Source organism: Bacillus sp. ISL-47, from assembly GCF_018613175.1.
GTDB lineage: Bacteria > Bacillota > Bacilli > Bacillales > Cytobacillaceae > Cytobacillus.
Map to the genome: position 1 here is coordinate 1 of NZ_JAGGQS010000021.1, position 49,283 is coordinate 49,283.

The 49,283-nt window shown below is 41.0% G+C and carries 44 protein-coding genes and 2 pseudogenes; 9 read left to right on the forward strand and 37 right to left on the reverse strand.

Going from position 1 to position 49,283, the window contains the following annotated elements; all coding sequences use genetic code 11:
- Window positions 1-100: 100 nt before the first annotated feature.
- On the forward strand, window positions 101-1,558 hold the full coding sequence (gene katA, locus J7I93_RS08250; RefSeq protein ID WP_214725134.1) for a catalase: 1,458 nt from the start codon (window positions 101-103) through the stop codon (window positions 1,556-1,558).
- A 100-nt stretch (window positions 1,559-1,658) separates the two neighbouring features.
- Here katA and pdxR read toward each other — a convergent pair whose 3' ends face one another.
- A complete protein-coding gene (gene pdxR, locus J7I93_RS08255; RefSeq protein ID WP_214725136.1) occupies window positions 1,659-3,059 on the reverse strand; it encodes a MocR-like pyridoxine biosynthesis transcription factor PdxR in 1,401 nt (466 codons plus the stop codon).
- A 100-nt stretch (window positions 3,060-3,159) separates the two neighbouring features.
- Here pdxR and J7I93_RS08260 point away from each other — a divergent pair, with 100 nt between their 5' ends.
- Both J7I93_RS08260 and J7I93_RS08265 read left to right on the forward strand, forming a co-directional pair.
- A complete protein-coding gene (locus J7I93_RS08260; protein WP_214725138.1) occupies window positions 3,160-3,711 on the forward strand; it encodes a pyridoxamine 5'-phosphate oxidase family protein in 552 nt (183 codons plus the stop codon).
- Between the two features lie 109 nt (window positions 3,712-3,820).
- Window positions 3,821-5,380 (forward strand): ABC-F family ATP-binding cassette domain-containing protein, encoded by a 1,560-nt coding sequence (locus tag J7I93_RS08265; protein WP_214725140.1) that lies wholly within the window; start codon window positions 3,821-3,823, stop codon window positions 5,378-5,380.
- A gap of 300 nt (window positions 5,381-5,680) precedes the next feature.
- Here J7I93_RS08265 and J7I93_RS08270 read toward each other — a convergent pair whose 3' ends face one another.
- Window positions 5,681-6,091, reverse strand: a complete 411-nt coding sequence (locus J7I93_RS08270; RefSeq protein WP_214725142.1) for a hypothetical protein — start codon at window positions 6,089-6,091, stop codon at window positions 5,681-5,683.
- A 157-nt stretch (window positions 6,092-6,248) separates the two neighbouring features.
- Here J7I93_RS08270 and J7I93_RS08275 point away from each other — a divergent pair, with 157 nt between their 5' ends.
- The gene (locus J7I93_RS08275; RefSeq protein WP_214725144.1) at window positions 6,249-7,103 is read left to right on the forward strand and encodes a DegV family protein; all 855 of its coding nucleotides are present in this window, start codon (window positions 6,249-6,251) and stop codon (window positions 7,101-7,103) included.
- 35 nt (window positions 7,104-7,138) lie between these two features.
- Here the strand turns inward: J7I93_RS08275 and J7I93_RS08280 are convergent, their stop codons facing one another.
- The 15 genes and pseudogenes from J7I93_RS08280 to J7I93_RS08350 all read right to left on the reverse strand — a co-directional run bounded on the left by J7I93_RS08280 (window position 7,139) and on the right by J7I93_RS08350 (window position 23,331).
- On the reverse strand, window positions 7,139-8,293 hold the full coding sequence (locus tag J7I93_RS08280) for a homogentisate 1,2-dioxygenase (RefSeq protein ID WP_214725146.1): 1,155 nt from the start codon (window positions 8,291-8,293) through the stop codon (window positions 7,139-7,141).
- Between the two features lie 9 nt (window positions 8,294-8,302).
- The gene (locus J7I93_RS08285; protein ID WP_214725148.1) at window positions 8,303-9,226 is read right to left on the reverse strand and encodes a fumarylacetoacetate hydrolase family protein; all 924 of its coding nucleotides are present in this window, start codon (window positions 9,224-9,226) and stop codon (window positions 8,303-8,305) included.
- A 4-nt stretch (window positions 9,227-9,230) separates the two neighbouring features.
- The gene (locus J7I93_RS08290) at window positions 9,231-9,851 is read right to left on the reverse strand and encodes a flavin reductase family protein (protein WP_214725150.1); all 621 of its coding nucleotides are present in this window, start codon (window positions 9,849-9,851) and stop codon (window positions 9,231-9,233) included.
- A complete protein-coding gene (hisC, locus tag J7I93_RS08295; protein WP_214725152.1) occupies window positions 9,852-10,952 on the reverse strand; it encodes a histidinol-phosphate transaminase in 1,101 nt (366 codons plus the stop codon).
- A gap of 87 nt (window positions 10,953-11,039) precedes the next feature.
- Window positions 11,040-12,152, reverse strand: coding sequence for a 4-hydroxyphenylpyruvate dioxygenase (gene hppD / locus J7I93_RS08300; RefSeq protein WP_214725154.1), 1,113 nt, complete (start codon window positions 12,150-12,152; stop codon window positions 11,040-11,042).
- A gap of 561 nt (window positions 12,153-12,713) precedes the next feature.
- Window positions 12,714-14,153, reverse strand: coding sequence for a dihydrolipoyl dehydrogenase (gene lpdA / locus J7I93_RS08305; protein WP_214725155.1), 1,440 nt, complete (start codon window positions 14,151-14,153; stop codon window positions 12,714-12,716).
- Entirely contained in the window at window positions 14,154-15,377 is a 1,224-nt protein-coding gene (locus J7I93_RS08310) for a dihydrolipoamide acetyltransferase family protein (protein WP_214725157.1), read from the reverse strand. It lies immediately after the preceding gene.
- A gap of 11 nt (window positions 15,378-15,388) precedes the next feature.
- On the reverse strand, window positions 15,389-16,384 hold the full coding sequence (locus tag J7I93_RS08315) for an alpha-ketoacid dehydrogenase subunit beta (protein ID WP_214725159.1): 996 nt from the start codon (window positions 16,382-16,384) through the stop codon (window positions 15,389-15,391).
- Entirely contained in the window at window positions 16,384-17,451 is a 1,068-nt protein-coding gene (gene pdhA, locus J7I93_RS08320) for a pyruvate dehydrogenase (acetyl-transferring) E1 component subunit alpha (protein ID WP_214725161.1), read from the reverse strand. Before pdhA ends, J7I93_RS08315 begins: the two co-directional genes overlap by 1 nt.
- A 182-nt stretch (window positions 17,452-17,633) precedes the next feature.
- Window positions 17,634-18,743: a Leu/Phe/Val dehydrogenase gene (locus tag J7I93_RS08325; RefSeq protein ID WP_214725163.1), complete on the reverse strand. Its 1,110-nt coding sequence runs from the start codon at window positions 18,741-18,743 to the stop codon at window positions 17,634-17,636.
- A gap of 85 nt (window positions 18,744-18,828) precedes the next feature.
- Window positions 18,829-19,218 (reverse strand): thioesterase family protein, encoded by a 390-nt coding sequence (locus J7I93_RS08330; protein WP_214725165.1) that lies wholly within the window; start codon window positions 19,216-19,218, stop codon window positions 18,829-18,831.
- 175 nt (window positions 19,219-19,393) lie between these two features.
- The gene (locus J7I93_RS08335) at window positions 19,394-20,188 is read right to left on the reverse strand and encodes an ABC transporter ATP-binding protein (RefSeq protein WP_214725212.1); all 795 of its coding nucleotides are present in this window, start codon (window positions 20,186-20,188) and stop codon (window positions 19,394-19,396) included.
- Window positions 20,163-21,194 carry an ABC transporter permease gene (locus J7I93_RS08340; protein WP_214725167.1) on the reverse strand — a complete coding sequence of 344 codons (1,032 nt, stop codon included), beginning with the start codon at window positions 21,192-21,194 and terminating at the stop codon, window positions 20,163-20,165. Before J7I93_RS08340 ends, J7I93_RS08335 begins: the two co-directional genes overlap by 26 nt.
- A 228-nt stretch (window positions 21,195-21,422) precedes the next feature.
- Window positions 21,423-21,902: pseudogene (locus tag J7I93_RS08345) on the reverse strand (ABC transporter substrate-binding protein); the annotation flags it as partial.
- Window positions 21,903-22,380: 478 nt separating this feature from the next.
- On the reverse strand, window positions 22,381-23,331 hold the full coding sequence (locus tag J7I93_RS08350) for an NAD(P)H-dependent flavin oxidoreductase (RefSeq protein ID WP_214725169.1): 951 nt from the start codon (window positions 23,329-23,331) through the stop codon (window positions 22,381-22,383).
- Between the two features lie 91 nt (window positions 23,332-23,422).
- Here J7I93_RS08350 and J7I93_RS08355 point away from each other — a divergent pair, with 91 nt between their 5' ends.
- Window positions 23,423-23,968, forward strand: a complete 546-nt coding sequence (locus J7I93_RS08355; protein ID WP_214725171.1) for a gamma carbonic anhydrase family protein — start codon at window positions 23,423-23,425, stop codon at window positions 23,966-23,968.
- 12 nt (window positions 23,969-23,980) lie between these two features.
- On the opposite strand, the gene J7I93_RS08360 is transcribed toward J7I93_RS08355, so the two are convergent.
- Window positions 23,981-24,481: a hypothetical protein gene (locus J7I93_RS08360; RefSeq protein WP_214725173.1), complete on the reverse strand. Its 501-nt coding sequence runs from the start codon at window positions 24,479-24,481 to the stop codon at window positions 23,981-23,983.
- A 632-nt stretch (window positions 24,482-25,113) separates the two neighbouring features.
- On the opposite strand from J7I93_RS08360, the gene J7I93_RS08365 reads away from it, so the two are divergent.
- Complete coding sequence (locus J7I93_RS08365) at window positions 25,114-25,638, forward strand: CBO0543 family protein (RefSeq protein WP_214725175.1); 525 nt, start codon at window positions 25,114-25,116, stop codon at window positions 25,636-25,638.
- Between the two features lie 91 nt (window positions 25,639-25,729).
- Here J7I93_RS08365 and J7I93_RS08370 read toward each other — a convergent pair whose 3' ends face one another.
- The 13 genes from J7I93_RS08370 to J7I93_RS08430 all read right to left on the reverse strand — a co-directional run bounded on the left by J7I93_RS08370 (window position 25,730) and on the right by J7I93_RS08430 (window position 40,054).
- On the reverse strand, window positions 25,730-26,488 hold the full coding sequence (locus tag J7I93_RS08370) for a PAS domain-containing protein (RefSeq protein ID WP_214988009.1): 759 nt from the start codon (window positions 26,486-26,488) through the stop codon (window positions 25,730-25,732).
- Between the two features lie 150 nt (window positions 26,489-26,638).
- Window positions 26,639-27,514, reverse strand: coding sequence for a phenylacetic acid degradation operon negative regulatory protein PaaX (gene paaX / locus J7I93_RS08375; protein ID WP_214725179.1), 876 nt, complete (start codon window positions 27,512-27,514; stop codon window positions 26,639-26,641).
- Window positions 27,515-27,683: 169 nt separating this feature from the next.
- Entirely contained in the window at window positions 27,684-28,889 is a 1,206-nt protein-coding gene (locus J7I93_RS08380; protein ID WP_214725181.1) for an acetyl-CoA C-acyltransferase, read from the reverse strand.
- The gene (locus J7I93_RS08385; protein WP_214725183.1) at window positions 28,886-29,752 is read right to left on the reverse strand and encodes a 3-hydroxyacyl-CoA dehydrogenase; all 867 of its coding nucleotides are present in this window, start codon (window positions 29,750-29,752) and stop codon (window positions 28,886-28,888) included. Before J7I93_RS08385 ends, J7I93_RS08380 begins: the two co-directional genes overlap by 4 nt.
- A 134-nt stretch (window positions 29,753-29,886) precedes the next feature.
- On the reverse strand, window positions 29,887-30,660 hold the full coding sequence (locus J7I93_RS08390; protein ID WP_214725185.1) for an enoyl-CoA hydratase-related protein: 774 nt from the start codon (window positions 30,658-30,660) through the stop codon (window positions 29,887-29,889).
- Window positions 30,661-30,678: 18 nt separating this feature from the next.
- On the reverse strand, window positions 30,679-31,458 hold the full coding sequence (locus tag J7I93_RS08395) for an enoyl-CoA hydratase-related protein (RefSeq protein WP_214725187.1): 780 nt from the start codon (window positions 31,456-31,458) through the stop codon (window positions 30,679-30,681).
- Window positions 31,451-31,759, reverse strand: a complete 309-nt coding sequence (locus J7I93_RS08400; protein WP_110066431.1) for an EthD family reductase — start codon at window positions 31,757-31,759, stop codon at window positions 31,451-31,453. Before J7I93_RS08400 ends, J7I93_RS08395 begins: the two co-directional genes overlap by 8 nt.
- 468 nt (window positions 31,760-32,227) lie before the next feature.
- Window positions 32,228-32,725 (reverse strand): 1,2-phenylacetyl-CoA epoxidase subunit PaaD, encoded by a 498-nt coding sequence (gene paaD, locus J7I93_RS08405; RefSeq protein WP_214725189.1) that lies wholly within the window; start codon window positions 32,723-32,725, stop codon window positions 32,228-32,230.
- A 22-nt stretch (window positions 32,726-32,747) separates the two neighbouring features.
- On the reverse strand, window positions 32,748-33,548 hold the full coding sequence (gene paaC / locus J7I93_RS08410) for a 1,2-phenylacetyl-CoA epoxidase subunit PaaC (protein WP_214725214.1): 801 nt from the start codon (window positions 33,546-33,548) through the stop codon (window positions 32,748-32,750).
- A 10-nt stretch (window positions 33,549-33,558) separates the two neighbouring features.
- Entirely contained in the window at window positions 33,559-33,909 is a 351-nt protein-coding gene (paaB, locus tag J7I93_RS08415) for a 1,2-phenylacetyl-CoA epoxidase subunit PaaB (RefSeq protein ID WP_214725191.1), read from the reverse strand.
- A 24-nt stretch (window positions 33,910-33,933) separates the two neighbouring features.
- On the reverse strand, window positions 33,934-34,836 hold the full coding sequence (paaA, locus tag J7I93_RS08420) for a 1,2-phenylacetyl-CoA epoxidase subunit PaaA (protein WP_483297129.1): 903 nt from the start codon (window positions 34,834-34,836) through the stop codon (window positions 33,934-33,936).
- 99 nt (window positions 34,837-34,935) lie between these two features.
- Window positions 34,936-36,243 carry a phenylacetate--CoA ligase family protein gene (locus J7I93_RS08425; protein ID WP_214725195.1) on the reverse strand — a complete coding sequence of 436 codons (1,308 nt, stop codon included), beginning with the start codon at window positions 36,241-36,243 and terminating at the stop codon, window positions 34,936-34,938.
- Between the two features lie 406 nt (window positions 36,244-36,649).
- Window positions 36,650-40,054 carry an SCO7613 C-terminal domain-containing membrane protein gene (locus J7I93_RS08430; RefSeq protein ID WP_214725198.1) on the reverse strand — a complete coding sequence of 1,135 codons (3,405 nt, stop codon included), beginning with the start codon at window positions 40,052-40,054 and terminating at the stop codon, window positions 36,650-36,652.
- A 792-nt stretch (window positions 40,055-40,846) separates the two neighbouring features.
- Here J7I93_RS08430 and J7I93_RS08435 point away from each other — a divergent pair.
- Together J7I93_RS08435 and J7I93_RS25515 are read left to right on the forward strand one after the other, a co-directional pair.
- Window positions 40,847-42,034 (forward strand): processed acidic surface protein, encoded by a 1,188-nt coding sequence (locus tag J7I93_RS08435; protein ID WP_214725200.1) that lies wholly within the window; start codon window positions 40,847-40,849, stop codon window positions 42,032-42,034.
- A complete protein-coding gene (locus J7I93_RS25515; RefSeq protein ID WP_214725202.1) occupies window positions 42,031-42,636 on the forward strand; it encodes a class D sortase in 606 nt (201 codons plus the stop codon). Before J7I93_RS08435 ends, J7I93_RS25515 begins: the two co-directional genes overlap by 4 nt.
- Window positions 42,637-42,695: 59 nt before the next feature.
- Here the strand turns inward: J7I93_RS25515 and J7I93_RS08445 are convergent, their stop codons facing one another.
- Window positions 42,696-42,887: a hypothetical protein gene (locus J7I93_RS08445; protein WP_214725204.1), complete on the reverse strand. Its 192-nt coding sequence runs from the start codon at window positions 42,885-42,887 to the stop codon at window positions 42,696-42,698.
- A 504-nt stretch (window positions 42,888-43,391) separates the two neighbouring features.
- Here J7I93_RS08445 and J7I93_RS08450 point away from each other — a divergent pair.
- A pseudogene (locus J7I93_RS08450) lies at window positions 43,392-44,852 on the forward strand (IS1182 family transposase).
- A 137-nt stretch (window positions 44,853-44,989) separates the two neighbouring features.
- On the opposite strand, the gene J7I93_RS08455 reads toward J7I93_RS08450, so the two are convergent.
- From J7I93_RS08455 to J7I93_RS08475, 5 genes are all read right to left on the reverse strand, one after another.
- Window positions 44,990-45,709, reverse strand: a complete 720-nt coding sequence (locus J7I93_RS08455; protein WP_214725206.1) for a YebC/PmpR family DNA-binding transcriptional regulator — start codon at window positions 45,707-45,709, stop codon at window positions 44,990-44,992.
- 233 nt (window positions 45,710-45,942) lie between these two features.
- Complete coding sequence (locus tag J7I93_RS08460) at window positions 45,943-47,211, reverse strand: MFS transporter (protein ID WP_214725208.1); 1,269 nt, start codon at window positions 47,209-47,211, stop codon at window positions 45,943-45,945.
- 151 nt (window positions 47,212-47,362) lie between these two features.
- The gene (locus J7I93_RS08465; RefSeq protein ID WP_214725210.1) at window positions 47,363-47,737 is read right to left on the reverse strand and encodes a hypothetical protein; all 375 of its coding nucleotides are present in this window, start codon (window positions 47,735-47,737) and stop codon (window positions 47,363-47,365) included.
- Between the two features lie 121 nt (window positions 47,738-47,858).
- Window positions 47,859-48,809: a Gfo/Idh/MocA family protein gene (locus J7I93_RS08470; protein ID WP_214988012.1), complete on the reverse strand. Its 951-nt coding sequence runs from the start codon at window positions 48,807-48,809 to the stop codon at window positions 47,859-47,861.
- Window positions 48,810-48,976: 167 nt separating this feature from the next.
- The coding region (locus tag J7I93_RS08475) for a group II intron maturase-specific domain-containing protein (protein WP_285289068.1) at window positions 48,977-49,283 on the reverse strand (307 nt) is incomplete at its 5' end.

Genomic DNA, 49,283 nt, shown 5'->3' on the forward strand with positions numbered 1-49,283 from the left:
TTATTTATAATTATTATACATAAGTATTGATTTTATATTGAGAAATGTTATCATTATTTTTGTAAGTAAGCTATTAAACTATTTATGAGGTGATTTAAGAATGAAGAATAACAACAACCTTACTACGAGCTGGGGCGCACCTGTAGGCGATAACCAAAATTCAATGACTGCCGGCTCACGCGGGCCAACCTTAATCCAGGATGTACATTTACTTGAAAAACTTGCCCACTTTAACAGAGAGCGCGTGCCAGAGCGTGTTGTTCATGCCAAGGGTGCTGGCGCACATGGCTATTTTGAAGTAACTAATGACCTCACAAAATATACAAAAGCAGCCTTTTTATCAGAAGTGGGAAAACGCACACCCATGTTTATCCGCTTTTCGACTGTAGCAGGAGAGCTTGGTTCTGCTGATACAGTCCGCGACCCGCGCGGTTTTGCGGTTAAGTTTTATACTGAAGAAGGAAACTACGACCTGGTTGGAAACAATACTCCTGTATTCTTTATCCGTGATGCGATCAAGTTTCCTGATTTTATCCATACACAAAAACGCGACCCTAAAACACACCTGAAAAACCCGACAGCTGTTTGGGATTTCTGGTCCCTTTCACCTGAATCACTTCACCAGGTAACAATTTTAATGTCAGACCGCGGCATTCCTGCAACACTTAGACATATGCACGGTTTCGGAAGCCATACATTTAAGTGGGTTAATGCTGAAGGTAAAGGCGTTTGGGTAAAATATCACTTTAAGACAGAGCAAGGCGTTAAGAATCTTAGTGTAGAAGCTGCAGCTAAAATGGCTGGTGAAAATCCTGATTATCATACAGAGGATTTATTTAATGCGATTGAAAATGGAGACTTCCCATCATGGAAGCTATGTGTGCAGATTATGCCATTAGAAGATGCGAACACTTACCGGTTCGATCCATTTGATGTAACAAAGGTTTGGTCACAAAAGGACTACCCATTAATCGAAGTAGGCCGAATGGTTCTGAATAAAAACCCTGAAAACTACTTTGCAGAAGTTGAGCAGGCTACGTTCTCTCCTGGAACTCTAGTACCGGGTATTGATGTATCACCTGACAAAATGCTTCAGGGACGCCTATTTGCATACCATGATGCACATCGTTACCGTGTAGGTGCGAACCATCAAATGCTTCCAATCAACCGTCCCCGCAATGAAGTTAAAAACTATCAGCGCGATGGCAAAATGCGTTTTGACAATAACGGCGGTGGATCAGTATACTATGAGCCAAACAGCTTTGGAGGACCATCAGAAGTACCTGAGCACAAACAGGCAGCCTACCCTGTTTCCGGATTAGCTGAAAGCGTTGCATATGACCATAATGACCACTACACGCAAGCGGGTGACTTATATCGCTTAATGAGCGAAGAAGAACGCTCCCGCCTTGTGGCCAACATTGTGGCAGCCATGAAGCCAGTGGAAAAAGAAGAAATCAAGCTGCGCCAGATTCAGTACTTCTATAAAGCAGACCCTGAATACGGTACAAGGATTGCAAAAGGCCTTGGATTGGCGGTACCTCAGGGAGTAAAGTAATAGATTGATATATTGGGAGAAATCCCCTTATATTCTCATTTTCAATCTCGAATTATCATTTAAAAAGGCATCCATTGAGTTTCAATGGATGCCTTTTTTCTCAAATAAACCACGCTTCATGCAAAAGTCTTATTCCACTTTCAATGTCATCTTCTGATAAACCGCCAAATCCCAGCATAATGGTTGCATCCTTATTAATTACATCGTTCACCAGGTATGCTGAGGCAGAATAAACCTTTACTCCTTTTAACCCTGCTGCCTCAATAAGTTCAAAGTCTTTGCGATTCTTCACCTTAAGCAAAATATGAAGTCCAGCCTTCTCCCCAATTACTTCTACTTTATTCCCCATGTAATTTTCAATGCTAGAAAGAAGAGTCCTATGTTTGCCATGATAGATTTTGCGCATTTTTCGGATATGGCTTTCAAATTCACCCGTTGCCATAAAACTGCTTGCAGCCTTTTGGATTATGGTCGAAACGTTTTGGTGGGGAAGCTGCTCTTCTTTTTTGCACTTAAGTGACAATTCCGGGGGAAGCACCATATAACTTAACCTTGCTGACGGAAGGAAACATTTCGAAAATGTCCCAAGGTATATAACCTTCTCTCCTTCATCTAAAGCTTTTAACGGAGGAATCGGCATCCCCTGATAGCGGAATTCTCCATCATAATCATCCTCTATAATGTATCCTCCAGTTTGATATGCCCAATTTAGCAGTTTTTTCCTCTTTTGAATCGATAGAATCATTCCCATCGGAAATTGATGGGATGGTGTTACATAAACTGCTCTTGTCCCGTTAACCAAAGATGCTATATCCATTCCATCGTGTTGCAAAGGGATAGGGCTGATTTTACAATTCTCATGGGAAAAGATAGAGCGGACTCCATCATAACCTGGATCCTCGAACCCTATCATTTCCTCCCTGAGGCTTAACAGTTTGATTAGCAGACTTATAGATTGCTGAGTCCCTGAAGTAATCACAATTTGCTCTTGATTGCACGTTACTCCTCTGCTCCTGTATAAATATAAAGCTATCTGTTTTCGTAACTCTGCGTCCCCTTGCTTATCCCCATAATTAAAGCTATCACTATCCATTAAATCAAGAGCCTCATTTAAATGCTTCCGCCATTTTTTCATTGGAAAACCAGTAATATCTATGTCTCCATATTGAAAGTCATATTTAAAGGTTTTCTTAGTCAGTTCTATCGAATATTTCATTGGTTCTAAAGTTAAGGGCTGCTTAGGATTTATTATGTCTTCTACTGGCGAAACAAATATCCCGCTTTTAGGCCGGCTTTCTGCATAGCCCTCTGCTATCAGCTGGTGATAGGCTTCTTCAATCGTATTCTTGCTGACTTTCAAATATTGCGAAAGCTGACGGATAGATGGCAGTTTGGAGCCTGAAGATAATCGTCCGCTTTCAATTTCTCTCTTAACATACGAATAAATCTGTGAATAGATTGGTTCCTTATTATTTTTATTAATATATGGGGTGATCTCCATTTTCCCTCCATCTGACCCTTAAAAAAATATCAAAACTGTCACTTTGAATCAGGCCAAAGCTTTTTTAAAATGATTTTACCATATATAAGGAGGAAATCGAATGTATTCAATGAGACAACAAACGATGGAATGGAAGGATAAAGTAAGGATTGAAGATTTTTTATCAAAGGCTAAGGTTGGTCACTTAGGTTTATCGGATGATGATTTTCCGTATGTTATCCCTTTAAACTTCACCTGGCTTAATGGTTTTATTTATTTTCACGGTGCTTCTGAAGGAAGAAAGATTGATATTATGGCGAAAAATCAGCAGGCCTGCTTCACCGTATATGAGGAGTTGGGAACCATGTCTGATCCAGTCCCCGCCAAAACAGACACTGCCTATATGAGCGTCATGGTCTTTGGAAGAACAGAAAGAGTAGCAGATCTGAATGAAGCAACGGAAGTAATGCAGAGCATGCTGGATAAATATGTGCCCGGGTATTATGCGAATAAGCTTGCAAGCACTCATGTTGAAAAATACCGTTCTTCACTGGGAAGTAAGACGGCTGTTTTTAAAGTAATTCCGGAAATTGTTACTGCTAAAGAAAATGAATTGAATGAAAACAGGAGATTTTTCCCCGGCAGGACTGCACTTTCTGATATGGAAACATGATCTCGTAAAAATTCCCCCTCTCTCCAGCGGTTTCCGTCTAGTCTAACTGGTTAAAATCTAGTATCATGTAGAGATGGATTATTTATGGACAAAGTGAGGATTAAAAACAATGAGTTTATTAACTGTAGATAAATTGAGCCATACATTCGGTGACCGGACACTTTTCAAAGACGTTTCGTTCCGTCTGCTGGCAGAGGACCATGTAGGGCTTGTAGGAGCAAATGGGGTTGGAAAATCAACTCTTATGAATATTATCACTGGACAGCTTATTCATGATACAGGCCGCGTCGAGTGGACGCCGACCGTTGAATATGGTTATCTTGATCAGCATACGGTGCTTACACCTGGCAAGACGATGCGTGATGTCCTTAAAGACGCTTTCCTGCCTCTTTTTGAACAGGAAAAGGAACTAAACGAAGTAACAGCGAAAATGGCAGATGCCACACCGGAAGAACTTGAAGAGCTTCTTGAAAAAATGGGTGAAATACAGGACCGCCTTGATGCTGGCGGATTCTATTCCCTTGATATAAAAATTGAAGAAGCAGCTCGCGGGCTTGGCCTGGATGCAATAGGGCTTGACCGTGACGTTGCAGCACTTAGTGGCGGACAGCGTACAAAGGTTCTTTTGGCCAAACTTCTTTTAGAGCAGCCGCAGGTCTTACTTCTGGATGAGCCGACCAACTATTTGGATGTCGAACATATCCGCTGGCTGACAAACTATCTAAAAGAGTATCCTTATGCCTTTATGCTGATTTCCCATGATACCGAATTCATGAACCAGGTATCAAACACAATTTTCCACTTGGAATTTTCAAAGCTAACCCGTTATACAGCTAGCTATGATAAATTCCTGGAGCTGGCTGAAATTAATAAAAACCAGCATATCAATGCTTATGAAAAACAAAAAGAATTCATTAAAAAACAGGAAGATTTCATCGCAAAAAACAAAGCTCGTTATTCCACGACTGGCCGGGCGAAAAGCCGCCAAAAGCAGCTTGACCGCATGGAAAGAATTGATCGTCCTGAAACAGCAATGAAACCGACGTTCGAATTCAAAGAATCACGCGGCAGCAGCCGATATGTGTTCCTGGGCGAAGATTTCGAAATTGGGTATACGAATGCCCTATTGCCAAAGATGTCAATGACCATTGAGCGCGGTGAAAAGATTGCCATTGTCGGCTGCAATGGTGTCGGAAAATCAACTCTATTAAAAACGATGCTAGGCAAAATCAAGCCAATCAGCGGCAAAGTTGAACAAGGTGATTTCCTATACCCTTCCTACTTCGAACAGGAAGTAAAAGCCGAAAATATTACGCCAATCGATGACGTATGGAGTGAATTCCCTGGAATGGACCAGCATCAGGTTCGTGCAGCACTGGCAAAATGCGGTTTGAAAAACGAACATATTTCTCGGCCGATGAACCAGTTAAGCGGTGGAGAGCAGGCAAAAGTCCGCCTTTGCAAGCTTCTTATGAATGAAAGTAACTGGCTGTTATTCGATGAGCCGACTAACCACCTTGATGTTGTGGCAAAAGAAGAATTGAAACGTGCACTGAAAGCCTATAAAGGCACCATTGTACTCGTATGCCACGAACCGGATTTCTATGAAGACTGGGTAACAAAGGTTTGGAATGTCGAAGAATGGTCACAGCAGCTTAATGCTAATTGAATAAGATGATCCCCTGCCTTGCAGGGGATTTTTGTTTGGCTGAAAAATTGCGCTGTTTGGCCGATAAATTTGTAATATTGGCCGATAAATATGAATACCCGCCGTTTTTCTGAAAATTATCGCTAAATATATCTTTATATGAGAAATTTTTAGACTTCTCTTTCATTTTTACTGCAAAAAAGCCGCACCAAAAGGATGAGGCCTTATATTTTCTATTCGCTTACCACTTTTACATGTATACCTCTATCGACACGATACGTAAATATTACTTCTTCAAAACTGCCTGTATAAAGGGGTAAGTTATAATAATAATTCTGTTTTTATCTTTTCAAGCTTTTTAAACTTTCTGTTATGTTTGCTTCTTGCCAATAAATGATTAAGCCAGTATTCAGCTTTTTCTTGGTCACCAATTTTAATAAATGTCACAATAGCACGTTTAAAACCGCTGTCATAGGGTATATCTTCATCAGCAACCAGCTGAAATGCTTTTTCATAGTGGGCAGCTGCCATTTCTAAACTTTGCTGTTCCTCATAAAGAATACCCAGATAAAAATAGCCGCTTGCAATTTCTTTTATAGGAAAAGGCTTCAAGACAGCCTCCTGCATGATTGCAATCGCTATGTCTCTTGAAGCTGGTTTATCGTATTTAAAAGCTTTGTTCACATAGTGTTCATATTTATCTTTTCTCTTTTTAAAATCAAACAGTGCCATTTCATCACCTCTTTTGGATACTGCCCCTTATTTCCTTTATATGGCTTCATAAAAAAGCAATACGGGTTATGGTTTCTTAGTGTATAATAAAGTGAAATTGCAGATATGAAAACGTTTAAATTTTTACCAAAATATTTAAAAAAGGACTAATACATATATGACTAATAAAAAAATTGCCTGGATTACAGACAGCACGGCTTTTTTAACCCAAGAATTGCTGAACCACCCCGATGTTTATGTGGTCCCTCTTACGATCACTTTCGGTGAGGAATCTTATGAAGATGGGGTTGATTTGACAACCGAACAGCTATATAGCCGCATTCGTGCTGAAAAAGAAGTACCGAAGACATCGCAGCCTTCTGCGGGAAGGTTCGCTGAATTGTTTGAAAAATTAAAATCAGAATATGATTCAGCGGTTTCTGTGCATATTTCAAGCAAATTGAGCGGCACGCTAAACAGTTGTTTATCAGGGGCGGAGCTGGCTGAATTCCCCGTTACTGGCGTGGATTCAAAATGTATGTCATTCGCGATTACAACCCTGATCCAAAAAGGCCTCATGCTGGCGAATAATGATATGCCAGCCCATAAAATTGCTGAGATTCTGCAAAATGAAGCTAATAAATCAGAGAATTATATTTTGCTTGGAAGCCTTGAGCAATTTTATAAGGGCGGACGGATGTCAGGAACCCAGTATTTGCTTGGCAGCATTTTAAAGATCAAGCCGATCATCCGCATTAACCGGGATGGTGAATTTGAGTTATTTGATAAAGTTCGTTCTGAAAAGAAAGCAATTAAAAGAATGATAGAGCTGCTGGGAGATTCCTATAGCAAGCACACCATTCCGCAGGTACAGATTATGCATGGAAATGTTGAGGGAAAAGCTAATGAACTGGCTGAAGAAATTAAATCTGCTTTTCCTCGCCTTGACATCTTTATCGGTGAAATCAGTTCCACGATTGCTGCGCATGCTGGTGAAGGCACGCTAGCAGTGATTTGGCATAATGAAAAGTAATAAAAAGCACTTTCCGTGGAGGAAAGTGCTTTTTTCTATTCAACCCATGTATACATATATTTTTTGTCTTCAATTGATTTTGCCTGTTTAACCACCTTTAATGGCTTGAAGGTATCAATCATTACAGCTAGCTCAAGCGTTTCCTTTTTTCCGATGCTCGCTTCTGTTTTCCCAGGATGAGGGCCATGCGGAATTCCGCTCGGATGAAGCGTAATCGAGCCTTCATTGATTCCCTTCCTGCTCATAAAATTCCCCTCTACATAATACAGAAGTTCATCACTGTTTACGTTGCTGTGATAATAAGGTGCAGGAATGGCCTCCGGGTGGTAGTCATATAATCTTGGCACAAATGAACATACCACAAAATTATGCCCCTCAAATGTCTGATGAACTGGAGGCGGCTGGTGGACTCTGCCTGTGATGGGTTCAAAATCTTCTATATTAAATGCCCACGGATACAGGTAGCCATCCCAGCCTTCGACATCAAGCGGGTGATGATTCAGGATATGGGAGTGGAGATAGCCTCTTGTTTTTGTAATGACTTCAAATTCCCCTTTTTGGTCGTAAGTTACCAATGCTTCCGGACCACGCAAATCTCTTTCGCAGAATGGGCTGTGTTCCAATAACTGTCCATACTCATTGCGATATCTTCTCGGTGTCGAGATCTGGCTAAAAGACTCTACAAGCAGCACTTTCGTCGTTTCATTTTCATTTGGAATTACCCGGTAAATAGTACCTATTGGAAGGATTAAGTAATCACCAGGGCGATAAGTTAGGGTGCCAAACATGGTTTCGACTTTACCGCTTCCATAATGGATATAGAGCAGTTCATCCCCATCGCCATTTCGGTAAAAGCTTTTCATGGGCTCGGTAACGTTAGCCGTCCCTATCAATAAATCATTATTTCCCAACAAGTACTCTCTAGCCTTTAGTGCGTCACCTGTTTTCTCGATTTGGTCAGTCAGCAAATGGCGATGCTTCAAGCTTTCCTGATCCTCATATTCTGGAAGATATTTACCAATCAGCTCAGTACGTGCTACTTCTGTCGGCATATAATGATGATACAGAATCGATTGTGTTCCAGAAAAGCCCTTTGTGCCCATAACTTGCTCCCTGAAAAGGGTGCCATCAGGCTTTCTGAAAGTTGTATGGCGTTTGTGCGGGATATTACCCATTTTGCGATAATACATAGTTCCACCTCACTCTATAGCAATCTTATTTTTTAAAGTACCTAGACAGCCAATTTCAAGTTCCACTTCGTCCCCGGGCTCAAGCCAGCGGTGTACATCTGTACCAAGTTCCAGAATGCAGCCGCTCCCGACTGTCCCTGAGCCAATTAATTCGCCAGGGCATAAGGTTACACCCTCTGATGCCCGTTCAATCATTTCGTAAAAAGAATAATAAATATCCTGCATATTTCCTTCAGATAGAAGGGTGCCATTAACCTTGGCGGTCATCGGCAAGTCATAGCCGCTTTCAACACGATAATCTATCAATTCATCTTTTGTAATAATATAAGGACCAATCGTTGTTGCGAAATCCTTCCCTTTTGCAGGTCCAAGGCCAACCTTCATCTCTTTCCTTTGAGTATCCCTTGCACTCCAGTCATTCAGAATACAGTAGCCAAAAATATAATCATCTGCTTCGGAAGCTTTGATATCCTTGCCTTCTTTCCCGATCACACATGCTATTTCCAGTTCATAATCCAGCCACTCACAATTCTTCGGCCGGAAAATCTCTTCTTCTGGCCCCTTAATGCTAAGATGATTTGAAAAATAGAAAACAGGGATCTCATACCATTCAGGTATCATATCAAGTCCGCGGTTTCCTCTGGCGGTTTTTACATGCTCTTCAAATGCATAAAAGTCCCGGAAGCTTTTCGGATTTGGCAGAGGGGCTTTTAAGATCACCTGTGACAGCGGATAGACACCTTTATCTGTGTTTTTCAGCTTTTTGCTTTTTGATAAAAACTCCATAAAAAACGCATGATTTTCCAAAAATTCAAGCATGGTTTTGGGGAGAACTCCGTTTGTAGCTTCGTGCATATCCACAGCATGCTCATTATTTTTCAGCCACCCTGCTCTAATGGATCCATCTTGTTTTTGAAAAGTTATAAATTTCATAGCATCACCTTGGCTCCGTTTTTCGGATTAATTCAAAAACATCCGACATTGGCCTTGTATAGATATGTCCTGCCATACGGCCTACCGGTTTAAGCTTTTCTGAATTGATCCGGCCGTTTTCATAAAGCCCTTCAGCAACATGCACGTGTTCGATTCTTCCAATAACCAGACTTCCGGAGCCTGCATGCTCTCCAAAATGCAGAACCTGATATAAGCTGCATTCCAGATGGACTTTTGATTCCTTCACCCTTGGTGGCTTAACAGCAGCACTTTTTTCTTTTGCCAGCCCGGCAGCGTCCAGTTCGTCAGTGCCACGAGGATAATCAGCTGCACAAATGTTCATCTTTTCGATAAAATCCTCACTGACAATATTGATGACGAATTCCTTTGTCGCTTCTATGTTAGCAAGGGTATCTTTTTTTGTTCCATCCGTCCCTTTTCTCATAGGAGAGAAGCAGATGAGCATCGGATCTGCACAAACCGCTGTAAAAAAGCTGAATGGATCAGCATTTACATTTCCGCTTTCATCAACAGTTGTGACAAACGCAATGGGACGGGGAAGGATTGACCCTGCCAATAGCTTATATGCGTCCTTCCACACAAGACTTCCAGGATTAATTTCCATTTATCTTACACCGCCCTTATTATTTAAAAGCTCGCTGATTACACTTATAACCGCTTCGTTATCCCCTCTTGTTCCAAGAGTCATCCTAAAAGCATCTGCATATCCCGGCAGCTTCATTTGGCGAACAACCAACCCGTTAGCAATGAGACTTGCCGCGATTGGATGCTGGCTGAAAACATAAACAAAGTTGGTTTGTGAAGGAAAGAAACCAATGTTCAGTTCTGCGAATTTTTCACAAACAAACTCCCGTTCGACAGCATTCTTTTTCGAACAATCTTTTACAAAATCTTGATCAGCCAAAGCTGTTGCCGCTGCTGCCTGGACAAGGTGGTTTACATTAAAAACATCTTTCACTTTATGAAGCTCCTTAACAATCTCAGGGTCCATTATTCCATAACCGGCGCGAAGTCCGGCAAGGCCATAAATCTTTGAAAAAGTCCTGAGGATAATCAGGTTGGGATACTGCTTGAGCAGTGGAATTGATTCCAAAAATTCTTTTGATGTAACGTATTCGTAATAAGCTTCATCTAAAATAATCAGAATGTTCGGTGGAATTTTCCCTATGAACTGGTATAGCTCATCTTTCCCGACAATCGTACCTGTTGGATTGTTGGGATTACAGACAAACACCATTTTTGTTCTATGGCCAATCTTCTCATACATAGCATCTAAATCATGGGATCCATTTCGGAGTGGGACTGAAACAGCCTTGCCGCCTTCAATGACTACATTTGTTTCATATCTGGGAAAGGTAATCTGAGCCATTACTGCTTCATCGCCCGGACTTATGTATGCTCTTGTCAAAAGGCGGATTATTTCTTCAGAACCGTTACTTGCCAAGATTCTGTCTTCGCTTAGACTGTAAAATTCCGCTATTTTTCGTATCAGCTGGGAAACGGTCCCATCCGGATAAAAATAAAGACTATTCATCGCTTTGGTAATGCTATCCTTTACCTCTGGGGAACAGCCATATACATTTTCATTATCAGACATTTTCCGGGCAGCCTTTAGATTAAATTTTGCTTTAATCTCCTCCGGGGAATTGCCCAGCGGGTAAGATACTATTTTTTCCACGGCACTTCTCGTCTGTATTTTAGCCATATCTTTTGCCTCCTTTGCGCCAAGGTTCTTGCTGTTTAATACACTTATTAAAAAAGGGAGAATGCATCTCCCTTTTCTGCAATATATTTATAGATTTCCGCGTCTTTCCTGTTCACGTTCAATCGATTCAAACAGTGCCTTGAAATTTCCTTCACCAAACCCTCTTGCCCCTTTACGCTGGATCACTTCGATGAAAAGGGTAGGCCGGTCAACAATTGGCTTCGTAAAGATTTGCAGTAAATACCCTTCATCGTCACGGTCTACTAAAATGCTTAATTCTTTTAGCTTATCAATCTCTTCATCAATTTCCCCTACACGCTCGGAAAGCATGTCATAGTAAGAATCAGGTGTGTTTAAAAACTCTACGCCATTCTTACGAAGAATGCTGACCGTTTTAACGATATCCTCAGTGAGGATGGCCAGATGCTGCACACCAGCCCCATTATAGTATTCGAGGTATTCCTCAATCTGCGACTTGCGTTTTCCCTCTGCAGGCTCGTTGATCGGGAATTTAATCCTGCCGCCATTATGCATTACTTTAGACATTAAAGCTGAATATTCAGTTGTAATATCTTTATCAGTAAAGTGCTTCATTTCTTTGAAGCCCATTACATTCGCATAATAGTTCACCCATTCTTCCATTCTTTCCACATTGCCGACAACATGGTCGATACCGATAAATCCTGCATCTTCAAACGGAACAGTTGTTTCATAAGGTTCAAAGCCAGGCATGAAAATACCTTTGTAATTACTGCGCTCAACGAGTGTGTGGATCGTATCTCCATATGTACCGATTACGGCTTTTTTCACCGTACCATGCTCATCTTCTATTTCATATGGCGGCTGAATTTCAATAGCGCCTCTTTTTACTGCTTCTTGATATGCCTTTTCGACATTATCAACCGTTAATGCGATATCCTTAACTCCATCACCGTGCTTTTTAATAAAAGCTGATACTCTCGAGCTATCATTCAATGTTCCCGTGATGACCAGACGTATTTTTCTTTGCTGGAGTACATAAGAAACAGTTTCTCTGTTCCCTGTTTCAAGTCCAGAATATGCAACTGGCTTGAACCCGAATGCTGTACAGAAATAATGGCATGACTGCTTCGCATTGCCAGAGTAAATTTCTAAATAGTCCACTTCCTTAACAGGAAAGAAATCCGCATTTTGCTCTTTTAACAACTTTTCTTCTTGCATCCTAACCCCTCCATTTATAAAATTATTAATATTTTGAATTTATAATATATGAAACTTGTAAACGTTCTCAAGAGTTCAAGTTAAAGCTATAATGCACTTCTGCGATAAAGCGAAACTTCTTCCAGCCTGCTTTTGGCTGGAAGTTAGTTGAGCCAATCGGGTCTTTACTGGCAGTTTAGAGCAATTCATCTTTTTAAAATTCAAACTTATTTACTGCCAGTTAAGACGGGGTAAAGCGAAACTTCTTCCAGCCTGCTTTTTGGCTGGAAGTTAGTTGAGGCCCTCAGGAAGAGGGTCACTCAGACGTTGCCACAGGACGTGGCGTTTTTAGTCTGAGTTCATTAATCGGGTCTTTACTGGCAGTTTTGGAGAATTCACACTATTTAAGACATAATTTTAATTACTGCCAGTTAAGACGGGGTAAAGCGAAACTTCTTCCAGCCTGCTTTTGGCTGGAAGTTAGTTGAGGACCTCAGGAAGAGGGTGTTGCCACAGGACGTGGCGTTTTTAGTCTGAGTTCATTAATCAGGTCTTTACTGGCAGTTAAGATAGTCCCATCTTCTATACTTTTAATCTCTCTTTTATCAAACCTGGCGGTAAATGCACAGCCTGTTTTTTTAATGCCTCCACTGCTTCAAGCAGACCTTCATTCATGCTCGGGTGCGGATAGTGTGGGAATATTAGGTCTTCATCCCTTGCCGCCATTTCCAATGCTGTGATCCCGCTTGAAATCAGCTCAACCGCACCATGGCCAACCATATGGAAGCCTAGCAGCACATGCTTTTCCTTATCACTAATGACTTTGATGAATCCATCTTTTTTCCCGATCAATGTGCTATAACCATTAGAGGATAATGGATATTGGCCAATTTCAATATCATAGCCTAGATTTATAGCTTCTTCTTCCGTTAAACCACAACCTGCAATGGGGGGCTGCGTGTGGGCTACAACCGGAATAAAACGAAAGTCAGATTCCGATGCTATGCCCGCAATCGCTTCAGCTGCTGTTTTTCCTTGCTTAATAGCTTTTACTGCAAGAGCTGGTCCCTCCGTAACATCACCAATAGCATATATATTTTCCCGGGACGTCCGGCATTGATGATCCACCTTAATAAAACCAGCTGTGCTTATTTCTACTCCTATGCGGTTAAGACCGAGCTGGTCTGTATTTGGCTTAATGGACGCGGATGAAAATAAGTATGTTCCTGAAAGGGTTTTTGTCTTTCCCTTTGCTTCAAGAATTAGTGATACATTGTCCTCAAAAAGCTGTAATTCCAATACATCCACATTCCTTACAACATTCAGCCCTTTCTTTTTTAAAATTCTCTTCAGCTCCCGGCAGATTGATTGGTCAAATTCAAACTCTGCTTTTCCTTCATCAAGGATGAGAGTCACATCCGCACCAAGTGCCTGATAAGCCATCCCGATCTCCAGGGCGATATAGTCACTTCCGTAAACCAGCAGCTTTTCGGGAATTTCATTTAAATTTGCAATGGACTGAGTATCCAGGAGCCTTTCACTTTTTTCCTGCAGCCACGCAGGGGGAACCGGTGTGCTTCCTGTTGCGATGATGGCATCCTTAAATCGAAAAACCTCATATTTCTCCCCATTTTCTACGCCTACTTTATCCTCAGCCAAAAAAAATGCCGAGCCCTCAACAATCTCAACCTTATTTGCTTTGCAGAGCGCCTCAATTCCTGCCCGAAGCTGCTCAACTGTCTTCTGTTTATATTCCTGAAGCTTTTTCATGTTAAAATGGATGGCTTTTGCTTCAAACCCCCAGTTCTCTGCCTCCTGATAGGAAACAGCTTTTTCAGCAGCCTGAGTCAGGATTTTCGACGGAATACACCCTTTGTTTAAACAAACACCGCCCAATTGACCTCGTTCAATTAACGTGACAGTACGTCCAAGCTGCGCTGCGCGAATCGCCGCATGGTATCCCCCAGGGCCCCCGCCAATAATGATGACATCTCGTTCATATGCAAGTTCGCCAACTACCATTTATACCATCTCCAGGACAAGCATTTTTGGATTTTGTATCAGTTCGGCAAACCGGTTTGTGAAGCGCACTGCTGTCGCCCCGTCTGCCACTCTATGGTCAAAGGACATGGAAATATTCATCATCGACCGGATGACAATCTGGTCATCTCCCATAACCACAGGCATTTTCTTTGTTTTATGAAAGGCCACAACAGCTGTCTGCGGATGCTGAATGATCGGTGTAGCACCGAAGCTTCCTCCCAGAGGCCCCACATTACTGATGGTAAAAGTGCCGTCAGATATTTCTTTAACAGTCAGCATGTTTTCTTGCGCTCTCTCCGTCAGCTGTTTCATTTCATCGTGGATCTTGCGGATGGATTTCTTCTCAACATTTTGGATGACCGGAACAATTAACCCTTCCTCGGTGTCCACCGCGATGCCAATATGATGATCCTTAAGCAAATGGATCTCTTCCTTTTCTTCATCAAGATCCGCATTGAATACAGGAAATTCCTTCAGGCAAATAGACAGTGCCTTAAGGAAAAAAGCTGTTGCTGATATGTTCTGTTTATGGTCTTTAAACTCATTCCTGAATGTATTCAGCTCTGTAACATCAATTTCTTCAAAATGTGTGCAATGCGGAATCGTATATAGTGAGTGCGCCATTTTTTTGGCAATCTGTTTTCTTCGGCCTCTGAAAGGAATAGTACTCCATTCCTTATCATTAATATTTGCCGGTTCCTTAGTAGCTGGCTGAGCAGGTATATTAGGCTTTTTCTGGGCAGCCGCCAAATGTTTGTAGATATCTTCATCCAAAATGCGGCCTGCAGGGCCAGTTCCAACAACATTTTCTATATTAATTCCATTCTCGCGGGCAATCTTTCTTGTAAATGGGGAAGCGAGCACCCTTTTTCCTTTTACTGCTGCAAAAGAATGCAGCTGTTTGGCTTGTAATTCAGCGGCATCCGGCTTAGGAAGTTTTTTCCCAGTCTTTTCAGAAACACAAGCAGGCTCATCCACCGCTAAAATTAATAAGGTGGATCCTACCGAAACCGTATCGCCAGGCTGGACTGTAAACTCCTTTATAATTCCGGCTCTAGGTGCCGGAATTTCTGCGGTCATTTTATCGGTCTGTACTTCGACTAGAGGGTCATCAGCTTTAACCGCTTCTCCTGGTTTGACTAAAAAACAATTAATTTCTGCCTCTGTCATGCCTGCTCCAATATCATGCAGCTTAACTTCCACGGCTTACCCTCCTAGAACTTTATTACTTTTTCAATACTATGCTGGATACGATTTGGGGTGGGCAGATAATGGTCCTCAAAACCGAAGTATGGCACAGGAGCATCAAAACCTGTCACACGCTCAACTGGGGCTTTTTGATATAAAAAGGATGTGTCATTGATAATAGCAAGTACATCATTTCCGACTCCGCCGGTAGCATGTGCTTCATGGACAATAACTGTTCTGCCTGTTTTTTGCACAGACTCTGCTATAATATCCTTATCGATTGGAAATAACGTCCTCAGGTCAATTACATCACAATGAATTCCCTTTTCCTTCATCGTCTTGGCTGCTTTCATCGCCTCGGGAACCATCGCGCCCCAGGCAATAACCGTAACATCATCGCCCTCCATGAGCTTTTTGCCCTTTCCGATTTCAACTGTATATTTTCCTTCAGGCACTTCTTCCTTCATTGACCGGTAGCAGCGCATTGGTTCAAGAAACAAAACCGGATCAGGATCTTCAATAGCTGCAATCAGCAAACCTTTGGCATCATAGGGGCTTGCCGGGCAAACAACCTTAATACCCGGCATATGGGTAAAAATCGCTTCCGTTGAGTCACAGTGGATTTCAGGCGCCCTGACACCCGCGCCATAAGGGGCGCGGATAACCATTGGAACTGTAAAATGGCCCATCGTCCTCATCCGCAGCCTTGAAGCATGCGTCATGATTTGCTCATAAGCGGGGTAAATAAAGCCAAGGAATTGAATCTCGATAACGGGTAAAAAGCCGTTCACTGCCATCCCTATCCCTGCTCCAACAAACCCTGCTTCACTTAAAGGGGTATCAATGACCCGGTTTTCTCCATACTTTGCCTGCAGTCCGTCCGTTGCACGGAATACTCCCCCGTTTTTCCCAATATCTTCACCAAGCAGTAAAACTTCTTCTCTCTTTTCAAGCATCGTATCAAGAGCATCCGTAATGGCCTGAACCAGCGTTAATGTCTTTGTTCCAACTGCGGTTTTCATTATTTGCCTCCCCTTATCAGCTTAAGATACTCTTCTTTTTGCTGTTGAATTTGCCAGGTTGGCTCCTCGAAGACATAGTCAAATATAACTGCAGGATCTGCTGGTGGATAGTTCTCCATTTCAGCAACAGCTTGATCTACTTCTGCAGTGGCCTCATCCTCTGCTGCCTGCACCCATTTTTCATCATGAATTCCTTCGTTTTTCATCCATCTTTCCAGCCTTAAGATCGGATCGGTCTCCTGCCTTCTGTTGATGCTATCCGCTTGATCACGATATTTCGATGGATCATCAGCAGTTGTATGTGCTCCGTATCTCCATGTAACAGCTTCTATAAGAGTCGGGCCTTCACCATTTCTAGCTCTTTCAAGGGCTTTTAACGTTTCAAAGTAAACGATAAAGATATCATTGCCGTCTATCCTTACACCAGGGATATCATATGCAAGTGCTTTTTGTGCTATTGTTTTTGAATTCATTTGTTTATGGATTGGCACGGAAATGGCATACTGATTATTTTGATTAAAAAAGACAACAGGGGCCTTAAATACACTCGCAAAGTTCAGGCCTTCATGAAAGTCCCCTTCTGATGTAGCTCCATCTCCAAAATAAGCAATCGCTGCATTTGATGTGCCTTTTTTTCTTTCTGCGAAAGCAGCGCCGGCCGCATGCGGGATTTGTGTTGCAATCGGGATGCCTGGAGGAAAGATCTTTTTTCCACCCGGGGGGATACAGCCTTCATTGCGGCCATTCCAAAACAACAGGATGTTCCTTAAAGAGTGTCCGAATGTCATGGCCGCTCCATGGTCACGATAGGTAGGGAACATCCAGTCATTTGGCTCAAGTGCCGCAGCAGTTCCGACCTGTGAAGCCTCCTGACCTTCAAAAGGAGCATAAGTTCCAATCCTGCCCTGCCGCTGCAGCGAGATTGCTTTGCGGTCAAAAATGCGTATTCTAATCATCTGTTTGTAGAATTCTTTTGCAAGGTTTTCAGATAGCTTTTCTTTATATTCAGGGGAAACGATATTTCCGTTTTCGTCCAGTATGCGTCGGATCGGAAAGTGATTTTCCATTTTCTCACCCTTTGGCTATTTTTTAGGCTTTTTTCGCAAAGTTTGTTGCTTGCAAACTAGTTTTAATTACTGAGTTGATTNNGCAAGCTTTATAGTCCAAAACAACAATCTATACGAAAAGAGCCATTTTTTAAGTAATTTAATTTAAATACTGTGAAAAAGTTGTTATCACACCAAAAAAATTATGTTCTTACTGCCCACTTCGGGCGTTTCATATGGGAAAAGAAGCTGTTTCTGCGTGTCCGTGCTTCTATCCGGCTTTCGCAGAACTGGTTGGATGCTTCCACTGTTGTAATTCCGTTTGATTCGGCATGTTCGTAGATGTTTAGAAGAGAATTGTAGATAGCCTTTGTTTTGCGGAGTACCCTTTCTTTGTTAGGTGTATAAAGTTCATCAGCCACCTGTATTAAACCGCCTGCGTTAACAATATAATCGGGAGCATACAAAATGCCCTTGTCTTTCAGGATCTGTCCATGGCGCATTTCATGTAGCTGATTGTTGGCGGAACCAACGACTGCCTTTACTTTTAATTGCCCAATCGTTTCATCATTAATGATTCCTCCCATCGCACATGGAACAAAAACATCGGCGCTGGCACCATAAATTTCATTACTGGATAACACCTTAACTCCCGCACCCATTTCTTTGGCTTTTGTGAGCAGCCTGTCAATCGCATGGTGGTTAATATCTGTTACAAATAAATCGGCACCTTCTTCAAGGAGCCTTTCTGCAACTTTATAACCAACTTTTCCAAGTCCCTGAATCGAATAACTTTTCCCTGAAAGATCCTCAGATCCTGTCAAAGCTTTATTTGTGGCCTGCAGTCCGTAAATAACGCCTTGTGCAGTCGGAACTGAAGAGTCTCCGCTGCCCCCGTACACCTCATCAACACCAACAATGCAATTGGTTTCTTTTAGCGCATGTACAAAGTCTTCTGTTGAAGTGCCCATATCCGTTCCTGTATAGAAACGCCCATTCAATGATTCTACAAATTGCCCAAATGCACGGAACAACTCAGGCGTCTTGTCCCTGGCAGGATCTCCAATGATGACGGCTTTCCCGCCGCCAAAGTCAACATCTGCGGCCGCGCATTTATATGTCATGCCTTTTGACAATCGGAGAACATCTTCAAGAGCATCATCGACACTGTTATAAGGAAACATGCGGCAGCCTCCCAATGCAGGTCCAAGCCTTGTGCTATGAATGGCAATAATCGCCTTCAATCCTGTGGATTCATCATTGCAGAAAACGACTTGTTCATGGTCTTTAATTTTTTGAAACATATCTGTCATTTGATTTCTCCCCTTTTTAATGATAGCGCTTACAATATACTTTAGTAAAAATGCCTGGATTTAAGGCCGATCTTGCACATATCATCTATTCTCTTTTTAGCATTTCGGAAATTTTGCTTTTAGACAGGATCACCTGTTTAACTTCTCCCTGGCCTATTAGTTTATTTCCATTATGAACGGTCACATTGGTGTGAACCGATTTTCCGTCAAGCTTCTCAACTGTTGCTGTGACCGTTAAGGAAGAGCCTTCAGCTGATGGATAAAGATGCCTGGCAGATACTGCCCCTCCCATTCCCTCCTCCTGTTCTTCAAGGTACGGAAGGATCAGTAAGCGCGATGCCCATTCCATATGATAGATCATGGTCACAGTCGAATACGCCCGGTGGACGATTTCCCCTTCAAATTGAGCAAACATATCAGGGGTTACAACTGCATGGATGACAGCCTGCTGTCCAATATTCAACCCAGGTTTCATACCATCCCTCCCCATGCTTTACATTAATATGTATGACGTTTATTTAACGATATAATACCATTACGTTAAATAAATAGTCAATAAATTGTAAAAAGTTTAAAAACTCTCCCGTTTTCATTAGCGTGAAAAAAGGATTAACCATCTGACTTATTTGGTTAATCCTTTTTCTATTAGTCTATGAAAGTAGAGCACGGTCACTTGCCATTTTTGTCCCTCGAATCCGCTGGAACTCATTCAGCAGCTGTTCAATTGTTAGTCGCTGCTTCTGTTCCTCGTCTACTTCTAGGATTATCTGGCCTTTATCCATCATAATCAGTCTGTTCCCCAAGTCCAATGCCTGCTGCATATTATGGGTAACCATTAAGGTTGTTAAATTATATTTTTTTACAATTTCCTTTGTCAAATTCGTAATGAGCTCTGCACGTGCGGGATCGAGGGCTGCCGTGTGTTCATCCAATAATAGAATGGAAGGCTCTGTAAAAGTCGCCATTAATAAAGAAAGCGCCTGTCTTTCCCCACCAGATAATAATCCGACTTCTGCATTCAAGCGATTTTCAAGGCCCAGGTGCAGGGTTTCGAGTACTTCGCGGAAATATTCCTTGCGCTTCTTCGTAACCCCTTTTCTTAAGGTTCTTGATTTATTCCTTGAATACGCCATTGCAAGATTTTCTTCAATTGTCATCGAAGGAGCGGTACCGGCCATAGGATCCTGGAACACACGCCCAATGAGCTTTGCCCGTTTATATTCTGACATGGCCGTTACATTTTGGCTGTCAATAAAAACAGATCCTACATCAGGAAGCATAACCCCCGAAATGATATTCATTAAAGTGGATTTCCCTGCTCCATTGCTTCCAATTACAGTGACAAAGTCACCTTCATTTAAAGTAAGATTAATCGTATCAAGTGCAATTTTTTCATCCGGCGTCCCTTCATTAAAAACTTTATGAATCTGATTTAATTGCAGCACCGGCTTCACCCTTTCCGCCTGCAGGCAATTCGCTTAGTGTCATGTTTTCTGCCAGCCTTTTCGCTTTTCTCTTTTTCTCTTTTGTCCGGTCAATCATTTTTGGCATGATCAAGGCAAGTATGACGATTGTTGCGGTAATCAGCTTCATATCGCCCGGTTCAAGAAATTCTACGCGAAGTGCCATTGTCACCACGATTCTGTAGATAATTGCCCCTCCAATTACAGCAAGGGTTGTTCTCGCAATCGTCTTGGTGCCAAATAAGGCTTCCCCAATGATGACAGACGCGAGGCCAATAATAATCATCCCTATCCCCATTCCAACATCGGCAAAACCACCTTGCTGGGCAATAAGCGCTCCCGAAAAAGCCACCATTGCATTAGACAATCCCAAGCCCAGAATGACCATTAGATTGGTATTGGCCGAAAGGCTCCGGATCATCCTTTTATTATCGCCTGTAGCCCGTAAGGCTAACCCAACCTCTGTCTGAAGGAAGCGGTCCGTTAAGAATTTAATCGTAAACGTCACAATGACCATAAACAGAATGATTCCCCAAGTTCTTGGCAGGCTGTCTCCAAGTCCAATCATTGATAAAATACTGTTGAAAAAGGCATCGATTCCTGTTTTTTCCCAGAAATCCCTAACATATGTCATAGCCGTTTCTGTATTTAATAGCGGAACATTTGATTTTCCCATGATCCGAAGATTAATAGAATACAAAGCAATCATCATCAATATCCCTGATAGCAAGGCATTGATTTTTCCAAATGTATGGATGATGCCTGTAAGACAGCCGGCAATAAACCCGGCGAACATCGCTATTATCGTTGCAGCGAAAGGATTTACTCCGCTGACAATCATGGTTGCTGCTACGGCAGCACCGGTTACGAAGCTTCCATCAACCGTTAAATCGGGAAAATCCAGTACTCTAAATGATAAATAAACGCCAAGTGCCATAATTGCGTAAATGATTCCTGATTCGAACGCACCGAATATGGCTGTAAACACGAAGAATCACACCCTTTTCTTAATTAAGCAGTACCAGAAAGCACTTTTAGCAGTTTTTGAAATGATGACTTTTTAATAAACTGGCCTGTTGATTACATTCCAGGCGCTCAGCAAAACGCAGGACTCCTTCTGACTCGTTTCTCATGCTGAAGTCTTTACCCGCCTACCTTTCAATCAACAGGGTGCCATAATGAACAATGAGCTTTAACACAGTGCTGTTTCTAAATGAATGGCAGCAGGCCAGTGGTTATCTGTGGTCCCGGTAATATTTTCGCCTGGTTTATCAAATGACTCTACAAGACCTGCTCCAACAGGATCTGTAACAGATGTAAATAAGATCGGAATTTCCTTAGTTGCATTTAGGGCACTGACTGCACTAGGAGTTGCATTGGCAAAAATCATATCCACCTTATCGCCGACGAAATTATTTGCAATTGTTTGTGTGTTGTTCATATCTGCCTGGGCATTTTGAAAATCAAACTTTACATTTTCACCTTCCTTAAACCCCTCATCCTCCAAGGATTTTTTAAATCCCTCAGTAGCCGCGTCAAGAGAAGGATGTTCCACAAATTGAGTGATCCCAATGGTATATTGCTTCTCTTCATCCGCTTCTGCAGAGGATCCATTAGTTGTCTCCTTTCCGCAGCCACTCATAACAAGCATGCCTGCAGCCATTAAAAAGGAGAAAGCCTTTAACGATTTCTTCATTCAAAAACCCCCTGATTTAAAATGTTAACTATCAGTGAATTGATAGCGAAACCCTTTTATGTATGCTCTTACATGAAGTGGAAAAGAAAAATAGCCTCTCTTAAGGTAGTTTTTACCTTTTATATGATATTTACTTTGAATATCGTAATTACAACGTTATATTATCACCAGAGATGAGCGAGTGTCAATAATATTCCAAAAATTTAATATATTTTGATAAGTGGTGATTTTCCTATTTTTCCTCATTCTTTTTATTAATCAAAAAAGCTCTGTTCTACTTGCCTTTTGTTTCCTCTCCATACACTCAGCGAACAGCGGGCGGTCCGACGCTCCTCGGTACTAAGCGCCTGTGGGGTTTCCCTTTGACTCGCTTCTCCCGCTGGAGTCTCGTGCCTTCCGCTCCAAATATGGTGCTAAAATCAAGATTTACCTTTCACAATGCCATCAAAAAAAGCATGCAGATTAATAAATCTACATGCTAGTTTAATAACTTTACTGCGTTTTGCAACTGAAGGTTAGCGTCCCGCATCATCTTATCCAGCAGTTCGATTACAGTTGGCAAATCGTCAATCAGTCCGGATATTTGTCCACTGTTCATAAACCCTTCTTCACCGTTGCCCTCGAGCGCACCTTTCTTATGATAATCCTCTGATGTCATAGTATTAAAATTCTCTAAACTAATGCCTTCCTTTTCATAATCCAAAAGCGTTTGGGCGTATCCTGTTGAAAGTACCCTTCTGATTCTCCCAACTGAACGCCCAATTATAACCGTTTCATGGTCGGTTGCTTCAATAATTTTCTTTTTATATTCCGAATGAAATGGTGCCTCCTTCGTGGCAATAAATCTTGTGCCCATTTGCACGCCGCTTGCCCCTAGAGCCAGCATGGCAGCAAGTCCTTTTCCGTCGCCTATTCCGCCAGCTGCAGCTACAGGAACTGACACCTTATTTATGATTTGCGGGATCAATACCAGCGTTGTCGTTTCAAGTGCAGAATTGATGCCGGCAGCCTCGTATCCCTCAGCTACAATGATATCCGCACCAGCAGCCTCTGCCTTAATCGCCTGTCTAACTGATGCTGCAACAGTTATTACCTTTACCCCATTCTCATGCAGCTTCGGTATGAAAGGAGCGGGATTGCCTGCTGAAAGGGACACAACCGGTACTTTATGCTTGATGACAAGGGAAAGTATTTCCTTAACAAACGGAGACACACTCAAGGCCACATTCACCGCGAATGGTTTTTCAGTACGTCTTTTTGTCTCAACGATTATCTCCTCAACTTCCTGAGGTCCCATTGTTCCCGCTCCTATTGTGCCCAGCCCGCCTGCTTCAGAGATGGCTGCTGTTAAAATCGCATTGCTTATATTCCCCATCCCTCCCTGAATGATTGGATATTTAATTTTTAAAACACTTGTTAATGCATTCAATAAAATTCCCCCCTCGTAAAAATAATGTTATACTAATTTCAATAGTTTGACAATTAAGAAAAGGTTTAAAATTATTGTTAGGGGGATGTTTATGCTTTTAGCTTATAATGACAAGAAGCCGCGGATTGACCAAACTGTTTTTTTGGCTCCAGGCTGTTATGTAATTGGTGATGTAGAAATTGGAGAAGAATCGAGCATCTGGTTCAATGCGGTTTTAAGAGGCGATGAGGATGCAATCAAAATTGGAAACCGCTGCAGCATACAGGATAATGTAACATGCCATTTGTATGAAGGCTCTCCATTAGTTATTGAAGATGAAGTGACTGTAGGCCATAATGCCATTCTGCATGGCTGTACGATAAAAAAGCGAACCATTGTCGGCATGGGAGCAACCATACTGGATGGCGCCGAAATCGGCGAAGAGTGCATAATCGGTGCAAACACACTTATACCAGCAGGCAAAAAAATCCCTGCCCGATCACTCGTTATCGGCTCTCCGGGAAAAGTGGCCAGGGAACTGGTCAAGAAGGATTTGGAACTCATTCAGCATTCCATCGAAACTTACGTTCAAAAAGGCCAGGAATATAAAAACAACCTGACTGAAGTAATCAATACAAGGGACATAACAAAATATTGAGGGAGAAAGCCGTTATTCTGCGGCTTTTTCCAGTTTTAAAGAAGTGTGATAAAAAATAATTTGTCCTGCCTGGGCAATCAAATAAATAGGAACTGACCAAAACATATTATAGCCTTTGTCATAATGATAGACACCTGCTTTTAATGCAAGCCATTCCATTAGAAAAGAGAACAAAGACCAGACTGTTACATATAGCAAATTTTTATATCCTTTAATACCCAGCTTTTTGTAAAGGTATATAAAAATATAGGCATAGGGGCCATACATAATGTAGCTGAGAAAATCTATTAATTGAAAGGCTGATGAATCATTCACATCAAAAAAATCCCAGGGCTTGATACTTATCGTATGGTCATAAAAAGTCACGACAAGCATTCCATATAAAAAATGGGCTGTTCCCTCAAGAGATGACATGATTTTTGGCAGCTTCCAAATCAATATGACTAGGCCAAAAAGACTGCCAACCACAAACCATTCATTCCAATCAAAAACTCTTTCATAGACTGTTATCATGCATTGAACTCTCCCGCTTTAGATAATAAACCCCTTTTGATAATCCAAGACCTAACATAAGGAATACACAATTGGCTATTCCAGCGTACAACAAGTTCCATTTTGTATACGTAACAACCCCTAAAAACTGACTTAAAGTATCCATAAGCTGCAAGAACAAAAACATACCTATGAAGATAAGAACTTTATTTTTTAATGATTTTCCCCCTATAAAAACATTTATAAAAATAAGGATAATTAAGGGCCTAATTATATTCCGGTTCAGCAAATAAAACAAAAATAAAGAAGAGTCTTTTGTAACATCTATCCATGCTAACTGCAAATTCAATAAGGTTCCATAAACAATAGTAAGGATAGAAAATAACATAAAAACAATCGCATTTTGCAAAAATGAAAAACGCTTTTTTAAAAAGTAAAAAATATAAATTGTGTATAAAGCTATAACTATTGCGGCCGGAAGCGCCATAAAATCACCTTTGTGTCTGTCTCTTAATTGGTTAGTATTCCTTTGAGCTGCTAAAAAAATTCATATAGGGGCTTATTCATAGAAATGATTAGGTTTGGAAAACTAATTTTATTAAAAAAAGAAAGATTTTGATGGATCCGAGCTTCTGGAAAGAAAGAGGGATTTGATGCACTTATTATTTAATTTTCTTTTTTTATTGGCGGGATATAAATGGGGTGACTGGAAGAACTGGCGGGATTATTACCCGACCATTTTGTTTTTTATTGGCGGGGATTTGCTTAAAAACTTTCTATTCCGCAATTATCCTATGTGGCAATATAAAGAGACTATATTTGCGGAAAATCTTCTGATTGGGCACCCTGTCATTAATTTAATGATCATGGCGATCGTTTATCCGGCTACAATCCTTATTTTTCTTGGCCATTTCCCAAATGAAAGGCTAAAACAGGCGGTCTGGATTGGTTTATGGGTGTTTTTATACTGCTCCATAGAATTTGTTAATCTTCAGTATTTGCATTTAATCGAGCATTCAAATGGATGGTCCATTGGCTGGTCCATTCTCTTTAATATATTTATGTTTTTCATTTTTAGAATCCATCACAAAAGGCCTTTGATGGCTCTGGGAATCGGCTTTTTATGGATTCTTTTTCTATGGAATATGTTTGATGTACCAATAGAGCTTTTAAAATGATTCCAGCTGTTCTTGTTCAGTGAGTAAAGAACGATTTCATGCTATTTACTTAAACGCATAAAAAGCCAAGCTTTTTTAGAAGACCTGGCTTTCACTGTGACTTAATGATATATTGCAAACCTGCATAAGCGGTCTGGAATGTTAGAATGGAATTGCTGATGTCTCCTGCTGTCATAGCCAGTTTGGGAGTTATGCCAACAATTACACAGTTCGTCCCAATGAGTCGCAGGCAATCGTTCAATTTTTGCAGCTCATCCTTCGTTTCATTTTCGAATTCATATAAACCGCTCACATCAATTAAAACATGCTGGATGCCATTTGAAGTACATTCCTTCAAAACCGACTCAATAACTTTATCAGCCCGCTCTTTATCAAACTTTCCAATCAATGGAAGTGCAATGGTCTTCTCCCATATTGTAATCATTGGAATGGATAAAGCCTGAATCAATTTCTCTTTTTCTTTGTCTTCCTCAGCTTTTGTGGTAACATCCATCAGCATAACCACATATCCTTGCAGAAGGCCTTCTTCATCATTTATCGGAGTAATGACAATGTCAGTAACAAACCGGTTTTTAATTGTAATCCGGGCACGGTGGCTTCCAGAAAGCTGCTTCATAATCCTTTGCTGATATTTAGGCTGTTGATGAAATTGATCCATATTCGCTCCCAATATCTCTTCAGCAGCCGAAAGGCCGAATAATGGTGCTACATGGGATAAAAGTTTGGCCGCACATGAATTCATCCATCTAATTTTGTAATCCTTATCAGCAATCAAGATATTTTCTCCTATGCTGTTAAGGGCATTTAAAGCAGATATTTTATCCGGCAAGCTGCCGATTGCATTATTCATAGTCATTCCACCTTATTTCTTTTGATTACAAATTATAACATAAGCAACTTGTTAAAATCTTTTACTGTGCATTCATTCCTCTATAGCTTTTCTAGTTAATAAAAAAGTTAAAAGCCATCCGTCCCCTTTAGGCAACATGATGGCTCTTCATTACTCGACCATATACGGATGGTTTAGAACGTCATAATCAGCATCCCTGTTTTTCAGTTCATTCCCTTCCTTAAATACATTTTCGAAAAATCGTGAAGCCGGTTCCGCCAGTTCCTTATAATAATCACTGAACAAAGCAGCCGCATGGCTGCCAAGCCACTTGTCAGGAAGAAGTTCCTCCGGAAGCCCCGGATCAACAAAGAGGAACTTCCTGTACTCATGGACTAGCTTTGTTCTTTCTACAAAGCATTCAGCATCACTCATATTGCCTCTTTGTATTTTATTTTTATCAATTATATATTTTTGGCTGTACTCTGAAATAAACTCTTGGTATCGGTCATTAATTTCCTGCAGATTCCAGCTTTTTTCGACAATTTCAATATTTTTATGGGGACCTGCATATCTGGCAATGAAGAAATCTACATAATTGGCAATATTGTATTTCTCAATCAGATCAAACACTTGCTTCTCCAGGTTATTCGCAGAAATCCAACAGCTGCTGGACATGGAACCAAAACCGCTCCATACTAGCTCCTTACGCAGTTCATCCCGTACATTCCGGATTTCTTCCGGAATCGTATACATTAAAATCCGCCATTGGCCATCCCATTCCTCCGGCTTTAATTTAAAAATACGCTTTGCTGCTTCCTCAATTCTCTTCTGGCCTCTTGGTGTTAAAGAGTAATAGCTTTTATTGCCGATCTTTTCAGCCTGTACCCACCCTTGCTTATTCATTCTCGAAATGGCCGCCCTGACAGACTGGTCATTATGTCCAAATTCGCTCAAGAGCCTGATCAGGCTGCCAATCCAGATTTTACTTCCATAGTGTGAAATATAATCTCCATAAAGTGTGAAAATCATTGACCTTGTATTCAACTTGCTTCCATCCTCATTTCATTTAGAGAGTTGCACGGAAAAAATACGTTATATAACAATTGTACTAAATTTATATGATTTTGAAAAATATTTTTTCGGAATACTAAATATTTTGTTGTCCTCTGTATAAAAAACCATAGAGAAGCAAGTCCTCTATGGTTTTGTGCAACTAGTTTTCAACACGTTTGACAATGGTTGAGATCCCCTGGCCGACACCCACACACATGGTGGCAAGGCCATATTTTGAGTCCCGCCTTTTCATTTCATGTAAAAGAGTCGTCAGGATCCTCGCGCCGCTTGCTCCCAGCGGATGACCAAAAGCAATTGCTCCTCCATTCACATTTACCTGGTTAGGATCTGCTTCAAGCTCTTTAATGCAGGCAATTGATTGGGAAGCAAATGCCTCATTCAGTTCTGTTAAATCAATATCCTCCATTTTAAGCCCGGCTCTATTCAGTGCTTTCCTTGTTGAAAAAACAGGACCGACTCCCATAATTGATGGTTCCAATCCTGCTGTTGCCGAAACGATGTATTTCCCCAGGGGAGCCAGTCCTAGTTTCCTCGATTTCTCGGCAGACATCAGCAGCAAGGCTGATGCACCATCATTTACTCCTGAAGCATTGCCAGCCGTTACCGTACCTCCCTTAAAAATCGGCTTTAACCCTGCGAGTTTTTCATAGGTTGTTTCCGGGCGCGGATGCTCATCCTGGCTTATAGTGATTTCCTTGCCTTTTCTATCCTTATACGTGACAGGTATGATTTCATCCTTAAAAAGACCTTTTTCCAATGCCATCTTTGCTTTCATCTGGCTCTCGAGCGCAAAATGGTCCTGCTCCTCACGCGTTATACCAAACCTTTCAGCAACATTTTCTGCTGTTTCAGGCATGCTTTCCGCTCCATACATTTCTTCCAATTTACTATTTGTAAAACGCCAGCCAATCGTTGTGTCGTACATTTCCATATTGCCTCTTGGAAATTCGCTGTTCGGTTTGGCCATGACGAATGGCGCCCGGGTCATGCTCTCAGTACCCCCTGCAATAAAAATATCGCCTTCCCCAGCTAATATAGCTCGCGCAGCATAATTTACCGCATCCAGCCCTGAACCGCACAAACGGTTAACGGTGGAAGCTGCTACCTCAACTGGCAAACCTGCGAGAAGCGCTGACATTCTGGCGACATTGCGGTTATCCTCTCCGGCCTGGTTCGCATTTCCAAAAATGACCTCTTCGATTTCCTGAGGATCTACATTTGGATTTCGCTCAAGCAGCGCTTTGATGACCAGGGCACCCAAATCATCGGGACGATTATTCTTTAATGCCCCTTTATATCGCCCGATCGGTGTCCTGACTGCATCTACTATAACCACTTCTCTCATTGTATAACTTCCTCCTTGGCGGAATAATCGTATACGCCTCTGCCTGATTTGCGGCCGAGCCTGCCAGCCTTCACATACTGCTCCAGAAGCGGTGCAGGACGATATTTTTCCCCCAGCTTGCTGTGGAGATATTTAAGGTTATTCAAACGGGTATCCAGCCCGACAAGATCCCCCAGCTCAAATGGTCCCATCGGGTAATTTAACCCTAGCTTAATGGCTTTATCAATTTCCTCAGGTGTACCTACACCTTCCTGAAGCATATAAAATGCCTCATTTCCGACAAGCGCACTGATCCTGCTTGTCACGAATCCCGGAAACTCATTGATTACAACCGTTTCTTTTCCCATTTGCTCAGCAGCTCTCTTGATTACTGCGGCTGTTTCATCACTTGTTTCCAGCCCTCTAATGATTTCCACCAGTGGCATTTTATGGACAGGGTTAAAAAAGTGCATGGCAATTACTTTTTCAGGCCGTTTTGTATATGACCCAATCTCCGTCGGGCTCATTGTGGAAGTATTGGTTGCAAAGCAGCAGTCCTCAGGAGCATGCTGATCAATTACTTCAAAAATATTTTTCTTAATATCCATAATTTCAGGCACCGCTTCAATCACAAGATCTGCCTCTTTCACATTCTGGGCGAGGCTTATTGAATACTGAAGACGGCTTTTGCTCTCTTCCATTTCCGTAAAAGTTATCTTATTTCGGGCTAGCCCTTTTTCAAATATGCTATTAATATCTTTTTCCGCATTTGCTAATTGTTCCTGGCTGATATCAACAAGAGTGGTTTTAAATCCTCCCACCGCACTGACATAGGCAATGCCGCGACCCATTACCCCAGAACCAATTACGACAAGATTTTTCAATTGAAAGCCCCCTTTCGGAATTATAAAAAAGACGAGCACCCGAAACGAGATGCTCGTAAATCAGAACATATTAACGGGCAATTATTTTGCTGATTGATTGCCGGTGCCCTTCCATGGCTGTCCGGCAGATTTTTTTACTTTCCTTGAAAAACAGGCTTGCGTTTTTCCATAAAAGCCTTGACACCTTCTTTATGGTCAAGGGTAAGGCCAGCAATTCGCTGCCCCTGGGCGTCCCGTTCCAGGCTCTCTTCCAAGGTAGATTCCCAGCTTGCCTTCAAATTCTTTTTTATGAGGCCGATTGCAGCTGTCGGCATTTTGGCTATTCTCTCAGCAAATGCTGCAACCTCATCATGCCATTGTTCCAGGGGAATCACCTTTGTAGCGAGGCCGTACTCCTTTGCTTCCTGTGCAGATATTTTTTCACCAAGTACGGCGAGTTCCATTGCTTTTGCATGGCCAACCAGCTTTGGCAGGTAATACAGATTCCCTGCATCTGGCACTAATCCTACATGGATAAAAGCTTCTATAAAGCTAGCTTTTTCAGAAAGAAGGCGAAAATCGCATGCCAATGCCAGGCTCATTCCGGCTCCAGCAGCAACACCGTTTACTGCGGCAACTACCGGCTTTTCGCATTTATGCAGCTCCATTACCATTGGGTTATAAAAATTTCGGAGTACCTGCCCATGATCCATATTCTCATTTACACCTTCAAGGTCCTGGCCTGAGCAAAAGGCGCGGCCTTCACCCGTGATGACGAGGCAACGGACCTCCTTATCTCTGCTTGCCTGCTTAATTGACTGTTGAACTTCTTTATTTACCTGCTCAGTAAACGCATTCAATTTATCAGGTCGATTTAGAGTGATCCAAGCTACACCATTTTCCACTTCATATTTGACTGTTTCGAACATGTGCTATGTACACCCCCTTTACTTCCCTTTAAAATAAGGCTTGCGTTTTTCAATAAAGGCCTGCATACCTTCTTTTTGATCTTCAGTAGAAAATAAAAGATAGAAGTTCTTACGTTCAAATTCCATTCCTTCATTTAACGGTGTGTCGACAGCTTTGAGGACAGCTTCTTTTATAAGGCGAATGGAGATCGGCGCCTGATTGGCAATTTGTTCAGCCGCTTTCATGGTCTCCTCCATGAGAAGTTCCTTGGAAATCAGCTGGTTGACGATGCCGTGGTGAAGCGCTTCGCGGGCAGATATCCTTTTGCCTGTAAAAAGCCATTCCATGGCCTTCGTTTTACCAACTAGCTTCGTAAGCCTCTGTGTACCCCCAGCACCGGGCATGACACCCAGATTTACTTCCGGAAAACCGAATTCGGCATCATCAGCCGCATAAAGTAAGTCACAGCATAAAGCAAGCTCAAAGCCTCCGCCAAGTGCGAAGCCCTGCACAGCACCGATGATCGGTTTCTTGATCATGGCAAGGCGGTCCCAATCCTTGAATTGGTTGCGAAGCTCAAAATCAATGGCATTATCACTAGCCATCTCATCAATATCAGCACCGGCTGCAAAAGCCCTGCCTTTACCGCTCAAAACGATGGCACGTATTCCGCTGTCTGTCTCAAAGTCTTCCATGGCATCAAGAATTTCTGATACCATCGGCCGGTTGATGGCATTGAGAACTTTCGGCCGGTTCAAAGCGATTAATCCAAGCTTGTCTTGCTTTGATATTTCAATATATTCATAGGTTTTACTCATCTACTTCCTCACCAATCATAAGGGTGATCAAATCACCTGCAAACTTCATGGCATCCTTGCCTGATGCCTTTCCTTCGTCTGTCCTCATAGCAGTTTGCAGTGCTTCATGGCTGTCATAATACATTTCACACATCAAATAGTACTTCCCTTCGCCCCCCATAGGACTGCCAACAATTTTTGTAACTTCCATTTTGCGAAGACCCGGAATTTTGGCTGTGATTGGCGCATGCGTATTAAAATAATGGTCATCAAATGCCTCCTTATTTTCAGGGTGTTTATAAAGCGCGATTAATTTTACCATTTGGTCAACTTCCTCTCGTTTTTTTTATTTGGTTTGTTCTGTTAATAGTATTCCTGGAGATGAATTGATATGTGATATGGCTTTGATCACGAAAGAATTTAGTTTTGAACTAAATCTCCAGGAGTTGTCTAACATGTCTTTTGGTTTATCTAACACATTATTGAATAATACTGGCACCTTGCTTGTTTTATATTGCATTTTTGAAGATTTATCTAGCATGAACTGAAATTTATCTACATTAGGCCCAATTTTACTGATAGTGGCGGAAAAATCTATGCCGAGAGAGCGTTTTCCGAAGCATCTCCCGGGAATATGCTTCACTTTTCAAAGTTCCGAAACTATTTTTCCGATATTTGCATTACTTTCCGATTTTATGCGTCACTTTTCCCCAGGTATGTGCCACTTTTGAAATTTATGCGTCACTTGTTGGTCTGACGGCAATCTAGACAATATAGGGTTTTCCCTTTCCTACATCATTGTCGAAACAGGCTTCATTGCCTCAAATGGGTTCCGGCAGGATTTACAGTACAAAATACTGCGGCATGCAGTCGGCCCGAAGAGATTATCCATCGTCGTGTAGGCCGACCCGCAAAAAGGGCACTCTACATGCCATTCCCCGGTTTCGCTGATCCATTCAGGCGGCGGGGCAATACCGAATTCTTTTAGCTGGATTCTTCCCTTTTTTGTAACCCGATCAGAGGTCCATGGCGGATGATAGATAAATTGGACTTCTATTTTCTCAAAGATACCAAGCTTTCCTAATTCGGCTTCTACACTCTTCCGAATAATGTCCAGCGCAGGGCAGCCCATAAAAGTGGGCAGAAGCTCCGCCATGATTGCATTTCCCTCCACCTTCAAATGCTCAACCATACCCAAATCAACAATTGAAATAGAGTCTATTTCAGGATCCTTCACATTATGAAGCGCTTCTAAAGCTGCTTTTTCCAATACTTGAATTTGCTCCATATTCATCATCCCTTTAAAAAACTTACCAGCTTGCAGCCGGATCTACGTTATACACTTCACTTAAAGTGGATAAAGCGGCATCAAGGTCAGCTGTATGTTCCCCTTTGCGGCCATTTCCATTTTTCATCGCAAAATCAGACTCAGATACCGATAGATTTACAGATTCAAAGACAGGCTTAATCATAAAGAGCCAGCGCTGTATTAATCTCTCTTCAGCTTCAATCAGACCTTGCTCTGCTATTTCATTCCCGAGCGGTCCTAACGTAAGCACTCCTTCAAATTCGCCAAGAACCTTTTTGATTGCAGCTTCCATTCTCGGCCTTGCTTCACCGCCTGCCTGCATGAGCTGAACAAACCAGGTTTTCCAGTGAAGGAGATGATAGTAAAGCTCCATATTTACCTTTAATGCCACATCGGCTAACGGCTGATACGATGAATTTTTCAATGAGTCCATTCGGACCTTCTTGGCCTGTACGTAAAAATAGTTTCTTACAACAGCGAAGGCCCAGTCGTATTGAGCTGTGGATAAGTAATGCCCCGGGCCATTTACCATTTCCAGCAAAACGGCATTTTTACGCTCGGACGCTTTCCGTCCATGGGCAAGGCTGTCTACATTTCCTTCTCCTTGATCCTCAAGGAGCTGATAAAACATCGCGGCGTGGCCCATGGTGTCCTGGCTGATGGATGAGAAAGCCACATCTTCCTCAATATGCGGGGCTAGGCCAAGCCATTCAGAACCGCGGTAGGCAAGGATGAAGTCATCATCAGCAAGCTGGTACAATAAAGATGTCAGAGCTGATTTCATAGCGGGATTGACTGGCATATTCTCATGTTTATTCACTTTTCTTCATCCCTCCCCATGATAAGATTTCTTTTTCGTCGAGCATTTCCTGTTCATAGTGGCGCCACTTCTTTTTCAAGTAGCCGTACCCTTTTGTAGTCCGATATTCTTTATTATCCAGCCGCATGAGTGATTGCTTTTCCTCCGGAGTCATTTTCCTTACATCGGACCGTTTAACCACCCAAATGTCTGCGACCGGTTCTCTCCTCATAAAATTTTCCTGTGCCATGACAAGGGCAAGCTCCCGATTTGGCGCCAGCAGCGAAAATTGATACTGCAGAGGAGAGGTATCTGTTCTTTTGCTGAACACTTCAAATTCCTGATAAAATCCTTCGCTCCCCAAAACGTTCCCCCCAATCTGATCCGGTTATTTTGCTGTATTAAGAGCATCGCGCACCCATTCGTTTGTATCATAAGCAGTTTGGCGCAGACCGAGGCGCTCCTTTGATTTCGGTCCATTATTTTTAATAATTTCCTTAAATTTGTTCCAGTCCGGCTGTTTATAGACCCAAAGATTCAGTTGCTGATCGAAATGCATCGTTTCATCAGGAACGGTTAGGCCGAGCGAGAGAACACGCGGAATATACTTTGTAAAGAAATCCTGCCTTAGTTCTTCGTTCGTCTTTGTCCGGATTTTATATTTGATCGTTGTATCCTGCTTGGAGGTGCCTGTTGTGGAAGCATCTCCCGGTCCAAAGAACATTAGCAAAGCCTCCCACCAGCGATTCACAGCCTCTTGGACCATGACTCTTTGCTCATCGGTCCCTTCTGCTAACGCCATGATAATCGCTTCTCCATGCTGGGCATGGAATACTTCCTCAGCACAAATTCTTTTAAGTGCACGGGCATAAGGACCATACGAGGCATTAAGCATATTGGTCTGCGTAATGATGGCCGCACCGTCAACCAGCCACCCAATCAATCCAGCATCACCCCATGTAGGCGCCTCCATATGAAAGACGTTGTGGAACTTAAGCCTGCCGCTGAAAAGATCCTGCATGATGTCCTCACGCGTCTTCCCGAGCGGCTTCATTAAGTCCTCTGCCACACGGAGCAGCAGCTGCCCATGCCCCATCTCATCCTGTACCTTTGCCATAATTCCAAGCTTGCGTTTTAAAGAGGGAGCTTTCGGCACCCATTCTTTTTCCGGCAGTGCCCCCATAATTTCACTGATTCCGTGCATGGAAATCAACTTAATTAATGTCAGCCGGTAATCTTCAGGCATCCAGTCATCCGCTTCAATTTTTTCGCCTGCTTCGATACGCCTCATAAAATGCTCATATTTTTGTTCCTCAGTCCATTCCTGATAAGAAATTACTTCAGACAAAAGGTTCACCCCCTGGTTTGTTGCCAATTTTACAAGCCCTATTTAAATAACTGCATTTTCCTTCGTTCGATCCACTACCCTTACAGCTTTGCCTTCTGACCTTGGCAAGGTTTTTGGCGGATGGACTTCAAGCTGAATGGTTATGAAACAATGCTGCTTCAAAGCATGCTTAATCTTCCTTTTTATCAAATCGGCGTCTGTCATTTCCTTGAAAGAGCCTTCGCTCCATTCTGCATGAAGCTCCAGCGACTTGAGGCTTCCTTTTTGCAGTAAATGAATCTGGTAATGAGGGGCAAGCTCCGGAATCTGCAAAAGACAATGCTCAATTTCGGAAGGAAATATATTCACGCCATTTACATTCAGCATATCGTCAATCCGGCCTTTTACCCTGCTCATGCGAATCGTAGTTCTTCCGCAGCTGCACTTCTCTTTTGAAAGGGAGGCAATATCACCTGTTCGGTAGCGAATCACAGGAAAAGCTTCCTTTGTTAAGCTGGTGAAAACCAATTCACCCTCCTCACCGTTCGGAAGCGGTTTCATTTTTACCGGATCAATAACCTCGGCGAAAAAATGATCTTCGGCTATATGCAATCCATCCTGTGCTTCGTGGCACTCCATGGATACTCCTGGTCCCAACACTTCACTTAGCCCATAAATATCGCATGCTTTAATGCCCAGTTTTTTTTCTAACGTAAGCCGCATCTCCTCCGACCATGGTTCGGCACCAATAATGCCGAACTTTAAAGAAGTTTTTGAAGGATCCAAACCCTTTTCTTCCATCTTTTCAGCCAAATTCAATATATACGATGGCGTTCCGCAAATAACCTCGGGCTCAAAGTCCCGTATTAGCATAATCTGCCTGTCGGTATTACCGCCAGATACAGGGACAGTGGCCATTCCAAGCAGTTCACTCCCATAGTGGAGCCCAAGCCCCCCGGTAAACAATCCATACCCGTAAGCATTATGCAAGATCTGTCCCGGCTTTCCACCACCAATTGCGATCGCTCTGGCAACAAGTTTCCCCCACATCTCGATATCATTGCGTGTATACCCAACAACAGTCGGCTTACCGCTTGTTCCAGAGGAAGCATGAACCCGGACAATCTCCTTCTTATCCACGGCAAAAAGCCCGAATGGGTAATGTCCACGCAAATCTGCTTTAACGGTAAAGGGCAGCTTCCGAATATCCTCCAGGCTGTTAATATTCTCAGGCGCAATATTACTTTCCAAAAACTTTTTCCGATAAAAAGGTACTTTGTTAAATACTCTCTCTGCTGTCTGCTTGAGCCGGTTCAACTGCAATTCCTCTATAAGATCGCGGCTTTCCGTTTCAATATCATGCAGAATCAAGCCAAAACCTCCCAGAAAATGATCATTTCAAGATAACACGTTTATATAACGTTTATATATCGTTATATATAATACGTGTCATATATTTAACACAAAGATACCGTGTAAATAGGAAAAAGTCAACTTATTTTCAGAAAATTTACTAATTTATTTTTTCAGTTAAACGGAGCAATTCTTTGAACGAAAAGCAAAAAAATGCTTACAAGAATGTAAAGGGTTCCGTTTCAAGATTCCTTGGAAAATAATATTAATTAATACTTGTTTTATAAAGAAAAAGAGGGTGTCCCATAAGTAGCACTGGGCACCCTCTTTTTTCCAAGACAATAGCTCTATAAATTGGCCTATTCATTTCGCTCCGGGGACTCAGCGAACACGGGCGGTCCGACGCTCCTCGGTTCATCAAATTTTATTGCCATTCCTTCAATTTCCTTATAATATTATTCTTCCAAAGTGAAATAAAAGTCTCTTCTCCTTTTGCTGTTTTTTGTTTCTGCCATTCGTTATAACTTGCGACAGTGATGAGAAGCGAGCCGGCAATTAAGAGATAAGCCCACCAAGGGAGGTTGCCCCAATATGGTCTTGTCTGAAGCAGTACGTTTAGCAAAAGTACTCCTGAACCGACAAAGAAATATGCTTTTATTCGGAAGAAAGTCCCTGCCAGCATGGAAAACAGCGAAAGCGTGCCGACTATCAGCGCATCATAAACAGTGTTGCTTGCAAGCCCATCCTGTACGAGCAGCAATGAAACAATGATAAGAACAGCCCATTGCAGCCTATTTGTAAGCTTGCCATATCTCCCTTTGAAAATTTTTCTTGTAAATATAATTAGCGCAATCCATGGCAGCACATAAAGTTCTCTTGTTATTAGTGCAGAAATCTCTATATTTCTCAGGAATGTATAGTAAGGTTCCAAAAGGACAACACCTGAAAGCAATTTCGCCACCCAGGAATGAGTGGAAGGTATTCTCTTACGCTGCCAAAAAATAAGCATACTAATTAATAAGCCTGGAATTACTTTAGCCCATAAAGAAACTGCAGGGAAAAGATAGATTGAAAGGATGAATAGAAAGGCTATAAAGGTTTGGCTGTCTACCTGTTTCCTATTGCCTTCGAATGATAAAATCCGATAGTAAATGGTTTTACCGATAAGCGCTAGGGTCAGACCGAACCCAGCTGCTGTAAGAATCTTAACCTCAGGTGATATTTGATTGATATACAGGAATTTCATTGTCCCAATTAAAATTAAAAACAGCGGAAATCCTGACAATATATCTAATTTCAACCTATGTAAGTAAGCAATTAATCCTGCTGCATATAAAACAGAAACGACATAGGGAACCCACCCAAATGGATAAGCTGAAAGAAATGCCAAAATGCCGACAATTGACCAAGGAATAAGAAATAAAATACTTCTCTGTTTATCAGCTTGGTCTGCATTGAGCCAAAATGCAAAAATAATACAGCTTACCAGCAAGGAAGCAAACTCACTGTACTCACCATCCCAAATATGATACATTCCAGTCAAAACCGCCATGAAAAGTGCAAGGAACGCGCTATATAAGAAGCCTTTCACTTTCCACTCTTTTCGGGAAACTTTCGAACTGATCCAATACACGGCCAAAGCGCCAAGAAAACTCAAAAGGCTATTTTCTCTATATATGAAGAGTGTCAGAAACAATCCGAAAGGCAGGTATACATGTCCCACCCATGATAAGCCATTTGCCAATACTGAATCTCTTTTCAGTAAGAAATAAGCATTAGCCAGCAGGATGAATGCACCTAGCGGGAACTGAATCCAATTAAAATATTCATCATTTACCCCCTTAAGATTTAAACTGTTAATGATAGAGAAATACGCAAGCAAAGAAACCGCTGCCGCAATAAACGGTACCCATTTTTGTTTGATCACATAATATAGTGCCAGATACATAGCCACACCGCCTATCAGCACTGCCGGCCTCATCCAAACACCATTGATTGGCAATACAATTGCTGTGAATATCGAAATGGAATAAAAGCCCTGTGCGATGAAAAAAGCATGGCTGGCAGCGGGTTTCTTCTTCATTTTTAAAAGATAAGTGAATAGCAAAAGAACAGCACTTGCCAAAACCGTATTCATAGCCATTCCCAGTGAATCATGATAAAAACGATTGCTCTCCCGCAATTCTTCTCCAAAGAACATAAAGGAGAACCCGATCGTTAATGGGATGGCCCATGGAGCTGCATCCGTATAAAAGTTTCTTTTTTCAACATTTTTAATCAGGAACAAAACAAAACTAAAGATTAAAAGCATGGTTCCCGCTGCCATCCAATCCAACAGACCTATAGCGACCAATATGGAAAACACCATAATACTATTCCCAACATCGCGTGAGCTTGACTCGATGACTTTTAGCATATGATGCTTCACTAAATATCCCATGCTAATAAAAAGCACAAAACCGATAAAGAACACTGGAAGAATAAAATTCTTAAAATCAATTGCCCGATCCAGCATGAGCATAATCTCAAATAGTGCAGAAGCTATAAAAATAGGAGCCAGATACGCAAAAAGTCTATTAGCCATCACTTTTGCCAAATAAATAAACTGTACCGCAATCATAATATACGCCAAAAGCAATGCAGCAGACGGTTCATTCATCCTAAGTAATATGCCTTCAACCGAAATATAGAGAAACGCCAGGATTGAGACAATTGAACTCGTGACCCTGAACACTTTTTCCCAAGAATCATGATGATCCATAACCCTCGGCACTAACAGAAAACCTGTTCCAACCAGCGCATAGAATACCGGAGCAGCCACAACTAAAACGGAATGCTCAATAAGCTGGTAGGCACCATACACAAATAATAAGCTAAACACAAAGTGGAATTCCTTTTTACCAGTAACATAGACCATTGATAAATAGATAGCTGCAGTTACTAAAATATTGACGCTGTAAAAAACATGGCTATTAAAGAAAGCGAGCATCAAAATTGTAGACAGAACCAAATTAATTTGGGCAAAATAAACAAGCTCTTTTGAAAACAGCTTTAAGTCTTCACGGTTTTTAATTTTATGATAGAAAGCTGCAAGCAAAGCATTAAATAGCATGAGGCCTAAATAGAAGCCATCTTTTTCAAGCTCGAATGCTGCCAATGTATATCCCGCACTCGTACTAAGGGCAATATAAGCTAACCAGACAAATAGGCGTGAACTTAACTTTTTTGCAAGAATGCTGTATATTGGCACAACTAGAAAACTTCCTGCCGCTCCAAGTATGTAACGCCCTTCTCCATAAAAGGAAAAAAACGGCCCAAGCAATTCGAACCATCCAACAGATAAAATAAAGATCGGCAAGAATAAGCTGCCGAGAACAATAAAGGCAAATGATGTTCTCTCGATTTTTAATAATTTATTTGACATATAGGCAATTCCATAGAAAAGCAGCGAAACAAAAGCAATCGAACCGCTCTTCATCCAATTGGACATTGTATCCCAGTTGCTGGTAGCTACAAAGAGCCCGCCAATCAGGAGAAGAATCACTCCGATGTTCAGTAGCCAGGAGATATTTCTTTCCCTGACTTCGACTGGTGTTAACCTCTTTTTTGGTTTAACCGCCTGCTGGACAGGCTGCTTTTTTATTTGTTTAATGACAGCAGCCTGTGTATGCTCATGCTCCTGCCTCTTTTCGTTAAGGTCATAGTAATATTTGTTATGAGCATTCATTGTGATTTCAAAATGTTCATCTGTTATATAGTCTTTTTCTTTAAGTTTTGCCAGTTCAAATTGGAAAATGCTTTTATGGTATTTTTCAGTTTGAGAATCCATTCCATCACCTCTTTTAAATATAGAAATTATCGGAAATGCAATTATTTTATACTTTTGGTGTAATTTTACACATATTCATTCTAATAATCAATCTCTTTTTTGGAAAAATTTAAAAGTTTCTCCTGAATAGTCTAATTTCATTTAGAGCTGCCAATACGCCACCTTTCACTATCAACATAGTGTCAAATCAACAAGGCGTTTTAACATAGCCTTCTTTTTAGGAACACTCACATTTAATAACCAGGCTTTTTAAGAAAACCCAATTAGCAGTTTGTACGCTTCTCAAGAGTTCTCCTATTTAAATTATTTATTTGGCTGTTTTCGTAAACTTTGTTGCTTTTTAACAAGCAGTGAGTTAAGGTTGATTTCCGCTCCAGGTGCTCGCTTTCCGCGGGGCAGGCGGTGAGCCTCCTCGGCGCCCTGCGCCTGTGGGGTCTCACCTGTCCTGCTACTCCCGTAGGAGTCTCGCACCTTACGCTACAATCAACCAACCTTTTTTATCAGTTCACATTCATCATAACTTAATCAAAACAACAATCTCTTAGAGAAGAGCTATTTATTTAAATGCAGGAAACTAAGGTATAAAAAGGAATTTTCCCAATACTTTCGAGGGTTTTCCTTCAACTACTGATTATTTAACCCATGGAAAATCCACATTTCTTAGGCTATATAACCTATTAAAAAAGACTTATAATTATATCCGATAAATTTCTGAAGAACAATTCTATCCGAAAAATATTTTTTACATTATATTATTCTAGGAATTTATTAAATTTTACGGAGGAATCACCTTTGAAAAGACTGCAACTATTATTAATAACTTCTGTTCTATTGTTCGGCTTGTTCCCTGCAGTAAGCTTTGCAGCTCCAAACGAGGAAGAACTGGCTGCATTTTTACAGGAAATAAATTGGACTGAAGAGGGTTTAATTGACCACCTGGAATATTTTTGGGATGTAAATATGGAAGATTTTGAAACGATGGAAGATTTAATTGAATTCCTGGGTGAGCCAATTACTGAAGAAAACCTGCAGCAGCTCTTGTCTGACTATGGTTTCGAGAATGAGGAAGAATTAACAGCAATGCTTGTTGAAAATGGAGAAATGGAAGCAAATGAAAATGTTCGTGACGTTTTCAAATATATTGACGCTTTGGATTCGACAACTTCTTTTTTGACATATACAGGTACAGAAATTAATGCAGAAACTCTTCAGCAGCTGCTTGAAGACTACGACCTTACTATGGTAGAACTAAACGCACTCCTTGAGGAAAACGAAGATGCTTTGGAAAACTATGAGTATATTGAAGACCTGGATATAATGGTTTCTATTTATCTTGGTGTAGATGAAATGCCAGGTGAAGATGAGTTGACTCAAATGCTTGCAGATATCAGCCTTTCTGACGAAGAACTTGAAGCATTAATCACACACTTTATGACTTTGGATTTTGAAGATCCAGCCCTTCTTGATAAAATGATGGACCTGGAAAGCCGCTTAATGGCGTTTGGCGATTTTGAAAGTGCTGAGGAACTGAACGAAGAACAAATTGCTGAACTTATTAGCATTATGCAGGAAATGATGGATCTGTTTCAGCTGGATGCAGAGTTTTATCTCGTTAAAGGCAATGAAAAAATTCATTTAACAACAGAGGAAATGATGGTATTAGAAGAGACAAATGGCTTTGACTTATTGATCGAGCTATTCAATACACAAGGAGAATTCCTTGCTGATATGATCATTACAGCTGATATGTTCAGTTCGGAGCTGATTGAAGATACAGTAGGCGATTTGAACCAAGCTGAAACGGTTATTAAAAAACAGGAACCAGTTAAAGCCAAGTCTGCTCCGAAGAGTGTAAAAACAGTTAAAGGCGGCAAGCTGCCCAATACTGCTGGCAATTATGCTGAAGGCATTCTTGCCGGAATGGGTCTAATTGTATTAGGAACGTTCATTTTCCGCAAACGAAAAGTGAAATCTGCGTGAACAATAAGACTGTATTAAAGGCCGTTCTTGGTTCAGCAGTTATTATTATAGGAATTTGGCTTGTATTTTCAAATATACAGCCCTTTTTCTTCGCTGAACAAACTACAGCCCAAATTGATCAGAAACCTATAGAGCAACAAAATCATCAGCATATGTCAAAGGCAGAGAAAACAGATGGATCCACCTTGTATCCGTTACGACCTGCAACGGGGGAAGAGATTGGCGAGCTGTCAATACCAAAAATATCAGCAAGCCTTCCGATTTTCCATGGTACCAACGAAGATGAACTAAAAAAAGGGGTCGGTCATTTTGCGGGAAGTGTACTCCCTGGCGAAGCTGACAACTCTGTCCTTTCCGGCCACCGGGATACAGTATTCCGAAAGCTTGGCGAAGTAACAGTAGGCGATTTGCTGTTAGTCAACACGTCTGCAGGCGAGTTTACCTACAAAGTCCGCAAAGTAAGAATAGTTGATGCAGACGACAGAACAGTCATCGTACCTAAGCCGAGAGCAACTCTGACTGTTACAACTTGCTATCCGTTTAATTATGTTGGGGATGCACCACAGCGATATGTACTTGTCGGCGATTTAGTGAGAAAATAAAAAAGCCCGCTTATTTATGCGGGCTTTTAAAAGAGAAGGCCATTTAAAGGTCTTCTTTTTTATTGAGTAATTGTCACTAATTTGACGTCTGCAAAGTCAAAGCGGTGGTAATGATCATCAGAGTCAGTAACTTCAACGAATCCTTCGAGATCCTTAATCTTCCCAATAACCTCGGATTTATTTTCTGCTTCAATCCATTCAGTAACCGTTACATCTTTTTCGAATGTGTAAATAATCTTAAATGAATTCATTTGTGTAAAACTCTCCTTTCGCATTATTTCTTCCCGAAAATACAGAGTTTAAACTAGTAAATTTTTTTGAAGTGAAATCAAATTCAATCTTGTACCTCAGAAACCCAGCATGAAAAAGAAAACATTAACAAGCAGCAATATGAAAGAGGTTGCTAGCAATACGCTATCTGACAAATATCAACCTCAATCAACAGGTTCTTACCGCTTTCGTCAAGTTCACTGATATAAAGTCAATATTCTGCTAATGGAATTAAACTTAAACAGTGCTTGGCTAGCTTACAAGTATTATAAAAAATTTCCTTTCTCTTTCTTTCCTATTAACAGCAGGTTACATAATTATATTATTGACTCCTTTTTTCTAATCAAAAAAAGAGTCCACATTTAATGGAGGCCACTGAAAAAGTCCAATATTTATAAAAGGCAGTTGAAAGTTCTATCAAATGAACTTTCAACTGCCTTTTTACTTTATAATATGTTTATCAAAAGTGTGTAGGTGGTATTCAAGTGATCTCAAATCAAGAATCTCTCAACTTCAGCCCATTCATGGCTTTATACGATATTGTTGTACCAAAAGATAATATGCTTCGAAAAATTAATGACCTTGTGGATTTTACTTTTATTCTTGAAGAATTGAAAACAAAATACTGTTTTGAAAATGGTCGTAATGCAATTTCGCCAATTCGTATGTTCAAATATTTACTTCTTAAATCAATCTATGATTTGTCAGATGTAGATGTTGTGGAACGTTCCAAATACGATATGTCATTTAAATATTTTCTCGATATGTCTCCAGAGGATTCTGTAATTGACCCAAGTTCATTAACGAAATTTCGAAAACTTCGTCTAAAAGATGTAGGTTTATTAGATATGCTAATTGGGAAAACCGTTGAGATAGCTCTAGAAAAAGAGATCATTAAGAGTAAAACAATTATCGTGGATGCAACACATACGAAAGCACGTTATAACCAAAAAACTCCGAAAGAGTTTTTACAAGAGAAATCAAAAAATGTCCGTAAAGCAGTATATCAAGTAGATGATTCAATGAAAGAAAAGTTTCCGCCAAAAACGACTTCTAACGAAGTAAACGATGAATTGGATTATTGTCGTCAAGTCATTACGGTTATTGAGACTAAGCCACAAATTGCTGAGATTCCGGCTGTCAAAGAAAAATTAAATGTATTAAAAGAAGTTGTCGAAGATTATGCAGAACAACTAAGCTTTTCAAATGATCCAGATGCGCGAGTCGGACACAAAACAGCTGATTCTTCATTCTTTGGATTTAAAACACATTTAGCTATGAGTGATGAGCGAATTATTACAGCTGCGGTTGTTACTACTGGAGAGAAAAGTGATGGAAAATACTTAAAAGACCTAATTGAGAAAAGTAAAAAAGCAGGGATGAATATTGATAGAATCATTGGTGATACAGCTTATTCGGAAAAAGATAATATTCAGTATGCAAAAAAAGAATAATTTCAACTAGTATCTAAACTACATCCTCAAATCACACAAGGTGTACGAGCGAAAGAAGACGAGTTTGAGTTTAATAAGGATGCAGGTATGTATGTTTGTAAATCAGGTCACATGGCAATACGTAAAGCGCGAACTGGCAAGAAAAATCAAGGCGCAAATCAAAGTGACACTTATTACTTTGATATAAAAAAATGTAAAGTATGCCCGTTGCGTGATGGCTGTTATAAAGAGGGGGCAAAAAGTAAAACATATTCTGTTTCAATCAAATCCACCGAACACAAGGATCAAGAAAAATTTCAAAACAGTGAAGAGTTTAAAGAATTTGCACGCTCTCGTTATAAAATTGAAGCAAAAAATAGTGAGTTAAAACATAGACACGGGTATGAAACGGCATCATCTGCGGGTCTAATTGGGATGGAGATTCAAGGAGCCACTGCGATATTTGCAGTTAATCTCAAGCGAATCCTAAAACTCCTTAATGAAAAAGAATAAAAGAGAAACGGAAAAAGGCAATTTACCGTCTAAAAAACAGACGGCAAATTGCCTTTTTTGTATTGAACTGAGATTCGAGAATAAAAAACGTAAGTTTTTCAGTGGCCTCCATTTAATGTGGACTCCTTTCTTAATTCTTATTCACCTAGGTCAACATTATGGTAAACCCGTTGAACATCTTCCAGATCTTCCAGCGCATCAATCAGCTTTTCGAATTGAGCTTGTGCTTCAGAATCCAGTGTTACTTCATTTTGAGGAAGCATCGTTAATTCTGCAACCGTAAACTCTGTAATGCCTTGTTCTTTAAAGGCTTCCTGAATAGCATGAAATTGATCCGGCTCCGCGTAGACGATTACAGTATCATCTTCTTCTAAAATATCACGTGCATCCACGTCTGCTTCCATTAAGATTTCAAGCACTTCCTCTTCGGATCTGCCTTCAATGCCAATTACAGCTGTTGAATCGAACATGTATGCTACTGAACCGCTCACTCCCATATTCCCGCCATTTTTACCAAATGCAGCACGTACATTGGAAGCGGTACGGTTTACGTTATTTGTCAGCGCATCAACAATAATCATAGAACCGCTTGGCCCAAATCCTTCGTAACGAAGCTCGTCATAATTTTCTTCTGCTCCGCCCTTAGCTTTTTCAATCGCACGATCAATGATATTTCTTGGCACATTATATGTTTTTGCACGCTCAAGTACAAATTTTAAAGCCTGGTTTGCTTCAGGATCAGGCTCGCCCTGTTTGGCTACTACATAAATTTCAAGTGCGAACTTGGAATAAACACGACTTGTATTTGCATCCTTTGAAGCTTTTTTTTCTTTAATGTTGTTCCATTTACGGCCCATATGTCCCACTCTCTTTCAACTTTGGATCTATAAATAATATGTAATGGAGTCCTTCTCCACTGAAGAACTTATACCCCATTATTATACATGAAGTGATGGGACTTTTTCGAGTATATACTTTATTTCCATTTAAACACAGGACCCGAACCCCCGTTCGCTGGGGCTCTTGAATAGAGATAAACAGTCAAGTTTAGTAGAGCCAAAAGAAAAAACCAATACAATATGTATTGACCCTATCCTTTTGGCAAATTTTTGGCATAAATAAACGCAGCTGGCAATGTTTTCAATTTGTTTCTTTTCAAGTATAGGTACAATATAAAGAAAACTCCGGCACTTGATCCCCTTAGTATCGTTGATACGAGCATCGCTATATCGATGCTCGTTTGCTCCAGGAGATAGACGCCGAATTGCGGGGCAACAAAGGCAACCAGTGCGAGCAAAATATTATAATTGGAAATAAAAACACTCCTCTTCTCTTCCTCAGTTACCTCCAATAGCTGGTTAAACAGGATAAGAACTGTACCAGACACAAACAGTCCGCTAAAGCCGTTCACTAAAACAAGATAGATCATATTCGGTGAAAGGATTGTTAAAACAGGTGCGCTTGCCATTCCAGCAGAGACAAGGACCATCATTTTTGCATTGCTATGTTTATCAGCCATTCTCCCCCACCATTTGTAGCTGACAATTTGCGCGAGCTGGTTTGCTACAGTAAATAAACTGATCCATAGTGCTGTTGCTCCTGCATATTTAATCTGATAGATGCTAAATAATGACCAGGCCATTTGCCAGCCAAAGTTGAAAAAGAGGCTGCAAAGCAAAAAGTAGAGAAAAGGCTTATGCTTAAAAACCTCCAGCCCCAAGGATAATCGCTTGTTCTCACTCTTCTTTTCCTTTTTCTCTTCTTTATGCTTCAGCAAATAGTAAACTTCTATTAAGCCGAAAAGAAACGCTGAGATAAACAACACTTGAAAAGGGAAAGGGTTTATTTTATCAAATTGCTGGAGAAGAAGACCTATCAAAAGTGTTGAAAACATACCCACAATCGTAAGGATTTTATTTCGTTGGCTAAAGAATCCGCTTCTCCGTTCATCAGGGATCAGATCACCAATAAAACTCTGCCAGCTCAAATTCGCGAAGGATCCCGGCAGATTCATAAAGCCAACAAGAAGAACAAAAGTCCAGCCTCTATATTCAGCAGGTAAATACATAATGAAAAACATGAGGAATAAAAAGAGCCTTGCCGCCAAGAAAGAATACGCTGTGAATCTTTTCTTCTCTTCCAGTCGATTTATTATCAGGGATCCTATCACCATAGCAAACATGCCTATAAACTGCGGTAAAGAACTGATCAGCCCTATTTGAAAATTTGTTGCCCCAAGCACACTGATGGCAAACAGCGGAAAATAATTATTACTAATATTTAATACAATGGTTGTAGCAATTCCATTTCGGATACTGAGCTTCTCATTCTGCTTTGTTTCACTAAGCGGCAGTGCCATCGGTCATCTTCCTTCACGATATAGATCATTCTATTTCGACACACTAAATATTCTTAAGTAATCATAATCCCGTACTCCTTTTTTGGCAATACTTTTATGAAAAATTTTCAAAATAAAAACCTCTATTAAAGAGGTTTGCTGAGTGCATTATTTAGACTGCTTTCGTTGAGGATTTCCCTTCTATCATGAGAATGGCTTCTTCATTCTTAGCTATCTTTGTTAACTGAGCATCAAGTCGCTGGTGAATTTGAGTAATTTCTTCACTTAACATTTGCTTTAAAGTAGTTTCTTTAATAATCTCCAAAAAATCCTTCATTTCTTCTCTTTGGAAAGAATCCAGTTTTTCAACTATTTCTTTTATGTCTGTAAGATCGATCTGGTTAACCATTACTCGGTGTTCAATGCTATCAACTTTTTCTAGTCGGTCCAACCTGTGTTCAAGTATCTTTACATTTTTATCGATTTGGATCAGTTGATTCTTAATCTCTTTGTTGCTTTCCAGCAGCTGCTTCAATAGCTCCTCCATAATATCTCTCCTCGTCTTTTGTTAGACCAATTTTATCACCTTCGTTCTTTTTAATGCTGTGAATATTTCGTTACAAATGTATTGAAATGGAAAATAACAAAAAAGAGACACAAAAGTGCCTCTATTTCGCCTTTATTAATGCCTCTAATACTTTCTGAACCCCAAATCCCTCTTTAAAAGATACAAGCTTTGCAGAATCACCTTTAATTGCTTTGAGCAACTCTTCAGCTAGGCTATTTTTTTCAGCTGCCTCTAGTGAGATGGGTTCCCCGTTGTCTGCGGCCGTACTCTGTGAAAGAATGCCCCAATTCAACATATCCAATGTTCCTTTGTCGCCGAAGACTTTAAATGAAAGATGCTCTTTCTGACCAATATCAGCTATTCCGTTAAAGAGAACAGGAATATTCCCCGGGAGCTTCATAGAACTGATAAAGCTTGTTTCGCACAAATGTTCATCCTCAGGATATTCAACAAAAGAATGAATATCGCCCATCTCCCCAAATACTTCGTGTATCATTTGAATAAAGTGGGGAGCTACTTCCCGGATAAAACCTCCCTGCTCTCTGCTTGAAATCCATTCATTTTTCTGCCAAGAACGGGGCCAATGGGTAAAATGCAAATGAAGTTCAATTTTTTTGATTTTTCCCAGCTCTCCACTTTGTATCTTTTCTTTAAATACCTGAAAGGCCTGGCTATATACCATAGGAAAGTTCATGGCATGGATAATATCGGCGCGTTCAGCTGCTTCATACATTTCCTTCGCTTCCGCAACCGAATTTGCAAGTGGCTTTTCACATAGCAAATTTTTTCTGCTTCTAATTATATCCATCGCAATTGCGTGGTGGAACTTAGGCGGAACCCCTAAGTAGATGAGATCAATCGTCTCATCTTGAAGCAGGTCCAAATGATCCGTATACATCGCTGCAGCCGGTAGCTCAACTTTAAGTTTGTTTAAACGTTCTTCGTTTCGATCACATAGAGCCGCAATTTCGATTTCTTCATGCTGCTGAAATTGGCGCAAAATCCTTTCTCCTACCGCTCCCATTCCTATTAAACCAACTTTAACTTTCAAGATCCTTCACCTGCTTATATAGATTCATAGCACACAAGAGAATTATACAATTTATTTAAAAAATGCTAAAGTTATATATTTTTTAAACTTTAAATCGAGTAGGAGGGGGTGACTAACCCCCGACCTCTCACACCACCGTACGTACCGTTCGGTATACGGCGGTTCAATTAAGTGTGACGCAGAACTTCATATCGTTGATAAAGACTTTTGAGCCCTCGATTACTCCAGTAGGAGTTATCGAGGGTTTTGTGTAGGATTGGACTTGAGGCTATCCTCCAAAATTTCTTTCTGGAGTTTCCCCATTCGTATGCCTTTTGGTCTGGAACACCTAGATCCTTAAGTTTTCTTACTCTTGTCTTCGGGTTCTTCCATTGTTTCCATTCAATCATACGGAGTCTTCTTCTAATCCATTCATCAAATTCTTTGAATTTACTTGGTGTGTCAGCTAATGCGAAATATCCACACCATCCAGTT

Excerpts from the sequence above, each read along its gene's own strand:
- pdxR (WP_214725136.1), bottom strand. The coding sequence starts at position 3,059 with ATGGAGATCACCCCATATATTAATAAAAATAATAAGGAACCAATCTAT.
- J7I93_RS08290 (WP_214725150.1), bottom strand. The coding sequence starts at position 9,851 with ATGGAAATTAATCCTGGAAGTCTTGTGTGGAAGGACGCATATAAGCTA.
- J7I93_RS08355 (WP_214725171.1), top strand. The coding sequence starts at position 23,423 with ATGCTTTTAGCTTATAATGACAAGAAGCCGCGGATTGACCAAACTGTT.
- J7I93_RS08325 (WP_214725163.1), bottom strand. The coding sequence starts at position 18,743 with ATGACAGATATGTTTCAAAAAATTAAAGACCATGAACAAGTCGTTTTC.
- J7I93_RS08455 (WP_214725206.1), bottom strand. The coding sequence starts at position 45,709 with ATGGGCCGTAAATGGAACAACATTAAAGAAAAAAAAGCTTCAAAGGAT.
- J7I93_RS08460 (WP_214725208.1), bottom strand. The coding sequence starts at position 47,211 with ATGGCACTGCCGCTTAGTGAAACAAAGCAGAATGAGAAGCTCAGTATC.
- J7I93_RS08390 (WP_214725185.1), bottom strand. The coding sequence starts at position 30,660 with ATGTTCGAAACAGTCAAATATGAAGTGGAAAATGGTGTAGCTTGGATC.
- J7I93_RS08465 (WP_214725210.1), bottom strand. The coding sequence starts at position 47,737 with ATGGAGGAGCTATTGAAGCAGCTGCTGGAAAGCAACAAAGAGATTAAG.
- J7I93_RS08380 (WP_214725181.1), bottom strand. The coding sequence starts at position 28,889 with ATGAGAGAAGTGGTTATAGTAGATGCAGTCAGGACACCGATCGGGCGA.
- paaC (WP_214725214.1), bottom strand. The coding sequence starts at position 33,548 with ATGCCAGTCAATCCCGCTATGAAATCAGCTCTGACATCTTTATTGTAC.
- pdhA (WP_214725161.1), bottom strand. The coding sequence starts at position 17,451 with ATGGAAAATCACTTTCCGATCCGACGCATACTGGACGAAAACGGAAAT.
- J7I93_RS08315 (WP_214725159.1), bottom strand. The coding sequence starts at position 16,384 with ATGAAAACCGCAGTTGGAACAAAGACATTAACGCTGGTTCAGGCCATT.
- hppD (WP_214725154.1), bottom strand. The coding sequence starts at position 12,152 with ATGCAAGAAGAAAAGTTGTTAAAAGAGCAAAATGCGGATTTCTTTCCT.
- J7I93_RS08370 (WP_214988009.1), bottom strand. The coding sequence starts at position 26,488 with ATGAATAATGCAATCGGCAGCTTGCCGGATAAAATATCTGCTTTAAAT.
- lpdA (WP_214725155.1), bottom strand. The coding sequence starts at position 14,153 with ATGGTAGTTGGCGAACTTGCATATGAACGAGATGTCATCATTATTGGC.
- J7I93_RS08275 (WP_214725144.1), top strand. The coding sequence starts at position 6,249 with ATGACTAATAAAAAAATTGCCTGGATTACAGACAGCACGGCTTTTTTA.
- J7I93_RS08260 (WP_214725138.1), top strand. The coding sequence starts at position 3,160 with ATGTATTCAATGAGACAACAAACGATGGAATGGAAGGATAAAGTAAGG.
- katA (WP_214725134.1), top strand. The coding sequence starts at position 101 with ATGAAGAATAACAACAACCTTACTACGAGCTGGGGCGCACCTGTAGGC.
- J7I93_RS08365 (WP_214725175.1), top strand. The coding sequence starts at position 25,114 with ATGCACTTATTATTTAATTTTCTTTTTTTATTGGCGGGATATAAATGG.
- J7I93_RS08270 (WP_214725142.1), bottom strand. The coding sequence starts at position 6,091 with ATGGCACTGTTTGATTTTAAAAAGAGAAAAGATAAATATGAACACTAT.
- J7I93_RS08445 (WP_214725204.1), bottom strand. The coding sequence starts at position 42,887 with ATGAATTCATTTAAGATTATTTACACATTCGAAAAAGATGTAACGGTT.
- J7I93_RS08360 (WP_214725173.1), bottom strand. The coding sequence starts at position 24,481 with ATGATAACAGTCTATGAAAGAGTTTTTGATTGGAATGAATGGTTTGTG.
- paaA (WP_483297129.1), bottom strand. The coding sequence starts at position 34,836 with ATGAGGCGTATCGAAGCAGGCGAAAAAATTGAAGCGGATGACTGGATG.
- hisC (WP_214725152.1), bottom strand. The coding sequence starts at position 10,952 with ATGGCTAAAATACAGACGAGAAGTGCCGTGGAAAAAATAGTATCTTAC.
- J7I93_RS08330 (WP_214725165.1), bottom strand. The coding sequence starts at position 19,218 with ATGAAACCTGGGTTGAATATTGGACAGCAGGCTGTCATCCATGCAGTT.
- J7I93_RS08395 (WP_214725187.1), bottom strand. The coding sequence starts at position 31,458 with ATGAGTAAAACCTATGAATATATTGAAATATCAAAGCAAGACAAGCTT.
- J7I93_RS08430 (WP_214725198.1), bottom strand. The coding sequence starts at position 40,054 with ATGGATTCTCAAACTGAAAAATACCATAAAAGCATTTTCCAATTTGAA.
- J7I93_RS08285 (WP_214725148.1), bottom strand. The coding sequence starts at position 9,226 with ATGAAATTTATAACTTTTCAAAAACAAGATGGATCCATTAGAGCAGGG.
- paaD (WP_214725189.1), bottom strand. The coding sequence starts at position 32,725 with ATGGAGCAAATTCAAGTATTGGAAAAAGCAGCTTTAGAAGCGCTTCAT.
- J7I93_RS08280 (WP_214725146.1), bottom strand. The coding sequence starts at position 8,293 with ATGTATTATCGCAAAATGGGTAATATCCCGCACAAACGCCATACAACT.
- J7I93_RS08265 (WP_214725140.1), top strand. The coding sequence starts at position 3,821 with ATGAGTTTATTAACTGTAGATAAATTGAGCCATACATTCGGTGACCGG.
- J7I93_RS08400 (WP_110066431.1), bottom strand. The coding sequence starts at position 31,759 with ATGGTAAAATTAATCGCGCTTTATAAACACCCTGAAAATAAGGAGGCA.